Below are 55,318 nucleotides of genomic sequence, written 5' to 3'. Positions count from 1 at the left end.
CGTGTCGTTCCTCTGGGCCATCATCGCGGGACTCATCATCGGCCTGCTGGCCAAGCTCGTTCTGCCGGGGCGTCAGCCCATTCCCCTGTGGCTGACGGTTCTCCTCGGCATCGTGGGCGCCGTGGTCGGCAACGCTCTCGCCAGCGCCTTCGGCGTTCGCGACACCGGCGGCATCGACTGGATCCGGCACGTCTTCCAGATCGGCGTCGCCGCCGTCCTCATCTCCTTCGTCACCCCTCTGTGGGCCCGACGACACGCTTGATCCCGTCCTACATCCCGTCCCCTTCGACGAAGGCCCCCGGCGCACCGCGCCGGGGGCCTTCGTCTCGGCTCGTGCCGACGCCCCGCGCCTCCTACGTCCAGTGGCGCAGGGCAAGGCGGGGAGTCTGCCGGACCAGCCAGGCGCCGGCCAGGCCGATGGCGGCGCCGGCGACGACATCGCTTGGGTAGTGGGCGCCGCTCTGCACGCGTTCGACCGCCACCATCGCCGCCGGTACCGCGCAGACGAGGCCGGCGGCCGGCCAGACAGGGAGGACGGCGGCGGTGAATCCGACCGCCGCCGCGGTGTGCCCGGAGGGGAAGGAGGAGGAGTCGGGGCGGTCGTCGGCCTCGTCGTGCGGGAACCACTCCTTGGGGGGCCGGGGCCGGTCGGCCAGCTGCTTGCACACGCCGTTCGACACCAGCTGCGCCACCGTCATGGCGGCGAGACCGGCCACGGCCGCGGTACGGCCGCGCCACCCGCCCACGCACGCCATCGCGACGGCGGCCCCGCACCACAGCTTCGTGCTCTCCGCCGCCTCCTCCACCCCGGAGAGCACCTTGCCCACACCCGGCGCGACGCGCCGGGCCACCTGCTGCGTCACCACTCGATCGACCTCACTCACAACCGTCAGCAACTTCATGCGCACCAGGTATCCCGTAACGCCGGAAGATACGCAGCTCTTGATCACTTGAAGCCGACCGGTCCGGTCACACGAAGCCGACTGGCCGAGCCGGTCGGCCCTCCGGCGATCAGGACTCAGACGACCAGGACCCGGCGCCCGCGGGCGTGACCGGCCTGGCTGTCGACGTGTGCCGCCGCGGCCTCGGCGAGCGGGTACGACTTCTCGACCGGGATGTGGAGCTTGCCCCGAGAGATGAGGCCGGCGGCTTCGACGAGCGCTTCCGGCACGCTCCCGGCCACGCCGGAGAACCGGACACCGAACTCCGGCGCGCCGAGATCGGCGATCGAGAGCACCTTCCGCGGGTCCCCGGTCAGCTCGACGAGTTCGCGGATGACGCCCGATCCGGCCAGATCCAGAGCCGCGTCGACAGGGCCGAGCCGCCGCACCCGCTCCACCCAGCCCTCGCCGTACGTCGTGGCGCGAGCCCCCAGGCCGCGCAGATAGTCCTGGTTCGCGGCCCCCGCCGTGCCGATCACGGCGATGCCCCGGTCGCGGGCGATCTGGAGGACCGCCGATCCGACTCCCCCGGACGCGCCGCTGACCAGCAGCGTCTGCCCGGACCGCACACCGACCTCGCGGATGACGCGCAGCGCGGTCTCCACCACGGAGGGGTAACCGGCCGCCTCCTCGAATGTCAGTCCCTCGGGCATACGGGCCCAGGCCGACAGCACGGCGAACTCGGCATAGGTGCTTGAGCCTTCCCCGAAGACGTGGTCGCCGGCCTCGACTCCTTCGACGCCCTCGCCGACCTCGTCCACCACCCCGGCGGCGTCCAGGCCGACTCCCGCGGGCAACTCGGTCGGGTGGGCCCCCAGGATCTGGCCTTCACGGATCCTCCAGTCGACGGGGTTCACGCCCGCCGCCCGCACGGCGACGCGTATCTGACCGTGGCCCGCATGGGGCTCCTCGGCGTCCACGAGCCGCAGGACGTCCGGACCGCCGAACTCGGCGAAGCTGATTCTCTTCATACGAGAGAACGTAACACTAACGGTTAGTGTTTTGAAACGGTTATTACTTCACATTTGTTAGCATCAGCGGATGACCGTGCCGCCCGGACGTCGTGAGCGCAAGAAGGCCGCGACCCGCCAGAAGATCGCTGACACCGCCCTGCGGCTCTTCCTGGAGCGTGGATACGAGGCGGTGGGCATCCGCGATGTCGCCGCCGAGGCCGACGTGGCCGTCACCACGGTCTTCTCCCACTTCGCCTCGAAAGAGGCCCTGGTGTTCGAGCAGGACGAGGACTTCGAGCACCGTCTGGCGCGGGCGGTCACCGGCCGGGCGGCGCGCGAGCCGCTCATCCCCGTACTGCGCCACGAGATGCGGGACATGGTGCGGCACTGCACGGCGGACAGCGCCGCGCCGATCTGGCGCATGATCGACACCTCGCCGGCCCTGCGGCAGTACGAGGAGTCGATGCGGCTGCGCCACGCGGAGTCGCTGGCGGCGGCCATCGCCGCCGACCTCGGCCTGCCGCCGGACACCACGGCGTGCCGGACGATCGCGAGGTTCGTGATCGACGCCCATGCGCTGGCCCGCGAGGCGGCCGATCCGCAGGCCGCGGTGGACGAGGTCTTCCGGATGATCGAGGCGGCCTGGGAGGTCGCGGGCCTCGCTTCATGAGCGGCGACGCAGAGCCGACCGAAGCCGCAGAGCGGACCTCCGACCAGCCTGCCGACCGCCCGACCAGACCTGCCGCCTGGACGCCCGACCAGACCCGCCGACCTGACCCGCCGCTGTTACCCTGACACTTATGGCACGAGGTATCTGGTCGCAGAAGGTCCGCTCCGCCCGCTGACGGCGGCGCCTTCACTCTGCTGAATCCGCGCTCGCCGTCCCGGTTCCCGCCGGGCGGCCTTTTTTGCGTTGCCCGGCTCCACTGCGAGCTGCGGAGCATCCCTTGAACCCCACCTCGGCCCCCGAGGCCATGTCCCTGCCCGTCGAAGCGGGCAGCGGCGCGCATCTGCGTACCGACGGCGTCACCGTCACCCGCGGATCCAGGCGCGTCCTGAACGACGTATCCGTCACCGTCTCCGCCCGGTCCCGGATCGCCGTCGTCGGCGAGAACGGCCGCGGCAAGACGACGCTGCTGCACGTCCTCGCCGGCCTGCTCACGCCCGACGAGGGCACCGTGCACCGCACCGGCACGATCGGCCTGGCCCGGCAGGAGCTCTCCGCGCGGGACGGCGAGACCGTCGGCACCCTGACGTCCGAGGCGCTGGCCGCCTCGCTCGCGGCGCTCGGCGCGCTGGACGAGGCGACCCGCGCCCTGGCCGATGGCGACCCCGCCGCCGACGACCGCTACGCCGCCGCGCTCGACGCCGCCACCCGGCTCGAAGCGTGGGACGCCGAACGCCGCGTCGACGTCGCCCTCGAAGCCCTCGGCGCCTGTACCGACCGCGACCGCCCCCTGTCGACGCTGTCGGTCGGGCAGCGCTACCGGGTCCGCCTCGCGTGCCTGCTCGGCGCGCGGCACGACGTCCTGCTGCTGGACGAGCCGACCAACCACCTCGACGCCGGCGGGCTCGCCTTCCTGACCCGCAGGCTGCGCGAGCACGACGGGGGCCTCGCCGTCGTCAGCCACGACCGGGCGCTGCTGCGCGACGTCGCGGACCGCTTCCTCGACCTCGACCCGACCCGCGACGGGAGAGCACGGCTGTACGCCGGTGGGTACGACGCCTGGCAGGACGCCCGGCGGCGGGAGCGCGAGCGCTGGGAGCAGGACCACGAGGAGCAGCAGGCCGAGCACCGGCGGCTGCAGGACGCGGTGTCGAAGGCCCGCGACCGGCTCTCCACCGGCTGGCGGCCCGACAAGGGCACCGGCAAGCACCAGCGCCAGTCCCGTGCGCCGGGTGTCGTGCAGGCCCTGCACCGGCAGCAGCACGCGCTGGACGCCCACCGCGTCGACGTGCCCGCGCCGCCGCCGGCACTGCGGTGGCCGGACCCAGAAGTCCGGCGGGGCGCACCGCAGTTGCGGGCGCACGGCGTAGCCGTCGAAGGGCGGCTTGCCGGTCCCGTCGACCTCACCATCGACGGCGGCGACCGGCTGCTCGTCACGGGACCGAACGGAGCCGGGAAGTCCACGCTGCTCGCGGTTCTCGCGGGCGCCCTCGAACCGACGGACGGATACGTCCGGCAGGCGCAGGGGGCACGGGTCGTCCGGATCTCCCAGGAGACCGCCGAGCAGGAACCGGGACTCACCGCCCGCGAGGCACACGCCCGTCACGTGGGACGCCTGGTGGCCCGCGGGGTGCTGCGCGACGCCGACGCCGTGCCGCTCGGATCGCTCGGGCTGCTGGACTCCGACGCGATGCGCACCCCGGTCGGACGGATGTCGCAGGGGCAGCGGCGGCGTCTGGACCTGGCGCTGGCACTGGCCGGGCGGCCCGGCCTGATCCTGCTCGACGAGCCGACCAACCATCTGTCGTCCACGCTGGTCGACGAGTTGACGGAGGCGATCCGCGCCACGAGCGCCGCCGTCGTCGTCGCGACGCACGACCGGCAGCTGCTGCGGGACCTCGCCGACTGGCCGCGGGTGCGGTTGGAGGCGGGCGGGGCGGGGTTGTGCACGGTCTGAGCGGGTCGGTGCCGGCCAGGGCGGTGCCCGCAGGGTGGCCAGAGGAACGGCAGTTCGCCACCCGTCTCACCGGCCACCCCCCCGGCGGAACCACCCGGCCTCGCCCCTCCGCCCTGAGGGGAGCGCGGGTCACGGCGTGTTCCGCTCCAGGGGACAACGCGTTATCCTCGTCCCGGAGTTGGGATGAAGCTCCGTGACCGCACCGGCATCCCTTCCCACCTGCCGTTCTCCCGGCCCGGCGCCGTCCGGATGTCCAGCGGCCAGCTGGAGCCGTACCGCCGACGACACGGCTCCAGCCCGCCCTCCGGTGGAGGAAGACCTCCCGCTTCCTCCCCTTGGAGGGCACCGCGTGAGGAGCTGACGAGGGGGAGCCTCGCTCCTTACGCGCCCGGCGGCCGTCGTCACCCGGAAGAGGCGGCGGCCGCCCCGACGGGCCGTCACGGCGGCCCCACTCCAGGCTATTGCGCCCACGTCCGCCCGTCTGCCCCGCACGCCGACAATCATGGCCGTGGCGCCTCACCCGGATGCGGCACCGGACGGGCTCGTGAGGACCCACGCGGGTACACGTAGCGCACCCGAACCGCCCGTGTTCTCAGCCCGTCAGGAGATCCACCGCGATGACCAGCAGCCGACCGGTCCCGCCCGGCCCCAGCGGTGTCCGCCCACGACCGGAGCGGTCGCTGGCGGTGTCCGCGCTGATCGGGGTGGCGGTGATGGCCGCCCTGGACGAGATCGTCTTCCACCAGATCCTCCACTGGCACCACTTCTACGACCGCTCCACCCCGGGCATCGGCCTGCTGTCCGACGGACTGCTGCACACCGGCGAGCTGTTCGCCCTGGTCGCCGGGTTCTTCCTCTTCGCCGATCTCCGCAGGCGCCGCGCCCTGTCCGTCGCGCACGCCTGGGCCGGGTTCCTCCTCGGCCTGGGCGTCTTCCAGCTGTTCGACGGGATCGTCGACCACAAGCTGCTGCGCCTGCACCAGGTCCGCTACGGCGTCGACGTCACCCCCTACGACTGGGCGTGGAACGTCACCGGTCTCGTCCTGCTCCTCGTCGGCGCCGCCCTGACCGTGCGCGCCCGCCGCCGCGAACGGGACCGGTCGGCGGCGTGATCCCGGCCCACGCCCACCCCGGCCACGGCGGTGCCGGGCTCTTCGGGACCGAAGCCTTCGGGGCCGTCGTCGCCGTGGCCGCGCTGACGCTCGTACTCGCCTATCTGACGGCCGCCACCCGCCTGCGCCGACGCGGCGACGCCTGGCCCCGGCACCGGGACGCCTCCTTCGCCGCGGGCGGCGCCGCCCTCGCCCACGCCTTCGTCGGCACGCTGCCCGGCGGGCCGTTCACCGCCCACATGGTGCAGCATCTCGTCGTCGCCATGGCCGCCCCGCTGCTGATGGTCCTGGCCCGCCCCCTCACGCTCGTCCTGCGCGCCCTGCCGCCCGGCCAGGCCCGCCGCGCCCTGCCGGCCGTCGCGCATTCCCGGCCCGCCGCCTGGCTGCTGTTCCCACCCCTGGCCGCGCTCCTGGACATCGGCGGGCTGTGGCTGCTCCACCGCACACCGCTGCTGGCCGCCGCCCACCACCGGCCGCTGCTCGGCGCCGCCGTGCACGTCCATGTCCTGGCGGCCGGGCTGCTGTTCACCTTCGCCGTCTGCCGGCTCGATCCGGTCCGCCACGGGTGGGGCCTCGCCTGGCGCGGCACCACCCTGCTCGCGGCCGGCTGGGGCCACGCCGTCCTCGCCAGGACCCTCTACGCCGCTCCCCCGCCGGGCACCGGCTTCACCGCCGACGACGTCCACACCGCCGCCCGGCTGATGTACTACGGCGGCGACCTCGTCGAGATCGCCCTCGCCACCGTGCTCGCCGCCCAGTGGTACGCCGCCACCGGCCGCGCGCTGCGCCGCCGCGGGCCGGGGGCGCCGGAGGCCGCCGGACAGCACGCTGCCGGGACCCCGGCGGGGCCCCGGCAGACGAACCGGAGACTGGCTCACGCCCGTGGCGGGCGTGCGGTCAGTCGTCGAGCATGATGCGGTACCGCGCGATGTGGTGCCGCATGGTGATCTCGGCCTGGCCCTCGGCCTCGCGGTACTTGCCCGTGCCGCCGGTGACCTTCGAGTAGCCGCCGTGCGGCAGCGGGCCGAAGTGGTCGATGGTGTCGCTCAGGCTGATGCCGCCCTTGTCGGTCCGCAGCACCCGGTGGCACAGGGACACGTAGCCCTTGCGCGTCACGTCGACCACGCTGCAGTGCGCCGAGGCGTCGCCGATCTTCTTGCCGGGGTGGCCCTTGCGGTTGGTGTACAGGTGCGAGTGGATGGTCCAGTCGGCGCCGACACGCGCGTGCTCCGGCCTGCTGTCCGACTGCTTGACCGCCAGCCAGTCGAGCACCTTCACGTCGTCCTTGGCCTCGGGCTTGGGGGCCGCCCCGGCGGTGCCGGCCAGGGCGGTGCCCGCCAGCATCGCGGAAGCGGCGGTGAGCACACCGGCACGGAACAGCCGGGTACGGGAACGGGTGCGCGGCAAGGGGAACCTCCAAGAGTGGGGGGAGTGGAACGAGCCCACCTCAACTCCGGCGGAGCGCCACGGGTAGTGACATGGCCGCAAGGATCACCCGCCTGGTCGCGCGGTGTCACCCGTCGGCAGGCGCGACCGGGTTCGGTCGGCGTTCCCTGCGCGCTCAGCGCCCTTCGCCGACTCCGACCCGGGCCAGCACCCGGTCGGCCAGCTCCCGCGGGGTCAGCTCGCCGTCCAGGAACACCGTGCCGCCGGGCAGGGTGGCGGCCCCCGCCAGGCACGCTTCGATCCTGCCCTTGGCCCAGCGCCGGACGGCCGCCTCGCGCTCGGGGTCGTCGGGGAAGAAGACCCGTCCGCCGATCCGCTTCTCCAGGACCTCTCGGGGGACCTGGAGGAAGAAGTGGTGGACGTCGATGCCCGCGTCCTCCAGTACGCCGAAGATCTCACCGACGTAGCCGGGGTCGACCAGGGTCATGGGGACCAGGACCGGACGGCGGTATTCCTCGACCAGCCCCACCGCCAGCTCGGCGACCTGCCGCCGCCACAACCGCAAATCCTGGAAGTCACCGGTCGGCACCTCCACGATCTCCCGCAGCACGAAACCGGTCATCTCCGGGTCGTAGACCAGTGCTTGCGGCCAGCGCGGCCTCAACTCCTCGACCAGCGTGCTCTTTCCGCCGCCGAACGCACCGTTCACCCAGACGATCAACGCGCTACTCCCCCTGTGCCGCGGCATGGTGACGACTCTCAGGCGATACGGACGCGGGCCGCGCGCCTGGCGGTTGCAGGGTGAGGCCGAGCCGCTCGCGCAGTGCGGAGCGCCCGGTGTCGGTGAGCGTGATGACGCGGGTCGTGCCCTTGCGGGTGAGCCAGCGATGGTCGAGGGCGTGCCGGAAGAGGGCGGCGCCTACCGCTCCCGCGAGGTGCGGGCGGCGTTCCGTCCAGTCGAGGCAGGTGCGGACGTGGGCGCGGCGTGAGCCGTGCGCGGGGTGGTCGTCGACGCCGAGCTCGCGCAGCCAGGCCCGGCCGGCCTCGGTGAGCGAGGGCCCGAAGTCCCAGGCCAGCAGGGCGCGTTGGGTCATGGCCTCGGTGATGGCGACGGCGACCGTGCCCGCGAGGTGGTCGTAGCAGGTCCGCGCGTGTGCCAGGGCGCGGCGCCGGTGGGCGTCGGCCAGTGAGCGGACGGGGGTGGCGCGCAGCGGGGCGTGGGAGGCCAGGCTCTCGATCATCTCCGCGGTGTCGGGCCCGGCGAGGCGCAGATACCGGTGCCGTCCCCGCCGCTCCTGCGTCAGCAGTCCGCCCGCGACCAGTCGGTGGAGGTGGCCGGTGGCCGTGGAGGGGGCGACCCCGGCGAGCCGGGCCAGTTCGGTGGCGGTCCAGGCGCGTCCGTCGAGCATGGCCAGGCACATCGCGGCCCGGGTGCGGTCGGCGAGCAGGCCGGCCAGGGAAGCGAGATCGGGCCCGATGACGCTGTCCGCTGCCGGACCGGAGGACGGGAGCTGGCTCATGGGGACCAGTCTGACCGGTCGATACTTCGGCGCCGACCGAAGTCCGGGCGCCCTAGCGTCTGGCCCATGACCGCAACCACGACCGCAACCGCAATCACCACCACGACCGCACCCACGGCCACGGCCACGACCACGACCGCGAAGGACGCCGGGCCCACAGCAGGCTCCACACCCACCGCGGGAACGGCCGGCACCGACCACGTGACCATCACCCCCAGCATCTTGTACTTCGGCACGCCCGTCGCCCTGCTGACCACCCTGAACCCGGACGGCACGGCGAACCTCGCCCCCATCTCCTCGGCCTGGGCGCTCGGCCACACGGTCGTCCTCGGCCTGGGGGCCGAGAGCCGTACCGCCGCCAATCTCGCCGAGCGCCGGGAGGTGGTCGTCAATCTGCCCCCGTCCGACCTGTGGGCGGCGGTGGAACGCCTCGCCCCGCTCACGGGCGCGGACCCCGTGCCGCCCGCCAAGCGGGAGTTCTACCGTCACGAGGCGGACAAGTTCGCCGCCGCCGGGCTCCGCCCGCAGGGTTCGGAGGCCGTCGGGCCGCCCCGTGTCGCCGAGTGCCCGCTCCAGTTGGAGGCCACGGTGCGGACCATCACGCCGGCCGGGCCCGACGGCGGCTTCCGGATCGTCGAGTGCGACGTCGTACGGGTCCACGCCGCCGCCTCGGTGGTGGTCCCCGGCACCCAGCACGTCGACCCGGCCGCCTGGAGCCCGCTGATCTACAGCTTCCGGCACTACTTCGGCCTCGCACGCCCGGAACTCGGCCACGGCTTCCGCTCGCAGACCGCGGGTACGGGGTCCTGAACGCGGGGCCGGACGTGCCGCGGCGCTCTCGCCCGGGCAGGCTGGCCGAGCGGGACGCATCCCGCACACCGCCCGCACGTGAGGAACCGCATGAGTGACCGGACGCCAGCCTCCGCCCCGCCCCGCCTCGATGCCGCGGCCATGTCCCGGCTCGTCCCGATGTCCGCCGCGATCGACGCGCTGGAGGCGGTCCTCCTGTCGGGCCTCGACCCCGAGGCGGAACCGGCGCGCTGTGTCGTGGACGTACCCGGGGGCCAGCTGCTCCTGATGCCGTCGGCGACGGCGTCGTACACGGGCGTGAAGATCACCACCGTGACGCCGGGCAACGCGGAGCGCGGCCTCCCCCGCGTTCAGGGGCTGTACGTCCTCCTGGACGGCATGACGCACACTCCCCTGGCGCTCCTCGACGGCATCGCGCTGACCTCGCTGCGCACCCCCGCGGTGTCCGGCGTGGCGATCCGGCATCTGGCGGTCCCGGAGGCGCGGCGCCTGCTGGTCTTCGGCACGGGGCCGCAGGCGTGGGGACATGTGGAGGCGGTGCGCGCGGTGCGGCCGGGACTGCGCCACGTCGACGTCGTCGCCCGGAACGCCCAGCGGGTGGCCGCCTTCGTCGACCGCTGCCGCGCCGAGGGCCTCTCGGCGGCCGCGGCGGCCCCCGACGACGTGGCCCGAGCGGACGTGGTCTGCTGCTGCACCACGGCACGGACCCCGCTCTTCGACGGCACCCTGCTCCCCGACCACGCGACGGTCGCCGCGGTCGGCTCCCACGAACCGGACGCGCGAGAGGTCGACGCCGCGCTCGTGGGCCGCGCCACGGTGGTGGCGGAGTCCCGCGAGGTGGCGGCACGCGAATGCGGCGACCTCCTGCTCGCAGCCGCCGAGGGCACCTTCACCATGCCCCGCCTCCACACCCTGACCGCCCTCGTCCGAGGCGAGACGAAGCCTGCGGAGGACCGTCCGCGGTTGTTCAAGTCGGCGGGGATGGCGTGGGAGGACCTGGGGGTGGCGGCGGCCGTGTATGAGGGGTGGGCGGCCGCCGGGTGAGGAAGGCCGTGCCGGTCGTCAGGGCGTCGTCGTCGACACCACGTACACCATCGGGTGCTGGGCGTTCGCGCGGTCCACGACCACGTCCAGCGTCGGTACCGGGTCCTTCTGTTCGTGGGTCAGGCCCGACCAGGGGCCGGGGCCCGTGAACTCCCAGCCGACCACCTTCTGGTCGCGCTTGCTGATGGTGATGTTCTTCGGCTCCAGCTTGTCGCTGCTCGTGCCGATCTGCGTGAGGAACTTGTCCAGGCCCTTGTTGCTCGTCAGGAACTGGACGTAGAGGCGGCTGGTGCGCCAGTTGTTCGTCTCGTAGTAGGCGACTTCCGCCGAGTACGGCGGGATCGGCACGTCGTACAGGCGGCGCTGCACCCTGGAGGGCCAGCCTTCGGTGAGGCCGGTCGCGGAGTACTTGTCCTCCTTGTCCCGGCCGCTGTTGCGGCTCTGGTTCGCGGAGATCACCAGGTATCCGGCGGGGATGCCGATGAGGAGCACGATGATCGTCGCCGTCAGCCAGCGGCGGCGGATCATGTGTCGACGGTCCTCGGTCCTGCCGCCGTCGCGGCCCGGCTCGGGCGCGCCGGGGAGGTCCGGGGGCGTGGGCTGGCGGGGGACGGTCATCTACGGGGTTCCCTGGGAAGTGCGGTCGTCGGTGCGGCGGGCCTCGGCGAAGCGCTCGTAGCGTTCGTGGCGCTCGACGCGGCGGCGGTTGGCGCGGCGGAAGCGGCGGGCCACCAGGCGGGCCAGGTCGGCGGCGCCCACCATGCCCGCCTCGGGGCCGAGCTGGGCGCGGGCGATGCGGGCCTCGGGGCGGTAGCCGCGGCCGGTGAGGTGGCGGCGGAAGGCGTCGCGGGCCGGGCCGATCAGGAGGTCGTCGGCCGCGCTGACGCCGCCGCCGATGACGAAGCAGGACGGGTCGAGGGCCGCCGCGAGGTTCGCGATGCCGACGCCCAGCCACTGGCCGATGTCCTGGAGCAGCTCGACGCACATCGCGTCGCCCTCGCGGGCCAGCTCGGTGATGAGGGGGCCCGTGATGTCGGGGACGTTGCCCTTGACGCGGTCGATGATGCCGTACGCCACCGGGGAGTCGGCGGCGGCCAGCTCGCGGGCCTCGCGGACCAGCGCGTTGCCGGAGCTGTACTGCTCCCAGCAGCCGCGGTTGCCGCAGGGGCAGCGGTGGCCGCCGGGGACGACCTGCATGTGCCCGAACTCGCCGGCGACGCCGAACTTGCCGCGCTTGACCTGGCCGTCCTCCAGGATGGCGCCGCCGATGCCGGTGCCGAGCGTGATCATGACGAGGTGGTCCTCGCCGCGGCCCGCGCCGAAGCGCCACTCGGCCCAGGCGGCGGTGTTGGCGTCGTTGTCCACCATGACGGGGACCGCGAGGCGGCCGGAGATGCGGTCGCGGAGCGGTTCGTTGCGCCAGGACAGGTGCGGGGCGAACAGGACGCGGTTGCGGTCCGCGTCGACCCAGCCGGCCGCGCCGATGCCGACCGCGTGCACGTCGTGCCGGTCGGAGAGGTCCAGGACCAGCTCGACGATGGTGTCCTCGACGACGCGGGGGCTCTTGGACTTGTCCGGGGTCTCCGTGCGGAGCGTCTCCAGGATGTTGCCGTCGGGGTCGACGACGCCCGCCATCACCTTGGTGCCGCCGATGTCGATGCCGACGGTGTTGACGCGGGGGGCCGTCAGGAGGGATCGGCGTTCGCGCGTGCCTACGGTCCGCAGGACGGTGGCTCGTGCGGAGCCGCGGTGCGCGAGGTCGCGGTAGGTGCTCATTGCGGCGATTCTGCCTCACCCCCGCGGGGGCGCGCACAACGGGCTACGGGGTGTGCGCCCAGTAAGGGGCGCGCCCGGAGGGGCGCGGGGAACTGCGCGGCCAGCCACGGAAAGGCCGCAGTCGCGTCTGCGCGGGCCTCGGCAGACGCGACTGCGGCCTTTCTCGGGCTGAGCGCGCACTTCCCCGCGCCCCTTACGGGGCCTCGCGGCCCTCCAGCTCGTGACGGAGGTCATCCAGTTCGCTGCCGCCCGCCATCTCGCGGGTCAGATCATCGAGACTGATCTCGTCGCGGGCGTACGAGCCCGACATCACACCCCGCTTCAGGAGCACGAAGCGGTTGCCGACCAGATAGGCGTGGTGGGGGTTGTGCGTGATCAGGACCACTCCGAGGCCCTGGTCCCGCGCCGCGGCCACGTACTTCAGGACGACGCCCGACTGCTTGACGCCGAGCGCCGCCGTCGGCTCGTCCAGGACCAGGACCTTCGCGCCGAAGTAGACGGCCCGCGCGATCGCCACGCACTGGCGCTCGCCGCCCGAGAGGGTGCCGATGGGCTGGTCCACGTCGCGCAGGTCGATGCCCATGCGCAGCAGCTCCGCGCGGGTCGTCTCCCGCATGAAGTCGACGTCCAGGCGCTTGAAGGGGCCGACGCCCTTCGTCGGCTCGGAGCCGAGGAAGAAGTTCCGCCAGACCGGCATCAGGGGGACCACGGCGAGGTCCTGGTAGACCGTGGCGATGCCGAGGTCGAGGGCCTCGCGCGGCGAGCCGAGCCGCGTGTCCTCGCCCTCGATGCGGAAGGCGCCCGCGTCGTGCCGGTGCAGACCCGCGATGATCTTGATGAGGGTGGACTTGCCGGCGCCGTTGTCGCCGAGCACGCAGGAGATTTCCCCCGCGTGCACTTCCAGGGAGACGCCCTCCAGGGCGCGGATGTTGCCGTAGTACTTACTGACGTCGGCGAGCTCGACGAGCGGCGTGCGCCCGTCCTCGGGGGCCGCGTCCGTCTTCGTGATGTCCGTGGTCACTTCGTCGCCTCCGCCCGCTTGCGGACCCAGTGGTTGAGCAGGGTGGCCAGGAGCAGCATCACGCCGAGGAAGAACTTGAACCAGTCGGAGTCCCACTCGGCGAAGACGATGCCCTTGCTGACCATGCCGAAGATCAGCGCGCCGACGGCCGCGCCGACCGCGGAGCCGTAGCCACCGGTGATGAGGCAGCCGCCGATGACGGCCGCGACGATGTAGATCAGTTCGTTGCCGACGCCCTCGCCGGACTGCACGGTGTCGTAACTGAACAGCAGGTGCTGGCCGGAGATCCAGGCGCCGAAGGCGACGCCCATGTAGAGGCCGATCTTGGTGGCGGCGACCGGGACGCCGACCGCGCGGGCCGCGTCCTCGCCGCCGCCGACCGCGAAGATCCAGTTGCCGACGCGGGTGCGCAGCAGGATCCAGGTGGCGACCACGATCAGGGCGAGCCACCAGACGATGGTGATCTTGAAGTCGACGCCGCCGATGGTGATCGTGGAGGCGAAGACGTCCTTGGCGGAGGTGAAGCCCTCCATGTCGGCGATCGACTTCGTGGAGACCGTGCCGCTGATCAGCTTGGTGAAGCCGAGGTTCATGCCGGTCAGCATCAGGAACGTACCGAGCGTGATGATGAAGCTCGGCGGGTCGGTGCGGGTCAGCATGACGCCGTTGAAGACGCCGACCGCGAGGGTGACGACGAGCGAGACGAGCACGCCGACCCAGACGTTCGCCGTCATCTGGTAGCTGAACATCGAGGAGATCAGCGCGGACGTCGTCACCAGGACGCCTGCCGAGAGGTCGAACTCGCCGCCGATCATCAGCAGCGCCACCGGCACCGCCATGATGCCGAGGGTCGAGGCGGCGTACAGCACCGTGGCGAGGCTGGTGGCCTGGAGGAAGCTGTCCGCGACGATCGAGAAGAAGACGAAGACGGCGACGGCGCCGACGACGGAGCCGAGCTCGGGGCGGCCGAGCAGCCTCTTCAGCGGCGAGGTCTTCAGGAGGCGCTCGTCGCTCTTGGTGTCCGGAGCCGGGGACGGGGCCGGAGCCGGGGCGGTCATCGGGTCCCTCGCTTCGCGTATTCCTCGAGCTCGGCGGCCTGGTCCTTGGTGATGATCTGGGGCCCGGTCAGGACGGGCCGGCCGCCGCCGAGCACATCGGCGTTGTACTTGTACAGCCAGAGCAGGTCGACGGCCTGGTAGCCCTGGAGGTAGGGCTGCTGGTCGACGGCGAAGCCGAGGTCGCCGGACTTCAGGCCGGCGGCGACCTTCTCGTTGAGGTCGAACGTGTCGACCTCGGCCTTGCTGCCCGCGCTGTCCGCGGCCTTCACTGCGGTGTCCGCGAAGGGCGCGCCGAGGGTGACGACGGCGTCGATCGACTTGTCGGTCTGGAGGCGGGCCTCGATGGAGGACTGGACGTCCGGCATGTTGGTGCCGGTCACGTACAGGTTCTGCATCGTGCCGTCGAAAGTCTTCTTGGCGCCCTCGCAGCGCTGCTCATGGCCGACGTTGCCCTGCTCGTGCAGGATGCACAGCGCCTTCTTCTTGCCGCGCTTGTTGAGTTCCTCGCCGACGGCCTCGCCCGCGATCGTCTCGTCCTGGCCGATGTGGGTGAGCGCGCCGAACTTCTTGGACTCCGCCGATCCGGAGTTCACCGTGATCACCGGGATACCGGCCTTCTCCGCGCGGGCCAGGGCGCCCTTCATCGCGTCGGGCTTGGCCAGCGTGACGATGATCCCGTCGACCTTCTTGTCGATGTACGAGTCGACGAGCTGGGCCTGCTGCTGGGCCTCGTCGTCGTGGGCGTACAGGAACTTGATGTTGTCCTTGACCGCGGCCTGCTTGGCGCCGCTGCGCACGATGTCCCAGAAGGTGTCGCCGTCACCGGAGTGCGTGACCATGCCGAAGGTCCAGCGCGGCGTGTCCACCGCGGCCCTGCCGCCCGCCGCTGCCGCCTTGCGGGCGTCCTCCGCGCGCTTGCCGCCGGTGCTGCTGCATCCGGTCAGCCCCGCGGTCACACCGAGCACCGCCACCAACACGGCGCCCACCGCGCGTACCCCTGTCTTCACCCTAGTCACGACGCCGTGCCCTTCTAGCTCTGCTGCTCCGTGCGGCCGGTCCGGATCCCCGGCCCCAGCCGCCCAAGTATCGACCACGCGGATCGCCCGAGCGCGGTTGGGGGAGTTCTAGCGGCGGGCGCGTGGCAGCGTCAATGGCTTTGTCAGAACATTCTGACGACCGCGCGGGACATGCCTACGGCCGTACGAGGAGCTGGAACTCGAAGGAGTAGCGCGACGCCCGGTAGACGTGCGCGCCGAACTCCACCGCGCGTCCCGTGTCGTCGAACGTCGTGCGGCGCATGGTGAGCAGCGGGGCGCCCGGCGGTTCGGCGAGGCGCCCGGCCTCCTCCTCGGTGGCGGCGCGGGCGCCGACGGACTGCCGCGCGCTGTGCAGGGTCAGGCCGGTGGCGCGCATCAGGCGGTAGAGGCCGGTGGCCTCGAGGCGCTCGGTGTCGAGGTCGAGGAGGCCGGTCGGCAGGTGGTTGACGAGGTACGCCATGGGCTCGCCGTGGGCCAGGCGCAGCCGCTCGACGCGGTGCACCTCTTCGCCCTCGGCCACCGCGAGGGCCGCGGCCACCTCGGCGGACGCGGGCTCGACGGTGTTGCGCAGGACGCGGGTCTCGGGTCGCTGGCCCGCCGCCTCCAGGTCGTCGTAGAGGCTGCTGAGCTCAAGGGGGCGCTTGACCTGGCTGTGCACGACCTGCGTGCCGACGCCCCGGCGCCGTACGAGCAGCCCTTTGTCGACGAGGGACTGGATGGCCTGGCGGACGGTGGGCCGGGAGAGGCCGAGCCGTCCCGCCAGGTCGATCTCGTTGCCGAGGAGGCTGCCCGGGGTCAGGGCGCCGCGCTCGATCGCCGCTTCCAGTTGCTGGGCGAGCTGGAAGTAGAGCGGGACCGGGCTGCTGCGGTCGACGCCGAGCCGGAGGGGCACGGTGGGGTCGTCGGCCCGACCGCCCTGAGCTGATCTGGCGACTGGTTTGGACACAGGCCGAGCGTAGTCCCGGGAGATGATGACGGGAAGTTCTGAAGTTCTGTTGTCCGGACAGTTCGATTGTCCTGACAAAGGATTGACAGGGCGGGGCGGCTGTGAGGAGGGTGGTCCCATGCGCATCGGACTGATCGGAACGGGCCGTATCGGCACATTTCACTCGGCGGCCCTGAGCCGTCACCCCGACGTCACGTCGCTCGTCGTCGCCGACGCGGACCCGGTGCGGGCGGCCGGACTCGCCGCGCGGACCGGGGCGGTGCCCGCGCCCTCGGTGGACGACGTCTTCACCATCGGGGTGGACGCCGTGGTGATCACGGCGGCGACCGCGGCCCACGCCGAGCTGATCGGCCGGGCGGCGCGGGCCGGGCTCCCGGTGTTCTGCGAGAAGCCCATCGCGCTCGACCTGCCGGGCACGCTGGCCGCGCTCGCCGAGGTCGAGGCCGCGGGCACGGTGCTCCAGCTCGGCTTCCAGCGGCGCTTCGACGCGGGGTACGCGAAGGCGCGCGAGGCGGTGCGGGCGGGCCGGCTCGGGCGGCTGCACACCGTGCGCGCGATCACCTCGGACCCGGCGCCGCCCCCGGCCGCGTACCTGCCGCTGTCCGGCGGCCTCTACCGCGACTGCCTGGTCCATGACTTCGACGTGCTGCGCTGGGTGACGGGGCGCGAGGTGACGCAGGTGTACGCGACCGGCTCCGACGCGGGCCCCGCGATGTTCCGCGAGGCGGGCGACGTGGACACCGCGGCGGCGGTCCTCACCCTCGACGACGGCACGCTCGCCACGGCGACGGCGACCCGGCTCAACGGCGCGGGCTACGACGTACGCATGGAACTCGCCGGTGAGCTGGACCAGTTGGCGGTCGGCCTGGACGACCGCACGCCCCTGACCTCCGCCGAACCGGCGGGCCCGCCCGCGCCGGACAAGCCGTGGCCCGGCTTCCTGGAGCGCTTCGCCCTCGCGTACGAGGCGGAGCTCGCCGCCTTCGTCGAGGTCGTACGAGGGGAGCGTGCGAACCCCTGCGACGGCCGCGAGGCGCTGCACGCGCTGCGGATCGCGGAGGCGTGCGAACAGTCGCGGCGGGAGCGGCGGCCGGTGGCGATGACGGAGATCGCCACGGGGTGAGGCACCGCCTTGCCGTCAAGCCGTGGAGAGCACGGTCCCCTGGGCGATGGCACACAGGGTCCGCGCGTCCTCGCCGCCCTCTTCGCTCTCGCTGAACAGCTCGCACCGGACCACCGCCTGGCGTCGGCCCGTGTGTACGACGACGGCGTGGGCGACGAGCTTGGCCCCGGTCGCCGGGCGGACGTACTGGATGGAGAACCCGGAGGTCAGCACGGCCGGGCCGAGGGTGGTGCCCGCGGCGAACGTGATGCTGTTGTCGGCGGCGTAGGCGAGGACGCCGCCGTGCAGGAAGCCGTTCTGCTGCCGCAACTCCTCGCGGGCGCCGATCTCCAGGGTGGCGGCGCCCTCGCCGAACCGCGTGATGCGCGCCCGCACGAGCCGGCTGAACGGCTGGGCGTCCAGGACTTTCTGGGCCATGGCGAGGTCGATGGGCTCGGACGGTGTCTCAGTCATGCAGGACTATTACCACCGTCACCGGCCGCCCGGCGAGGGAGCCCCTCCTCAGCCCCCAGCCACCCCGCCCTCAGCCCTCCCCGTCCAGCAACCCCGCGTCATGCGCCAACAGGGCGATCTGCACCCGGTTGTTGAGGTCCAGCTTCGTGAGGATGCGGGAGACATGGGCCTTGACCGTCGCGACACTCAGGAACAGCTGGGCCGCGATGTCCGCGTTCGAGCCGCCCCGGCCCACCGCCACGGCGACCTCGCGCTCGCGCTCGCCGAGCAGGTCTAGCCGCGCCAACGCCCGGCGCCTGCGGTCCAGTTGGGGGTCGTCGCTCCTCACCTGCGAGATCAGCTGCCGGGTGACCGTCGGGGAGAGGACCGGCTCGCCCGCGGCGACCGCGCGGACCGCCGCGACGATCTGCGCGGGCGCCGTGTCCTTCAGGACGAAACCGGCCGCGCCCACCCGCAGGGCCCGCAGCACCTGTTCGTCGGCGTGGAAGGTGGTCAGGACGATGACCTCGGGGGCGCCGGGGCGCTTGCGCAGCGCCTCCGTGGCGGCGAGCCCGTCCATCGTCGGCATGCGGATGTCCATCAGGACGACGTCGGGCCGGACTTCACCGACCAGCGGGGCGACCTCGGTGCCGTCGCCCGCCTCGCCGACGATCTCGATGTCGTCCGCGCCGCCGAGCATGAAGGAGAGCCCGGCGCGCACCAGCGGGTCGTCGTCGACGAGGAGCAGCCTGATCGGTTTCATGGCGCCCACGGTAGCCAGGCCTCCAGGTGGAATCCGCCGCCGGGCAGGGCGTGGTGACCGAGCCTGCCGCCCGCGAGCGAGGCGCGTTCGGCGAGGCCGATGAGGCCCTGCCCGGAGCCGGGGACCTTCGGTACGTCGCCGGGCGGCGCGGGATTGCGCACGGTCATCGTCAGGCCTTCGCCGGGCGCGCCCGTGACGGTGACGGTGACCTCGGCGCCGGGGGCGTGCTTGCGGGCGTTGGTCAGGGCTTCCTGCGCGATGCGGTACGCGGTGCGGCCGAGGGCGGCGGGCACGGCGTCGGGGTCCGTGACGCGGCTGTCGAGGACGACCTTCATGCCCGCCGCGCGGCACTCGGCGACCAGCGCGTCGAGGGCGGCGAGCGTGGGCTGCGGGCGGCCCGGGCCGTCGGTGTCGCCGCCGCGCAGGACGCCGATCACCTGGCGCAGGTCCTGGAGGGCCTCGTGGGCGCTCTCCCGGATGACGCCCGCCGCGCGGACGATCTCCGGGCGGGGCGCGTCGGGGCGGAACTCCAGGGCGCCCGCGTGGACGCTGAGCAGGGTGAGGCGGTGCGCGAGGACGTCGTGCATCTCGCGGGCGATGGCCTCGCGGGCGAGCCGCTGGGCCTGTTCGGCGCGGAGGGATGCCTCGTTCTCGGCGCGCAGAGCCCGGTCGTGCAGGCTGAGCAGCAGCTCGCGGCGGGAGCGTACGAACATGCCCCAGCCGATGACCGTCAGGGAGATCAGCACCCCGAAGGCGAGCGACACCCCGTACGGCATCTCGGGGTCCGGGCGCATCCAGTACGCGAAGGGGATCATCGCGATCGAGGCGGCGCCGACCCAGGCGACGTAGCGGAAGGGCCGGTGCACGGCGAGGGTGAACAGGGCGACGGCCGCCGCGCCGCCTCCCGTGTCGGAGACCAGGGCGACCGGCACCATGGCGACGGCGAGACCGAGCGGCCACCGTCTGCGCAGCCAGACCGCGGCGCAGGCCAGCGCCCCGACGACCTGGTCGAGGTCGGCGAGGTCCTCGGAGACGTGTGGGTTGGCGCTGATGGCGTCGGCGCCGGCCATCCCGAGGAGGACGGCCGCGGCGAAGCAGGAGAAGTCGGCGAACCAGTCGCGTACGGTCCGCCGCCCCCGGCGCCCCGCCCCGCCGGGGTCGAACTCGCGGGCGATGGTGGAGGGCAGCGCCCAGGGCCTCCCGGGGTGCCGCGTGGGGTCAGTACCGCTCATGGCCGACAAATCTACGCAGCGACGGCGGCCGGGGACGGCCGTGCACGGCCCCGGCGCGTGATCGTCGACCAAAGTCGCGGCGGTCCCCGACTTTCGGACCCGGCCGCCGGGCGGATCCTCGCCCCGCGGCCGATGCGCGGGGGCAAGACGCGGGGCGAGGATCTCGGCCATGAAGCGGCTTCTGGAATTTCTCGGTTTTCTCCTGCTGGTCCAAGGCGCCGGCGGCGTGGTCCACGACCTCACCGACGAGCGGTACGGCTGGGGCCTGCTGAGGCGCTTCGGCATTCTGGAGAGTTACGAGCTGTACGCGAGCATCACCATGATCGTGCTGGCGGTCGCGCTGTTCGCCGCCGCGGAGAGCGGGAAGGCGGGCTGACCGCGCGCCGTGTCGCCGGGCCTCAGCAGCCGTAGTCCACCAGGTCGAACGAGGCGTAGTGGTCGGCGGTGTAGTAGTCCTCCTGGCTCTTCTCGCCGGTGACGATGCGGCGGGCGCCGCGGTCGTCGGAGCCCGGCGTGACGACCGTGTACTCGTGGTAGTAGCCGGAGCTCTGCCGCGGCAGTTCACCCTCGCGGTTCTGGAAGACGGTGCCGTCCTGCGGGTACGGGTAGGGGCCGCCCGCCTCGATCAGGTCGAGGGTGTCGTGCGCCTGGGAGGGCAGCGCGGAGTAGCAGATGTCGCCGACCGCGGTCACGGAGTACGACGACGCGGAGGCGACGGGGGTGGCGGGGGCCGCGCTCGCGGACGCGGCGACGGGGCCGCCGAAGAGGAGGGCGGCGGCGAGGGCGGTGACACCGAGCATTCGTGGGGGGATTCGCATGGGACCAGTGTGACGCGCGTAGAGGTTGGCGTGTCAACGTCAAGTGCGCGAAATTCTCCGCGAGTTAACCTTCCCCGGCCGACCGTTCACCGCAGGGCCGCGCGCCCCCAGCTGGTCCCGACGAGGACCAGCGCCCCGCCCAATACCCCGGCCGCGCCCAGCCGTTCACCGCCGAGGGCGATGCCGGCCGCCGCGGCCCACAGCGGTTCCGTGCCGAGCAGCAGGCTGACCCGGGAGGGCGAGGTCCTGCGTACCGCCCACATCTGCACGTAGAAGGCGAAGAGCGTGCAGAAGACGGAGAGGAAGAGCAGCCCCGCCCACTCCCGCGCGCCGAAGCCCACGGCGACGGACCACGGCGACCGCCCCGTACCCATGGCGGCGAGCACGGCGAACACCGCGACGGCGGCGCCGAGTTGGACCGTGGTGAGCGAGAGCGAGTCGGCGTCGCGCACGGCCTTGACGCGGGACATGGCCAGGACGTGGACCGTGCGGGCGAGGGCCGCGAGGAGGATCAGCAGGTCACCGGCCGAGGGCCGGGTGAAGCCGCCGCCCTGGGTCAGCAGGACCACGCCGAGCACGGAGAGCCCGGCCGCCGCGAGGAACGCGCGCGGCGGCCGGGTACGCCGCACGGCGGCCTCCGCGAGCGGCGTGAAGATCATGGTGAGACTGATGATGAGGCCCGCGTTGGTCGCCGAGGTGTGGACGACCCCGTACGTCTCCAAGAGGAAGATGCCGCCGAGGATCAGCCCGAGGATCCCGCCCCCGCGCCACTGGGCGCCGGTCAGCGCGCGCAGCGACCGCCACCCCGTCACCACGAGCGGGGGCAGCACCACGGCGAACCGCAGGACGAGGACGGCGACGACGGTGTGCGTCGTCGTGATGCCCTTGGCGGTGAGGTAGCTGGCGCCCCACACCACGGCGACGAGCAGTACGGGCAGATCGGTGCGCCAGGCGCTGCGCGGGGCGAGCGTGGCGGGGGCGGCGAGCGTCGACACGGGGCGCGGTCTCCAACGGGCGCGGCGGTGTGGAGACTTCGGCGGCTCTCACGCGGAGCACACACCGTATCGGGCGAAGATCGCGAGGTGAAGACGTGCGGCCGGCCGGAGCAGCTCTCAGTAGCTGCCGTACTCCGGTCGCCCGGCGCGCTCGTACGTGCTGATGACGACGCCCGTGGAGGTCGTACGCGACTGGGCGAGCCGGAAGGCGGTGGGCAGGACGCCCTCCGCGAAGAGCCGCTTGCCGGTGCCGAGGACGACCGGGAACGTCAGCAGGTGCAGGGTGTCGATCAGGTCGTGCCCCATCAGGGACTGCGCGAGCCGACCGCTGCCGTGCATCTGGAGCTCGCGCCCCGGCTGTTCCTTGAGCGCGGTGACGTCCTTGACCAGGTCGTCGCGGCCGATGATCCGGGTGCCCTGCCAGTCGGCGCCGGTCAGGGTGGTGCTCGCGACGTACTTCGGCAGGTCGTTGAGTTTGGTGGCCACGAGGTTGTCGGGGTCGTGCACCGCGGGCCAGTACCCGGCGAAGATCTCGTACGTCCCGCGCCCGAGCAGGAACGCGTCGGCCTGTTCGAAGACCTGGTCGATGAAGGCGCCGAAGTCCTCGTCGCCGTAGGGCACGGACCAGCCGCCGTGTTCGAAGCCGCCGCCGCGGTCCTCCTCCGGGCCGCCCGGGGCCTGGAAGACCCCGTCGAGGGTGAGGAACTGGGTGAATGTGATCTTCATGGCGAACGCCTCTTTTCGGGGTGATGCGGTCCTGTCACCTACTCAGACCGTGCCACCGACCGGAAGTCATCGCCGCTCGGGCATCGGCAGGTGCGCGTCCGTTTCCCGCCAGCCCTCGGCCCGGTCGGCGCCTTTCATTGAACCCGCAAGCACTTATCCGGCATACGAACGAGGTACAGACATGTCTTCTCTCACCGGCAGGACGGCCCTGGTCACCGGCGGCAGCCGCGGCATGGGCGCGGCGATCGCGCTGCGTCTGGCGCAGAAGGGCGCGGACGTGGCGATCACCTACGTCCACAGTGAGGCGGCGGCCCAGGAGGTCGTCGCGAAGATCGAGGCCACGGGGCGGCGCGGTTTCGCCGTGCGGGCGGACGCGGCGGACGCCGGGGACGCCGCGGGCGCCGTGGAACGCGCCGCCGACGACCTCGGCCACCTGGACATCCTCGTCAACAACGCGGGCATCGGAGTCCTCGGCCCCCTCGCCGACCTGTCGCTCGCCGATGTCGACCGGGTCCTGGCGGTCAACGTACGCGGCGTCCTCCTGGCCTCCCAGGCCGCTGCCGGACGGCTCAGCGACGGCGGCCGGATCATCACCATCGGCAGCTGCATGGCCCAGCGGGTCCCGGGCCCCGGCGGCACGCTGTACGCGACGAGCAAGGCCGCGCTCATCGGCCTCAACAAGGCTCTGGCACGGGAGCTGGGCGGGCGCCGGATCACGGCGAACCTGGTCCAGCCGGGCCCGATCGACACCGACATGAACCCGGCGGACGGCCCCTACGCGGAGGGGCAGAGCGCCATGACCGCGGTCGGCCGGTTCGGTTCGCCCGACGAGGTGGCGTCCCTCGTGGCCTACCTGGCCGGGGACGACGCCGCGTACATCACGGGCACCGAGCTGTCGGTGGACGGCGGTCACGCCGCCTGACACCCGGGGTCACGCACTCACGGGACCGCCACCCACGTCGCCCTCAGGTCGGCGCAGCGGACCGTGATCATGGCGTCCGTCAGTTCGGTACGGTGCACGACGCCGTCCTCGTGCGGGAGGGTCTCGTCGAGCAGCACCGTGATGGCCTCCATCCAGTCGATGGACGCTTCGTAGTCGACGGAGAAGTGCGTGACGCCGGTGTACTCGATCCGCAGTCCGGCGGAGTGCTTCCACCGGTTGGGGCGATAGGTGACCGACGCGGTGCCTGCCCTGCCCATGGTCGTCGTGGGCAGGGCGATGTCGGCGAGCTCCAGGTCCTTGACGCACCGCTCGCTCGTGTAGTCGTAGTGCCCGGCCTCTGACGCGAAGGCGCGGGCCCCCTCGGGAAGCGCGTCCCGGAATTCGGGAAGGGCGGCCACATAGGCACGCGCGTCGGTCCGGAACCCGTGGAGCTCCGGGTCCCAGTCGACCTTCACGTACTTCATCCGCACGATCCTTTCAGGCGGGGCCGCTTCCATTTGTCGCCGGAGATGTCCTCGGTTCCGCGAGGGCCGATGCGACCGGTTCTGCGCATGAACTTTACTGCCTCGCCCTTGAGGCGGTTTTCCACGCTGCGCGGGACCTGTACATCGGAATCCAGGCGGTGTTTGTCGAACCAGCCGTTGCTTCCGTACAGGCCGACCTCCCGGCCGTTCTTGTCGTAGACATGCATTTCGAAGTCCGTGGCATGCCCGATGTCGAAGGTGTCCATCCGGCCCCGGTAGCCCTCGCTGAGGTTGATCGGGTCCTTGGGGCCCCGGCGGGCGAGGCCGAGAGGGTCCTGCCAGGTCAGCGGGTTCGGCACATAGGCGTGGTGGTTGGGAGCCGGCTCCAGGCCGAGGGGGTCGGCGGAGGCGTACCGGGCCGTCTCGGGGTCGTAGTGGCGTGCGTAGTTGTAGTGCAGTCCGGATTCCGGGTCGTGATACTGGCCGGGAAAGCGCAGGGGGCAGTCGGCAGTGGCGGCGTACGCGCCGGCTTCCGGGTGCGGAACGGCCGCGCCCCATACGGTGGTGTGCGTCTGCCACGCGATGTCACCGCCGGTGGAGACGAGTTCGGTGGGAGTTCCCACCAGGTCGGTGACGATGGCGTGGAAACGCACGTCGTAGTCGGCCTGAGCGCGCTCGGTCTGGGCCAGGGGGCGGTGGGATTCCGGCTCGTAGTCCCACGTCGTCACCACGCCGTCCGTGACCTGTTCCACGAGCAGACTGCCGTCCCAGGTGAAGGTGGTCTGCCGCGCGAGCGTGCCGTCGGCGGCCTGCAGCTGTTTGGCGATACGGCGGCCCAGGGGGTCGTACCGGTAGTGCCAGGTCTCGCCGTCCGGTGTGGTCACCCGGGTGAGCCGGTCCTCGGCGTCCCAGGAGTACGTCCACACCCGCCGCTGCCCGTTCAGCAGGCGGCGGCTGCGACGGACGAGACGCCCCTGGGCGTCGTACTCGTGGTGGCCGTTCCCCGTCCGGTGCACGAGGGTGCCGGTCGCCGTCCACCCTTCGGGATGGCCGGACGAGCCGGTCACGTGGGCCTGGCTGAGGTTGCCCGCGCTGTCATAGGCGTAGCGCTCGGTCCGGCCGGCACCGTCGGCACCTGTGACCCGCCCGGCGGCGTCGAGGCTGAAGCGCCGACTGTGCGCGGCCGGCCCGCGGATCTCCGTGAGGTGCCCGTCGGGCCGGTAGGCGTACGAGCGGTGGCACAGGACACGGCCGCCGGCATCGGTACGTGCGCTGATCGTCTGGTCGGCCAGCTGGCCGACGGCGTCCCAGCCCTGAGCGAGGGCGACGCCGTCGCCGAAGCTCCTGCGTATCTCGTGACCGGCGGCATCGTGCCGGAACTCCATGCGCGTACCGGCCATGACCAGTGACAGCGGCCGGTCGGCCGCGTCGTACTGCCAACTGGACACCGTTCCGGACGGGGTACTGCGGGTCGTCCGGCGGCCTGCGGCGTCGTAGACGAACGAGGTCACCCGTCCGTTGATGCTCTCCCGCACGACCTGGCCCTGCGCGTCGTAGGCGAGCTCGACCTCCGCGTCCCTGTTGGCGGCGCGGACGAGACGGCCGTAGGCGTCGTAGGTGTACGAGGTGGTGTCGTCGGCGGAGCGCGCCAGCGAAACCTGGCCGAAGACATCCCGCTCGTAGCGGACGGTCTCGCCCGCCCCGTTGGTACGGGAGGTGAGCCGGCCCGCGGCATCGTGGGTGTAGGTGAGGCCCCGCCCGTTGAAATCGGTCTCGGCGACCAGCCGTCCCGCGGCGTCGAACGTGTAACTCCAGTGCAGCCGCTGCGGGTTGACCACGGCGGTCAGCTGGAGCTCGGTGTCGTACGTGAAGGTGTGGACCGTGCCGTCCGGGTCCCGTCGGCTCGTCGGCAGGGCGAAGTGCGTGTACGTGTGACACGTGGTGTGCCCGGCGGGGTCGACGTGCCGCAGGACGTTGCCCTCGCCGTCGTACTCCCAGCTCTCGACCGCGCCGTTCGCCGATTCGCGCCGCGCGAGCAGGCCCTCGACCGTCCAGGTGAGGCGGGTGACCGCGCCCGACGGATCGGTGACGGCGACGATGCGTCCGAAGGCGTCCCGGCTGACCCGGGTCCGCTGTCCGAGCGGGTCGGTGATCTCCAGTGTCAGTCCGGCCGGGTCGCACACGGCGTGCTGGACCCTGCCGAGCGGGTCGGTCACGGAGACGGGGCGTCCCGCTCCGTCGTAGCCGAAGTGGGTCTCGGCGCCCGCCGGGTCGACCGTCTTCAGCCGGTTGCCGCGGCCGTCGTAGGCGTGGGACCAGACCAGGCCGTCCTGGTCGGTGATGACCACCGGCTGGTTCAGTTCGTTGAAGACGGCGGTGGTGACGTTGCCGTCGGGCTGCTCGACCCTGACCATGTTGCCCGCGTCGTCGTAGCTGTACCGGGTGGTGTGGCCGAGCGGGTCGGTCCGCGAAAGGAGTTGGTCCCGGCTGTTCCACGAGGTGCGCGTGGTGTTTCCCAACGGGTCGGTCACCGAGACGAGTTGCAGCCGCTCGTTGTACTCGTAGCGGGTGGTGTGGCCGAGCGAGTCGGTGTAGCGGGTGGTACGGAGGTCGGGGTCGTAGCCGATGGTGCAGTCGAGGCAGCCTCCGGCGCCCTCGCCGCGGACGCAGCGGTCCTCCTCGTCGTAGGTGAAGCGGTACCAGTGGTCGTTGCGGTCGGTCCAGGAGGTGACGCGGCCGCGCTCGTCGTAGGTGAGCCGGTACGGCAGCCCGGAGGAGTCGCGGACCTCGCTCAGGTTGCCGTCGGCGTCGTAGCGGTAGGTCAGCAGGCTCGTGCCGGCGGGGCCGGCCTCGGGGTCGCGCAGTTTCAGCCCGGTCACCCGGCCGCCCTCGGTGTCGATGTCGATGTGGTAGCCGCCCGAGTGGCGTACGGCGACCGGGGTGCCGTCGGCGGCGCGGTCGATGTCGATGCGGTGGCCGTTGCGGTCGGTGACCGCCGCGAGCGGCAAGGTGAACGCCTCGTCGGCGGCCGCGGCGCGACCGGTCGGCGCGAAGTGGCGGGTGTGGCCGGTGTCGGGGTCGGTGATGCGGATGGGCGCCCCGGGCGCGCCGTCCCAGTCGAGGGGCCGGCGCGGACCCGCCACCGGCAGGACGGAGGCACCGGGTGCGGGCACCGGGTAGATGAGGATCATGCCGTCCTCGGTGGCGAACAGGGCGCCCTCGTGATCGAGTTCGAGGCGTTCGTCGAGCGTGGAGGCCCAGGAGGGGCCGAAGCAGCGGCCGTACTCGTAGGTCGAGAGATGGGTGCGGCGCAGGACCAGCGGCAGCAGGCCCGGCAGTTCCACGTCCGTCTTCTCCATGATCATTTCGCCGGAGACCATGTCGACGGGGTCGCCGTTCTTGCAGCGGCCCTTGGCGGGCTTGCTGGTGGCCAGGTCGTCCCCGCCGCGCCGCAGGCCGTTCTTCAGGCCCTTGCTCATGCCCTTGAGGCCCTTCATCCCCTTGGCCAGTTTGGCGGCGGTGGTCAGCCCCTTGGCACCGGGAACGCAGTCGAGGGCCGCGAAGGCGACGTCCATCAGGCCTGCTTGGCCTTTCCGGTATTTGTTGAGGGTGTCGGCCAGGACGATGGCTCCGGCGACGATGACGATGGCGGCCAGGATCGGACCGCCCACGATCATCGCGATGATGCCGACGACGGCGACGACGACCTTGCAGACCTCGACGATGGTGTCCCAGTTGTCGGAGACCCAGTCGCCGATCTCCTCCCACCACTTGCGGTTCGGGATCCCCGCGTCCGAGGCCTCCTCGATCTTCCGCTTCGCCGTCCCGGCGGCCTCTTCCCGCATCTTGCGGGCGTCCTCGGCCATCTTCTTCGCCGCCTCGAGTGCGCTCTTGGCGGCGTCCACGTCACCCTGGGCGGACTTCTGGGCCTTCTCGGCGGAGGCGGCGTTGCGGGTGGCGGCCCGCACCTTGGACTCGTCCGGCTTGGGGATGTCCTTGTTCTTGGAGCCGCCGCCGTCGTCCTTGTACTTGTCGGCCTCCTTGCCCGCCTTGTCCACCCACGAGTCGGCTGAGGTGAGGCGGGACTTGGCGGAGGCGAGGTCGGCCTGGGCCTCACGGCCCTTCACCAGAGCCTTGTCGGCGAGGGTCTGGGCGCGCTCCAGTTCCGGCCAGTACGCGGACAGGGCGTCGCCCGCCATCCCGTAGGACTTCTTGAGCTTCTTCAGCTTGGCCGGCGCGTCCTCGAACTGCTCCGTGAAGGCGTCCGCGGTCTTGCCCGCCCACCGCAGGATCGCGTCCTCGCCCGCCATCCCCTTGATGTCCCGCAGCACCTTGCCGACGTCATCGGAGAAGTCATGCAGATCCTTGGCGAGCTTGCGCACCCGATGCGGATCACCCGGCGTCGGATCCTTGTCCAAGTCCAGGACATGCCAATCCCTCGGCCGATGGCCCCCCATGCGCCGTCCCCCGTATACGTACTTCACCAGCAGCTTTGCGCACGCAGGAATGTACAAGGGCGGAAGTACCGACGGAAAGTCCAGGAGATGGGTGCGGGGCGCACCGGGGCTGTCCACCCGGTGCGCCCCACGTTCAGCGGGGGCGGATCAGCCGCCCAGCTCCTGGTGGCGGGCCGCCAGCTTGGCGGCGCCGTCCTCGGTCAGCGAACCGAACAGGCGCAGCCGGGAGATGCCGCCGTCCGGGAAGATGTCGACGCGTACGTGCGTGCCGACGACCGGGGTGTCCAGGACGAAGCGGTGGTTGGTGTCGGGCTGGAGCCGGGTGCGGGGCAGCGCCTCGACCCACTCGCCGTTCTCGCCGTCGCGCACCGAGAGCGAGGCCCAGCCGGCGGAGTTGCCCTTGAGGTAGGCGGTGTCGATCTCGACGGCGCGGATCTCGGACTGCTGGACGAGCCGGTAGCGGATCCAGTCGTTGCCGGTGTCGCGGCGGCGGCGGGTCTCCCAGCCGTCGTCCATCTTGCGGGAGCGGCCCGGCTGGATGGTGTTGGTGGCCGGGGAGTAGAAGCGGTCGGAGGCGTCCTCGACCTGGCCGCCGTTCTCCAGGGCGACGACGTCGAAGGTGCCGAGCGCGGCGAGCCACTTCGGGTCGGCGGCGACCTCTCCGTACACACGGAGGCGGGCGATGCCGCCGTCCGGGTGCTGGTTGACGCGCAGGTGCGTGAAGCGCTGCTCGACGTCGACGGCGAAGCCGTTGGCCGCGTGTCCGCCGACGGGCGTGCGCGGGACGAGGGTCGTCCACTTCACGTCGTCGCCGCTCAGCTCCTCGGGCGTCGGGGAGCCCTCGACGCTGGTGCCCTCCACGGACACGGCCTGCGGGTAGTTGCCGCGGAAGTGGGCGGTGTCGACGACTATGCCGCGGATGACGCCGGGGGCGCCGAGCCGCACGAGGGCCCAGTCGTGGTCGGCCTCGGTGGGCCACGGGTGCTCTGCGGAGACACCGCGCCGGCGGCGGGTCTCCCAGCCGTCCATGACCTTGCCCTTGTGCCCGAAGTGCTCGGGGTCGAAGACGGCGGGGTGCGGGAGCAGCAGGTTCTCGCGCATCGCGAAGAACTCGTCGTTGGCGGCGATCACCCCGGCGCCGAGCTGCCGGTCGGCGAGGTTGGCGTACTGGGTGAAGGGGAAGTCGGCCGTGCGGTAGTCGGCGTAGGGCTCGCCGCCGCCGTAGGGGCTCGCGTCGCCGGTGAAGTGCGGAATCGCCGTCACTGTGTCAGTTGTTCCTTTCCAGAAGTCGGCCCGCGGGTTCGGTGAACTCGCCGCCGTGCAGGATGCGTTCGCCGCGCAGCCAGGTGGACTTCACGACGCCGCTGAGGGTCTTGCCCGCGTACGCCGTGACCCGGTTCCTGTGGTGCAGCTCCGCGGGGTCCACGGTGAAGGTCTCGTCGGGCGCGAGGACCGCGAAGTCGGCGTCGCGGCCGGCCTCGATGGCGCCCTTCTGGTCGAGTCCGACCAGTTGTGCGGTGCGCGTGGACATCCAGCGCACCACGTCCTCAAGGGTGTGCCCGCGCTTGCGCGCCTCGGTCCATACGGCGGGCAGGCTCAGCTGGAGCCCGGAGATGCCGCCCCAGGCGGTGGCGAAGTCGTCGGTCTTCAGCTCCACGGTGGACGGGGAGTGGTCCGTGACGATGCAGTCGATGGTGCCGTCGGCCAGCGCGTCCCACAGCAGGTCCTGGTTGCCGGCCTCGCGGATGGGCGGGCAGCACTTGAACTCGCTGGCGCCGTCCGGGACTTCCTCGGCGGTCAGGGTCAGGTAGTGCGGGCAGGTCTCCACCGTCAGCCGTACGCCTTCGCGCTTGGCGGCGGCGATCAGCGGAATGGCGTTCGAGGAGGACAGGTGCAGGACGTGCACGCGGGCGCCGATGCGCTTGGCGACGGCGATGAGCCCCTCGATCGCGGTGTCCTCCGAGACGCGGGGCCGGGTCTGGAGGTAGTCCGCGTACTTGGGGCCGCTCGTGTGCGGGGCGGCGTCCAGCTCGTGGGGGTCCTCGGCGTGCACGATCAGGAGCCCGCCGAAGCCGGCGATCTCGGCCATCGAGGTGGCGAGCTGGCCCTGGTTCAGCTCGGGGAACTCCTCGACGCCGGAGGGCGAGAGGAAGCACTTGAATCCGAAGACACCGACGTCGTGCAAGGGCTTCAGATCGGCGACGTTGTCGGGCAGGGCACCGCCCCAGAACCCCACATCGATGTGCGCCTTGCTGCGGGCGACGTCCTGCTTGGTGCGCAGGTTGTCCACCGTCGTCGTCGGGGGCAGGGAGTTGAGCGGCATGTCGACGAGGGTGGTGATGCCACCGGCGGCGGCGGCGCGGGTGGCGGTCCAGAAGCCCTCCCACTCCGCGCGGCCCGGGTCGTTCACGTGGACGTGGGTGTCGACGAGGCCGGGCAGCAGGACGTCGTCGCCGAAGTCCTCCAGGCGTGCGCCGTCCGGCACCTCGGCGTCGTACGCGCCGACGGCCGCGATCTTCCCGCCGGAGACGGCGACCGAGGCGGCGCGCGTCCCCTCCGGGGTGACGACGCGGGTGGAGCGCAGCACCAGCTCCACACCCGCGGCAACGCCCGTGTCCACGTCCACGTCCTTCTCGGACACCCGTGTCCCCTCTCTTCTGTTCCGCTACACAGACCTTTTGCTTCCGCTTAACGGAATTCAACGTTCTGTTGAAGGAGTTTTCACGCTTGCCCTCACGGCGTCAAGGGTTGACTTCGGCACCCGGCGGCCCCCAGGTCCCCTACTGGACGTTTCCACAGAGTGGAATTACAATTCCACCAACCAGAACGTAGCTATCCACAAGCGTGGCGCGGTGAGCCACCGGACAAGCCCGCGAAGACACGGACAAAGCCCCCCTGACCGGCTACGACGCCCCCACGCGCGAGACCCCTTGGCAAGAACCGCCCGGTAGGCTGCTCCCTTGCCCGCCAGCACCGAAAGGAACGCGCCGTGCCGACGTCAAGCGCCAACGACGCCCTTGCTGAAGTCGCCGCCTCGAAGCCTCCCGCCGCGAGCGGTGGCGTTCAGTCACTGGAGCGCGCCTTCGATCTGCTCGAACGGATGGCGGACGCGGGTGGCGAGGTCGGCCTGAGCGAGCTCTCCGCCAGCAGCGGCCTTCCCCTCCCCACGATCCACCGCCTGATGCGCACGCTCGTCGCCTGCGGGTACGTACGCCAGCAGGCCAACCGCCGCTACTCGCTCGGCCCGCGCCTGATCCGCCTCGGCGAATCGGCCTCGCGGCTGCTCGGTACGTGGGCGCGGCCCTATCTCGCGCGGCTCGTCGAGGAGACCGGGGAGACGGCCAACATGGCGCTGCTCGACGGTGACGAGATCGTGTACGTGGCGCAGGTGCCGTCCAAGCACTCCATGCGGATGTTCACCGAGGTCGGCCGGCGGGTCCTGCCGCACTCCACGGGTGTCGGCAAGGCGCTGCTCGCGCACACGCCGCCGGAGGAGGTGCGGGCGCTGCTCGCCCGTACCGGGATGCCGGCCGCCACGGAGAAGACGATCACGACGCCGGAAGGGTTCCTCGACGCGCTCGAGGAGGTCCGCCGTGCGGGGTACGCCGTCGACGACAACGAGCAGGAGATCGGCGTACGGTGCCTTGCCGTGCCGGTGCCCGATTCGCCCACGGCGGCGGCGATCTCGATCTCCGGTCCGGCGGGGCGGGTGACGGAGGCGGCGACGGAGAAGATCGTGCCGGTGCTGCAGCAGGTGGCGGTGGAGCTCTCCTCGGCCCTGGCCAGCGCGGGCTCCGGCGTCTCGCCCTGACCGCCCCGTACCCGGCGGTATCCCCTGCCCCGCCGCTCCGCGCCGGATGTCTCCCACCCGCCCGCCCGATACTCGGCGTCGAGATGTCGAAGTAGGGACAGGGAGGGATGGGGCGCCGCCCGCAGTCGAACGTGGGCCCGAGGGAAACAAGGGCCGCCGACGTCCCCGCAGCCGCGAGCGCGCCGAGGGGACGTAGGGCGGGGGCCGTGGGGCACATGAGCCGCCGACGGCCACAGGCGCCCGCGCACCCGAGCGAGGACACGAGCCGACGCCGGCCCGCAGTCGCCAGTCGGCCCGAGCGAGGACACGAGCCGACGCCGGCCCACAGTCGCCAGTCGGCCCGAGGGGACGTGGGGGTATGTGCGCGCGGAGCACAGTGGTGGTCATGAGGGAGGCGAAGCAGCCGGACCCCCGCGCCAAGATGGCGAGCACGGACATACCCCCGCGGCCCCGCCCCCAAGACGCGCCCCAGGCGACCCGACGACGGCCTAAGCCGCCCCCGCCCCCGCCCCCAACCGCCCATCCACCATCCCCACCACCCGATCCGCCACCGCCAGCCCCGCCCGGTCATGCGTGACCAGCACGGTCGCCGTCCCCCGCTCCCGCGTCAACCCCGCCAGCAACTCCAGCACCGCAGCCCCCCGTTCATGATCCAACGCACTGGTCGGCTCATCGACCAGCAACACCGCCGGCCCGTTCATCAACGCCCGCGCAATCCCCACCCGCTGCCGCTGCCCGCCGGACAGCTGATGTGGGCGCCGATCCGCCTCCCCCGCGAGCCCCACCGCGGCCAGCAGCTCCCGCGCCCGCTCCCGGACCCGGCCCGCCGCACCTCGCCGACGCCGCCCCCCGTCCACGTGCGCCATCAACTCCAACTGCTCCGACGCCGTCAGCGAGGCCAGCAGATTCGGCTGCTGGAAGACGATGCCGAGGCGCCGCCGCCGCAGCTCCGCCTTCTCGGCCCGGCTCAGCGCCGCCGTCTCCACCCCGTCCACCACCACCCGCCCCCGATCCGGCGTGACCAGCGTCGCCGCGACGGCGAGCAGGCTGGACTTGCCGGACCCGGACGGCCCCACCACCGCGGTCAGGGTCCCGCCCGGCACATCGAGCCCCACCCCGTCCAACGCGGTCAGCCGCCCCGCGCCGTCGGGATACGTGAGCGTGACGTCCTCCAGCAGCAAGGACGACGACAGCGACCGACCACTACTCATCGAGCACTCCCCAGCGCGACCAACGGATCGACGGCGGTGATCCGCCGCACGGACAGACCGGCCCCGACCGCACCCAGCGCGATCATCACCACGGCGGGCCACAGCACGGTCGACGGCTCCAGGACGAACGGGACGTCACCACCGCTGACGGCCCCGCCCACCACCACCGCGATCCCGGTCCCCACCGCCGTACCGGCGACGAGCATCGCGACGGCCTGCCCGAGCGCGTCCCGCAGCAGATAGGCCGTGGAGGCGCCGAGCGCCTTCAGGACGGCGATGTCGGCGCCCCGCTGGATCGTCCACACGGTGAAGAACGCCCCTATGACCAGCGCGGAGATCACGAACAAGAAGCCCCGCATCAACTGAAGGGAGCCGTTCTCGGCCTGGTAGGAGCCGATGGCGGTGAGCGCGCCGTCGAGCGACTTCGTTTCGGTCCCGGCGGCCTCGTCCCCGGCGGCCAGATCGGCTCCGCCCCCGGTCCGCAGCGCGATCACCGTCGCCTGCTCGTCCCCGGAGGTCCCGCGGTGCCCGAGCCGCTGCCAGTCGTCGAGGGAGATCCACACGACGGGCGTATGGCTGAACGAGGCGTCGGAAGCGACCCGCACGACCCGCACCTGCACACCCCCACCCCCACTCCCACCGCCGGCCTCGCCCCCGCCCCCACCCCCGAGCCGGACACGGTCACCGACACCGGCTCCCAGCTCATCGGCGGCCTTCTCGGAGAGCACCGCCCGCCCCGGAGCGACACCGTCCGGCGCGATCCCGGAGTCCGGCTCGACGCCGAAGGCGGAGACCGCGCCCGCCCGCTCACCCGCGGTGGCGTTGAGGGTGCTGATACCGATGGGCTGCGCGGAGGTCACGCCGGACCGCCCCGCCCACTCCTCCCAGGCGCGCCGGGGCACCAGTGAGTTGGTGAAGGAGACGGACCGGCCCTCGGGCGGCGCGGCGAACGCCAGGTGGTCGGCGGGCAGCCCGGTGATGGCCGAGGTGTTCTCCCTTGCCAGCCCCTCGGTCAGCCCGGAGAGCAGACCGACGAGCAGGGTGATGAGCACGACGACGGCCCCCATCAGGGCGAACCGCCCCTTGGCGAACCGCAGGTCTCTCCATGCGACGAACATGCCCCCACCCTGCGTGCCCGGCCCCGGGCCGGGCATCGCGCCACAGCACGGTTCACCCGAATCGAAGTGAGGAGCGCCTTTTCAACCTTTAGGTTGACGGCCCCGATACCCGACACCCGTACGGTGGAGAACCCACAACCCACAACCCACAACCCGCACCCCACACCCACACCCACACCCCTCACACCTCACCGCCCCGGCCGAAACCACATGCCCCGAACACGCACGAACGTGCTCCCCACCGCCACCGCCCCCGTCCCCGTCGCCCGCACCCTCCGCCTCTGCCTGCACGCCCTCCTCGCGGGCCTGCTGGCGCTGCCCGCGGTCAAGGCGCTGACGGGCGCCGCCACGGCACACGCGACGCACGCGCCGCACACGACGCACCCCGCGGGAGTCGTCGCCGCGGCGCTGCTCATGGCGGCCGTGTACACGGCGGGCACGCTCAGCCCGGCCGTGGCCGCATCGCGCCGCGTGGCGGCCTGGTGGCTGGCGGCGCTTGCCGCGGCCTGGCTGGTGCTGCTGGCGCTCTCCCCGGACGGGCTGTGGGCCGCGTTCCCGCTCTACTTCCTGCAACTGCACCTGCTGCCGGTCCGCTGGGCGCTGCCCGCGGTGCTCAGCACGGCGGCGGCCGCCATCGGCAGCTTCCTGGTGCACAGCTCCCGGGTGACACCGGGCAGCTTCATCGGGCCGCTGCTCGGCGCGGCGGTGGCCGTCGTCACGGTCCTCGGGTACGAGGCGCTGTACCGGGAGAGCGAACGCCGCCGCGAGCTGATCGACGAGTTGATGGCCACCCGCGCCGAACTGGCCGCCGCCGAGCGGACGGCGGGCACGCTGGCGGAGCGCGAACGGCTCGCCCGGGAGATCCACGACACGCTCGCGCAGGGCCTGTCGTCGATCCAGTTGCTGCTGCGGGCCGCGCAGCGCGCGCTGCCGGACGGCTCCGCCGCGGCCCCGCACATCGAGCGTGCGCGGGCCGCCGCGCAGGACAACCTGGCCGAGGCACGCCGGTTCGTGCGCGCGCTCTCGCCGCCCGGCCTGGAGCGCGGATCGCTCGCCGGAGCCCTGGAGCGGCTGAGCGCGTCGAGCACGGGCCCGCGCGTCCGGTTCTCCCTCAGTGGTACGCCGACGGAGCTGCCCACGCCGTACGAGGTGGCGCTGCTCCGCGTCGCGCAGTCAGCCCTGGCGAACACGGTGCGGCACGCGGAGGCCGCCCGCGCCGAGATCACGCTGACGTTCATGGACGCCTCGGTCACGCTGGACGTGGTGGACGACGGCCGCGGCTTCGACCCGGCGGCCGGCGGCACGGCCGGGCGCACCGGCAGCCCCGGCTTCGGGCTCCCCGCGATGCGGGCGCGCGCCGAGTCGCTGGGCGGCACGTTCACGGTCGAGTCCACCCCTGGCCAGGGCACGGCGGTGGCGATCTCGCTGCCTCTGCCGCTGCCCGCGCGGTCCGAGGAGGCCGCCGCGTGACGCGCGAGCCGGGAGCGACGGTGCGGCTGCTGCTCGCCGACGACCACCCCGTCGTACGGGCGGGTCTGCGCGCGGTCCTCGACGCGGAACCGGACTTCGAGATCGTCGCGGAGGCGGCGACGGCGGAAGCGGCGGTGGAACGGGCCGCGGCGGTGGGGGCGCACCGCGTCGACGTGGTCCTGATGGACCTGCAGTTCGGCGCGGGCATGCACGGCGCCGAGGCGACGGCCGCGATCACCGCGCGGGAAGGGGCGCCGCGGGTCCTGGTCCTCACCACGTACGACACGGACGCGGACATCCTCGCGGCGGTGGAGGCGGGCGCGGCGGGCTACCTCCTGAAGGACGCGCCGCCCGAGGAACTGGCCGCGGCGGTCCGCACGGCGGCGTCGGGGCGGTCGGCCCTCGCGCCCGCGATCGCGCACCGTCTGATGGACCGGATGCGGGCGCCCGCGCAGGCGCTGAGCCGCCGTGAGCTGGAGGTGCTGCGCCTGGTGAAGGACGGTCTGTCGAACCAGCGGATCAGCAAGGAGCTGTTCCTGAGCCAGGCCACGGTGAAGTCCCACCTGGTGCACATCTACGCCAAGCTCGGCGTGGACTCCCGTACGGCGGCGGTCGCCGCGGCCACCGCGCGCGGCCTGATCCGCAACGGCCCCTGACCTGACCCACCCTCACAGCGCCCCCCACACGCCGCCGAAGCCTCTGTCGCTCACTCACCCGCCAGCGCGAAATCCTCCGCCGTCATCTTGCGCAACGCCCTGCGCACGCGCCTCGGCACGGCCGGGGCGGGGACCGTGAGGATCGGGCAGGTGGTGCGGGAGCGCACGCGGCGGTGGGTGCGGCTCGGGCGGTTCCTGCCGGGGCGGGTGCCGAGGACCAGGAGGTCGTCGGGGCGCGCGGCGAGTTCGCTCAGGGCGCGGTCCGGGCGGGCCCTGATCACCCGGCGCTCGGTCCTGACGCCGGGCGGCGCGCCGCCGAAGACCTCGTCGAAGGCGCGGTCGAGGCGGGTGCGCGCCACGGCCCACCAGTGGCGGGCCCACTCCCGGTCGGGGTGGCGCAGATACAGCGTTTCGCCCTCCGGTGGCTCCCAGGCGGTCACCGCGACGAGCACGCGACGAGCACGCCGGGCCTCCTCGGCGGCGACGCGCAGCGCCGCGAGGCTCGCGGGTGAGCCGCTCACCCCGACCACCACACGTCCCGTTCCGCTTCCGCTCTCTGTCCACCCCATCGATACCCCTCCCAGGCCAAACAAGCTGACTGAAGCCGACGGGAACGGATTCTGTACGCTGATTGGCCTGGGGAGCAGGGCCAATCAGCGGGAGTTGGCATGGCAGAGGCACGAGTGGTCCACAGCATGGACAGCACGTCCAGGAGGCTGGGCAGCCGCCGGCTCTCCGATCTGCTGACCGGCATCACCGGCGAGCGCCCCGGCTACCGCGCGCTCGCCCATGGCGTACGCACTCTCCTGCTGGACGGCCGTGTTCCGCTGCACACCCGGCTGCCCGCCGAGCGCGAGCTGGCCACCGCCCTCTCGGTGAGCCGGGCCACGGTCACGGCGGCGTACGACGTCCTGCGCGAGGGCGGCTACGCGCGCAGCCGTCGCGGCGCGGGCACCTGGACCGAGCTGCCGGAGGGGCAGCGGCCGTCCAATGTGGCGGCGTTCCCGGCGGGTGACGACATGCTCGACCTCGCGGCGGCGGCGCCCGGCGCCCCGGAGGCGGAGTTGAGCGCGGCGCTCGGCGCGGCGGGCGCGATGCTGGTCCGGCACGCACCGACGCCGGGTTACCACCCGTACGGCATCCCGGAGTTGCGGGCTGCGGTCGCCGAGCGGTTCACGCGGCGCGGCCTGCCCACGCTCCCCGACCAGATCCTGATCACCACGGGCGCGCAGCACGCGCTGTCCTTGACCCTGACGCTGCTCGGCAGGCAGGGCGACCGGGTGCTGGTGGAGAACCCCTCGTACCCGAACGCCCTGGACGCGATCCGCGGCGCGGGCCTGCGCGCGGTGCCCGTGCCGGTCACGGACGACGGCTGGGACAGTGGGCTCGTCGAGTCCTCGCTGCGGCAGGCGGCGCCCCGCATCGCGTATCTGGTACCGGACTTCCAGAATCCGACGGGCCGGCTCATGCCGCGCGAGCAGCGGGTGCGCATCCTGGAGACGGCGCGGTCCACGGGCACCTGGCTGGTGATCGACGAGACGATCTCCGACATCGCGCTGGACGTCCCGCCGCCCGCGCCGTTCGCGTCGCTGGCACCGTTCGGCGCGGGTGAACAGGTCGTCACCGTCGGGTCGTTGAGCAAGTCGCACTGGGGCGGGCTGCGGATCGGCTGGGTGCGGGCGGGCTCGAAGCTGATCACCGAGCTGGCGATGGCGCGGGTGCCGGTCGACATGGCGACGCCCGTCATCGAGCAGCTGATGGCGCTCCATCTGCTGCGGGGCGTGGACGACGTGCTGCGCGAGCGGCTGCCGAGACTGCGGGCGCAGCGGGACGCCCTGGCGGCGTCGTTGGCCCGCCATCTGCCGGAGTGGCACTGGCGGCTGCCGCCGGGCGGCCTGTCGCTCTGGGTGGACCTGGGGCGGCCCGTGGCGTCCTCGCTGGCCCGCGCGGCGCTCGCGCACGGCGTACGGATCGAGGGCGGTTCGCGCTTCGGGGCGGATCCGGGAACGCATGAGCACCGGCTCCGCATCCCGTACACCTTGCCGCCCGACCTGCTGGAGCAGGCGGTGACCCGCCTCGCGGCGGCATCGGCGGGCGACCTGCGCACCGCGGGCGACGACGTGGGCCGCCGGCACTGGGTGGCGTAGCGCCAGGGGCCGCGCCGTCAGCGCCCGCCTCCCTCCCCGAACATCTCCACCGCACTGCGCACACCCGCCAGGCCGGAGGTCAGGGCGCTGACCGAGCCGATCGCGCCCGCGACCAGCAGCAGGGAACGTCGTAGGCGGGGGATCTCCGGGGTGCCGCCTTCGGCCATCGCGGCGAGTGCCGCCAGTTCGTCCTCGGCGATGCCCCGGTCCGTGAATTCGGCCGGGTGCGCGGCGAGTTCACGGCGCAGTCGGGCCACGGCGGTGCGCAGTCGCGCCACCCGTGGGTCCTCGTCGCTGCCCGTCACTTGCCTCTGTTCCGTGCTTGGCAACACAGCTCTCCCCCTCGCACGTCTTCGTGCGCTGTTCTCGTGCGTCTTCCAGTGGCCCCTGGTGGCGCTGGTCAGACGCCGGGGGCCGCGGGTCAGTAAACCGCCCTTGACATGGGAAGCGCCACTTTCCGGCCGTCGTCGCGGCCGGAACGGGGTGCCCCGATCGGGTGTATCCAGGAGGCATGACGACAGAACCGATGAACGGGCGCCCCGAGGGCACGGCGACGGGCGAGATCGCCGGACTGCTGCTGGCGGCCGGTGGCGGGCGGCGCCTCGGCGGACGCCCGAAGGCGCTCCTGGAGCACCGGGGCCGCCCTCTGGTGGAGCACGCGGTGGAGGTGCTCCGCGCGGCGGGCTGCGCGCGGGTGCACGTGGTCCTGGGCGCCGCCGCCGACGCCGTACGCGCGCGTGCCTCGCTGCCCGGCTGCGTACTGGTCGACAACCCGGAGTGGGAGCAGGGCATGGGTTCGTCCCTCCGGGCGGGTCTCGCCTCACTCCGGGACACGGGGGCCGACGCGGCGCTGGTCTCGCTCGTCGACCAGCCGGGGATCGGCGCGGTGGCGACGGCGCGGGTGCGGGACGCCTACCGGTCGCCGTCGACGCTCGCGGCGGCCGCGTACGAGGGGCTGCGCGGCCATCCGGTGCTGTTCGGCCGCGACCACTGGGCGGGCATCGAGGCGACTGCGGTCGGCGACCGGGGGGCACGCGACTATCTGCGGGCGCACGCCGACGCGCTCACGCTGATCGAGTGCCGGGAGGTGGCCGATGCGTACGACATCGACACGGCCGAGGACCTGATCCACTTGGAGTGACCGGGGTGGCACTCAGCGACACGTTCTGTCGACGAAAAGAATCTCGACATCAACAAACGATTGAACTTCCACCATGAGGAAACTAGTATCCACTGACCAGAAGGCCCGTAACCCCGGACGGGGCCCGCAGCCGTACCTCGGCTCCTGTGGCACTCAGTGCCATCGCGTCTGCCCGGCAGCTCGCCCGGCCCCGTCCGCGCCGCTCTCTGAAGGAAGTGACAGCTCATGTCCGCACTAGCGCCGTCGCCGCTGGCCATCGTCGACGCAGAGCCCCTGCCCCGGCAGGAAGAGGTGCTCACCGACGCGGCCCTCGCCTTTGTGGCCGAGCTGCACCGGCTGTTCACGCCCCGGCGTGACGAGCTCCTCGCCCGGCGCGCCGAGCGCCGTGCCGAGATCGCCACCACCTCCACCCTCGACTTCCTGCCGGAGACCGCCGCGATCCGCGCGGACGACTCCTGGAAGGTCGCCGAGGCCCCGGCCGCGCTGAACGACCGCCGGGTGGAGATCACGGGCCCGACGGACCGCAAGATGACCATCAACGCCCTGAACTCGGGCGCCAAGGTCTGGCTCGCCGACTTCGAGGACGCCTCCGCGCCCACCTGGGAGAACGTGGTCCTCGGGCAGCTCAACCTCACGGACGCCTACGAGCGCCGCATCGACTTCACCGACGAGCGCACCGGCAAGTCGTACGCCCTCAAGGACGCCGGCGAGCTGGCCACGGTCGTCATGCGCCCGCGCGGCTGGCACCTGGACGAGCGCCACCTCCAGGTGGAGGGCCGCCCGGTCCCCGGCGCGCTCGTCGACTTCGGCCTGTACTTCTTCCACAACGCCAAGCGCCTCATCGAACTCGGCAAGGGCCCGTACTTCTACCTCCCGAAGACGGAGTCGTACCTCGAGGCGCGCCTGTGGAACGACATCTTCGTCTTCGCCCAGGACTACGTCGGCATCCCGCAGGGCACGGTCCGCGCGACCGTCCTGATCGAGACGATCACCGCCGCGTACCAGATGGAGGAGATCCTCTACGAGCTGCGCGACCACGCGTCGGGCCTGAACGCGGGCCGCTGGGACTACCTCTTCTCCATCGTCAAGAACTTCCGTGACGGCGGCGAGAAGTTCGTCCTGCCGGACCGCAACCTCGTGACGATGACCGCCCCCTTCATGCGCGCGTACACCGAACTCCTCGTGCGCACCTGCCACAAGCGCGGCGCGCACGCGATCGGCGGCATGGCGGCGTTCATCCCGTCCCGCAAGGACGCGGAGGTCAACAAGGTCGCGTTCGAGAAGGTCAAGAACGACAAGGACCGCGAGGCCGCCGACGGCTTCGACGGCTCCTGGGTGGCGCACCCGGACCTGGTCCCGATCGCCATGAAGTCCTTCGACGCGGTGCTCGGCGACAAGCCGAACCAGAAGGACCGCCTGCGCGAGGACGTGCACGTCTCGGCGGCCGACCTGATCGCCATCGACTCGCTCGACGCGAAGCCCACGTACGAGGGCCTGGTCAACGCCGTCCAGGTCGGCATCCGTTACATCGAGGCCTGGCTGCGCGGCCTCGGCGCCGTCGCCATCTTCAACCTCATGGAGGACGCGGCCACCGCCGAGATCTCGCGCTCGCAGATCTGGCAGTGGATCAACGCCGGTGTCGTCTTCGAGAACGGTGAGACCGCGACCGCGGACCTCGCCCGCAAGGTGGCGGCCCGGGAACTGGACGCCATCCGCGCCGAGATCGGCGACGAGGCGTTCGCCGCGGGCAAGTGGCAGCAGGCCCACGACCTCCTGCTCCAGGTCTCCCTGGACGAGGACTACGCGGACTTCCTGACGCTGCCTGCGTACGAGCAGCTGCGCTGAACCCACCCGGTCGTACGACCATGACGAGGCCCCCGGCACCGCACAGCGCCGGGGGCCTCGTCACGCGTCAGCCCACGTGACGCGTCCAGTCCCGCTCCGCCGCGGGCTTGCCGTGCAGGTCCGGGACCCGCTTCAGCCAGGCCGGACGGCCCGCCTCGGTGGCGGCGGCGCGGCGGGCATCGGCCGCGGCCAGTTCGCCGCGGGTGGGGAAGCCGGTGGGCAGCCAGGCCGCGGAGGAGCGGGCGCGGGCCAGGAGGTGACCGACGTAGGCCTCGCGCACCTCGTCGGGCGAGGTGAAGCCGGGCTCGTCGGCCAGCCACGCGTCGGGGACGAGCGCGGTGATCTCGCGCAGCGCGGACTCCGTGACGAGCGGGGCCAGTTCGGCGTCGGCGGCGGCCATGTCGGGGCCGTAGCCGCCGAGGGCGTGGTGGCGGAAGTCGTACGCCTTGTCGGGCGCCGACGCGCCCCAGCGGTGGTGGAAGACGAGGGCGGCGCCGTGGTCGATGAGCCACAGCTTCGGGGGGCGGATGCCGAAGGTGGGCCAGATCATGAGGTTCGAACTGTGCACCGTGCGGTCGACGTTGGCCGTGAGGGCGTCGAGCCAGACGACCTTGCCGGCCTCCAGCGGGTCCACGTCGATGGCGTCCGGCGTGAAGTCCTCCGCGCCCGGCAGCAGGTCCATGCCGAGGTTGAGGCCGGCGCTGGCGCGCAGCAGGTCCTGAACCTCCTGGTGCGGCTCGTCGGACGCGACCGCCGGGTCGAAGTGGACGAGGACCAGCTCGGGGAAGCGCAGGCCGAGGTGGCGCGCGAGCTCACCGACGACGATCTCGGCGACCAGCGCCTTGCGGCCCTGGGCGGACCCGGTGAACTTCACGACGTACGTACCGAGATCGTCGGCCTCCACGACGCCGGGGACGGAGCCGCCGGTGTGCAGGGGCTCGAGGTAGCGGGTCGCGGTGACCACTCTCAACATTTCCTCAGGCCACCCATCTCTTAGGCCTTGCGTTCAACGGTCTGCTGCGGAGAGGTGGAGGAGCCGGCGGCCTCCGGTGTGAAGTGAACATAGTAACCGGGAGTGATCGCGGGCGAGGAGTGCCGCACCCCCGGGGGTGGCGCCCCGTCCGCTTCTCGCGTTCGGGGGCGCCGTCGTTGCGCGTGGCTACGCGGTCACGTGCGCACCGGGCGCCTGCCGTTGTCCGGCCGCCCCTTGCGGTGGACGTCCGGCACCCGGGGCGGGCCCCTGCCCTGACGGTCCGGGCCGCGGGCGTCACGACGCGCGCAGCGCCTTGGCGAGGACGGAGTCCCCGGAGACCTCGACCCGGCCCTCCCGCACGCCCTGCCCGAGGGACAGTTCGCCGCGGCTCACCGCCACGCACGTCCCGGCGTCCAGCGTGACGCGGGCGTCGGGCTCGTCCGGCGCCGGCCCGTCGCCGTAGCTCTCGGCGCCGCCCGCGAGCCGTACATGGAAGCGTCCCTCGTCGAGCCGCACCTCCACCACGCCTTCGAGCCCGGTCCCCGCGAGGCGCCGCAGCAGCGGCAGCGCGAACCAGTGGGCGCGCACCGCGTCCGTGGGCCTGCGCTCCGCCAGGCCGTGCGCGCCCCAGCCGGCGAGGGCCTCCAGGACGGGCAGCAACTCCCGTCCCCGCTGGGTGAGTTCGTAGACGTACGCCGCCGCCGGCGGGGGCAGGCGCCGCCGCGTGGCCAGGCCCTGCTGCTCCATGTCCTTCAGGCGCGAGGCGAGGACGTCGGTGCTGACGCCCGGCAGGTCGGCGTGCAGGTCGGTGTAGCGGCGGGGGCCGACCAACAGCTCCCGGACGACCAAGAGGGTCCAGCGGTCGCCCACGGCGTCCAGGGCCCGGGCCGCCGCGCAGTACTGGTCGTAGCTTCGGCGAGGTGACATGGGACGCAGTCTAGACAGGTTGTTGGACTTTCCAAGGTGTGACTTGGTAAAACCAAGTAACTCACGTCACGGGAGGCGCACCGCATGGAGTTCCGGCAGTCGAGCAAGCTCAGCGAGGTCTGTTACGAGATCCGGGGCCCCGTCATCGAGCACGCCAACGCCCTGGAGGAGGCGGGCCACAGCGTCCTGCGCCTCAACACCGGCAACCCCGCGCTCTTCGGCTTCGAGGCGCCCGAGGAGATCGTCCAGGACATGATCCGGATGCTCCCGCGCGCGCACGGCTACACGGACTCGCGCGGCGTCCTGTCCGCCCGCCGCGCGGTCGCGCAGCGCTACCAGGCGCTCGGCCTCGACGAGGTCTCCGTGGACGACGTCTTCCTCGGCAACGGCGTGTCCGAGCTGGTCACCATGGCCGTGCAGGCGCTCCTCGAAGACGGCGACGAAGTCCTCATCCCGGCGCCCGACTTCCCCTTGTGGACGGCCGTGACGACCCTCTCCGGGGGCAAGGCCGTGCACTACGTGTGCGACGAGACCGCGGACTGGTATCCCGACCTCGACGACATGGCCGCGAAGATCACCGACCGGACGAAGGCCGTCGTGATCATCAACCCCAACAACCCGACGGGCGCGGTCTATCCGAAGGAGATCCTGGAGGGCATCCTCGATCTCGCCCGGCGGCACGGCCTGATGGTCTTCGCCGACGAGATCTACGACCAGATCCTCTACGACGACGCCGTCCACCACAGCGTCGCCGCCCTCGCCCCGGACCTCGTCGTCCTCACCTTCTGCGGCCTGTCGAAGACGTACCGGGTGGCGGGTTTCCGCTCGGGCTGGCTGGTCGTCACCGGACCGCAGCAGCACGCGAAGAATTACCTGGAGGGCCTGACGATGCTGGCCTCCATGCGGCTGTGCCCCAACGCGCCCGCGCAGTACGCCATCCAGGCCGCGCTCGGCGGCCGCCAGTCCATCCGCGAGCTCACGGCCCCCGGCGGACGGTTGCACGAGCAGCGGGACCGGGCCTGGGAGAAGCTGAACGAGATCCCCGGCGTCTCCTGCGTCAAGCCGAAGGGTGCTCTGTACGCCTTCCCGCGCCTGGACCCGAAGGTCCATCCGATCCACGACGACGAGAAGTTCGTCCTGGACCTCCTCCTCCAGGAGAAGATCCAGGTGGTCCAGGGCACCGGCTTCAACTGGCCGCGTCCCGACCACTTCCGTATCCTCACCCTCCCCCACGCCGATGACCTCGACGCGGCGATCAGCCGGATCGGCCGCTTCCTGAGCGGCTACCGCCAGTGACACCGAGCACCCAGGAGCGCCGTGCCGCCGTCCTGCACCACCTGTGCCGTGCCCGTCCTCACCCAGTTCGCCTCGCCCGAACTGGTCGGCCCCATCGTGTACGAGGGCCACGACCGGGCCGCGGACCCCGCGTGGCGGGAGTCGGGCGCGGCGACCCTGGACGACTACGCCCGCTGGTGCGGGCACCTGTGCGGGGTGACGTGCTTCCGGATGTTCCTCGGGCCGTCCGCGCCGTCCCTGTTCGAACTGCGGGACGGTGCGCTGAAGTACGGCGCCTACACGGAGGCCGGTGGGGTCATCCGGGGGATGGTCTACGCTCCCTTCGCCGCGTACGCCCGTGAGGCGCACGGTGTCGACGCCACGGTCCACCGGCACCTGTCGGTCGAGGAGATCGGCGCTCTCCTCGACGAGGGGCGGCAGGTCGTCGCCTCCGTGCACTTCGAGATCCGCCGGCCGTGGCTTGCTGCGCCGGGCCGGGGTGGGCACCTGGTGCTGGTCACCGGCCGGGCGGCGGATGGGCGGCTGCACTTCCACAATCCGTCCGGGGTCGATGCGGGGACGCGTGCGGCGGTCATGTCCGTCGATGAGTTCGAGCCGTTCTTTGCTGGGCGGGGGGTTTCGCTGCGGTGAGGGGGTGCGGGGCCGTCTGAGTGTGCGGGTCCGTCGTGGCTGGTCGCGTAGTTCCCCGCGGCTCCCTGGCGGGGGGCCGGACCGTCAGAGTGTGCGGGTCCGTCGTGGTTGCTCGCGCCGTTCCCCGCGCCCCCAAAACGGGCCGCGGCCCCGCCGGACCGTCAGAGTGTGCGGGCCCATCGTGGTTGCTCGCGCCGTTCCCCGCGCCCCCAAAACGGGCCGCGGCCCCGCCGGACCGTCAGAGTGTGCGGGCCCATCGTGGTTGCTCGCGCCGTTCCCCGCGCCCCCAAAACGGGCCGCGGCCCCGCCGGACCGTCAGAGTGTGCGGGCCCATCGTGGTTGCTCGCGCCGTTCCCCGCGCCCCCAAAACGGGCCGCGGCCCCGCCGGGCCCTCTGAGTCCGCTAGTCCGTCGTGGTTGCTCGCGCCCCTGGCGAGGCCGTGGATCCGCTGTCGTTTTGTCGGATGTCGTGCAAGATCAATAGGATCCGGCGATGATCACAAGACAACGGCCGGCGGCCTGGGTCATCGCTCTGCTTGCCGCCCTGACCGCCGGAGTCGTCACGGCAGGCCCCGCCGCCGCCGATGACGACGACGAACCGGCGCGCCCCGCACCCAAGGTCGAGCTGGTGCTCGACGTCAGTGGGTCCATGCGGGCCCGCGACATCGACGGCAAGTCCCGCATGGCCGCCGCAAAGCAGGCGTTCAACGAAGTGCTTGACGCGACCCCGGACGAGGTCGCCCTCGGCATCCGTACCCTCGGCGCCAACTACCGCGGCGACGACCGAAAGACGGGCTGCAAGGACACCGAGCTGCTCTACCCCGTGGAGCGGCTCGACAAGGCGGGCCGTACCGACGCGAAGACCGCCGTGGCGACCCTCGCGCCGACCGGCTGGACCCCGATCGGCCCGACGCTGCTCAAGGCCGCCGACGACCTGACGGACGACACCGCCGAACGCAGCCGCCGCATCGTGCTGATATCCGACGGCGAGGACACCTGCCAGCCGCTCGACCCCTGCGTCGTGGCGCGGGAGATCTCCGCCAAGGGGATCCACCTCACCATCGACACGCTCGGCCTGGTCCCGGACGCCAAGACCCGCGACCAGCTGAGCTGCATCGCGGAGGCCACCGGCGGCACGTACACCTCGATCCGGCACACCGATGAACTCGCGGGCCGCGTCAAGCAGTTGATCGACCGCGCCGCCGATCCGGTGGTCACGCCGGTCGAGGCGAAGGGTGCCGCCGAGTGCGCCGACGCGCCCCTGCTGAAGTCGGGGCTCTACACCGACCGCGAGGAGTTCGGCGAGCACCGCTGGTACCGCGTGGAGGTGCCCGCGGGCAAGGAGCTGCGCGCCTCCGTCAGCGTGTCGGCCGACCGCGCCGTCAACCAGGACTACGGCGTGCTGCTGCGCGCCGAGACACCGGGCGGACGCGAGATCGTGCGCGGCCAGGAGTCCGGTGACGGCCGTACCGACGTCATCTCCACCGGCCTGCGCTATCCGAGGCCGGAAGCCGACGAGAGCAGCGAGAAGGACAAGTACGGGGCCTCCGAGAGCGTCTGCCTGCGGGTCAGCAACTCCTTCTCCGCACCCGCCTCGGTGAAGAAGACGCCGGGCCTGCCCGTCGAGCTGGCCGTCGATCTGGTCGACTCCCCCGACGAGGCCTCGGACGTCGCCTCCTTCGGCCTCGGCCACGGCTGGTGGCTGCTCGGCCTGCTCGTGCTCGTCGGCTTCGTGGCCGGTCTGGTCTGGGGCTGGCTGTCCCGCTGGCGCTTCGCGGTCTGGAGGACCAACTGATGAGCCGTCCGATGCGTACGACACGTGTGTGGGCACGCGCGGCCCTGCTGGCCACGGCCGCCCTGCTGGCCTTCCCCGGAGCCGCCGCCGCCGACAGTGGCGGTGGCGGTGACGACAAGGGCGAGGCCCCCACCGAGGCGGGCACGTCCTTCCGTACCGCCACCCCGATCCGCCCCGACCAGCAAGCCACCGCGGAGGCGTCCACGGGTGACTACCTGTACTGGGCGTTCCCCGTCGACACCGGTCAGCGCGCCACCGTGCACGCCACGGTGAAGCTCCCGGACACGGCCGCCCGGCACGCGGCCTCCACCTGGCAGGTCGATGTGTACGACGGCCTGCGGCGCCGCCAGGCCTGCCGGCTCGGCACGCCGAAGAGGACGGTGGCGCCGGACGCCGGGTCCGTCTCCCTGTCCTGCACGCTGCGCACGGTGCGGGCCTGGTCGGAGCAGTGGGCGAACGACCCGCTGCCGGGCACCTACTACCTGCGGCTCACGGTCACCGGCCTGAAGGCCGACGACCTCGGCCTGCCGGTGCGGGCCGAGACGAAGGTGACCACGACCGACGCGGGCGGCGCGCAGGCCGTCGACGGATCGCTCGCGGAGCCGCTGGTGCCGGGCGCCGGCTCGGACCGGCAGCGGCCCGCCGCCGCCACGGAACCGGAGGACGGCTGGGCCTCCGGCTGGTGGTCCTCGCGCTGGATCTGGACGGCGGCCGGCGGCATCCTCGCGGCCCTCGCGGGCGTCGGCGGATACGCCCTGACCCGCGGCTCCGGCCGTCCCGCGCGGGTACCGCAGGGCCTGTAGCCGTCCCGGCGGGCCCGCCACGCGGGTAAGCCGCGCGGCGTGGCAGTCTCGGTGGTGGCCGGACCGCACGGTGCGGCCACCACCGGAAGAACAGGAATGGCGCGACCATGGGCGATCTGCTCCTCGTCCGGCACGGCGAGACGGAGTGGTCCCTCTCGGGACAGCACACCGGCTGGACGGACATCCCCCTCACGGACAACGGCAGGCGGCAGGCCCGTTCGCTCGCCCCGCTCGTCGGCGGGTTCCGGATCGGCGCGGCGTTCACGAGCCCGCTGCGGCGCTCCCGGGAGACGGCGGAGCTCGTCGGTTTCCCGGACGCGTACGTCGACCCGGATCTGCGCGAGTGGGACTACGGCGCGTACGAGGGCGTCACGACCGTCGAGATCCACCGCACGCGGCCCGACTGGTACCTCTTCACCGACGGCGTCGCGCCCGGCCCGCCGGAGCACCCCGGCGAGAGCCCGGAGCAGGTGGGCGAGCGCGCCGACCGCATGCTGGCCAAGGTGGACGCGGCGCTCGCCAACAACGAGGGCAGCGTGGTCCTCTTCGCCCACAGCCACTTCCTGCGCGTCCTGACGGCGCGCCGTCTCGGCCTGCCCGCGTCGGGCGGCTCGATGTTCCTCCTGGCGACGGGCACGGTGAGCCGGCTGAGCACGGAGCACGGGCGGCCGGTGGTGGCGAGCTGGAACCTGCGGCCGTAGTACGGGGGTTGGGCGGCGGCGGCCCCCGCGGTCCCCTCCGTGGCCGCCGCCCCGCCCGCCCTCGAAAGCCGCGGACTTGATCACCCCGCCCCATTCGACAGCCGCGCTCTTGATCATCAAGACTGCGCGCATGCGATACGGCGTGAATCTCCTCAACTTCGGCTCCGGCACCACCCCCGACTCCCTCGTGCGGCAGGCGTCCGACGCCCGTGAACTCGGCTTCGAGTTCGCGATGATCTCCGACCACATCGCGGTGACCCCGGACGTCCACGAGGTCTATCCGGCGCCGTTCTACGACCAGTTCGTGCTCGCCGCGCACCTCGCGGGGCGCGTGCCGGGGCTGCGGCTCGGCACCACCATCACCGTGATCCCCTACCGGCACCCCTTGCAGACCGCGCGGCTCGCCGCCAACATCGACCGGCTCAACGCCGCCGGGTTCATCCTCGGCGCCGGGGTGGGCTGGTCCGCCGCCGAGTACGAGGTGCTCGGCGTCCCCTTCCGGGAGCGCGGCGCGATCACCGACGAGTACCTCACCGCGATCCGCGCCGCCTGGCGCGAGGACCCGACGTCCTTCCGGGGCACGTATGTCTCGTACGAGGATGTCCGCACCGCCCCGGCCCCCGCGACCCGCCCGGGGCTGCCGGTCTGGGTCGGCGGCAACTCCCCGGCGGCGCAGCGCCGCGCGGCCCGGCTCGGCGAGGCCTGGCACCCGTTCATGCCCACGCGGGACGCGCTGCCGCGCTCCCCCGCATCGCGGCCGAGGCCGAGGCCGCGGGCCGCCCGGTGCCGGACCTCGCGCCGCGGCTCCAGATCCGGCTCGGGGAGCGGCCCGACACGTCCGACCGGCCGCTCGGGCACGGCAGCGTGGACCAGATCCGCGGCGACCTGGAGACCCTCGCCGAGCTGGGCGCCACGGACGTACTGCTCGACATCTACCCTGGTTCTCCCGGCGAGCGGGCGGGCGCCGACGAGGACCGGCGGGTGCTCGAGCTCGTGATGTCAGTGGCACAGGGCACCATCGGTACCAGTTGACGGTACCGACGCGGAAAGGGGTGCGTGCGCGGTGAAGCCACCCACGGCCACGCAGCGGCGGATCATCGAGGCGGCGGACCCGGCGACCGGGCGGCTGTCCGGTACCGAGGCCCAGCTGACGGGCCTGGTGCGGGCGCGCCTGGCCTTCCGCCATCCCCGGCCCCCGCACGCGTACTTCCTGACGCCCGCGGGCCATCGCCTGCGGGACGAGGCCGCCGCGCGGACACCGGAGCCCGCCGCGGACCCGGCCGCCGGGCCCGCGGCTGCTTCCGGCGTCTTCGCGGCGCGCACCGGCACGGAGACGTCCGTGACCGGGAGCGAGGGCCCCGCCCGCGTGCGGGAGGTCCGCAGCGCCTGGGAGGGCCTGGTCGAGCTGCGCCGCATGACGAACCCCGACGGCGCCCGCGACCGGCCCTGCGCGTGGGAGCGTACGCATCTGGTGCGGGCGGCGGCCCTGGCCCTGGAGGCGGCGGGCCGCCTCCCCGCCCGTCCGGGCCACGAAGGCGATACAGGCCACGAGGGCTACGAGGTGTCGGCGACCCCGCAGCCCGAGGCCGTCGCCGTCCGCGAGCCGTCCCCGGACGGGCTGCGGGCCTGCGCGGCCGCGCTGGAACGGGCGGGCTGGCAGGTGAGCGAACACGCCGGACCACGCGGCGCCCGCTATCTCCTGGCCTCCCCGAGGCGCGCGTGAACGGGGCGCGTGTGAACGGGGCGCCGGGCACCGCCAGAACACGGCTCCCGGTGGGCCATGGCGAGCGAGCTGATTCTCGTCCTCATGGCCGACAAGGGCGTCCAGCCTGCCCTCGACACCGCCCACTGCCGCGTACATGACATCGTTACCCGACCGACCCACGACGTTCACACCCATGTACGCACATCCGTGCGACTCTCCCGGTGACCGAGCAGTCAACTCGCGTAGACCCCGCGCCCCTTGGGTGGACGCGCGGCACGCGAGCCCCCGGGAAAGGACACACCCCACATGCCCGTCCCGCGCGTACGCCGCTGGAAACCCCTGGCCCTGACCGCCGCCGTGCTCGTCGGCATCACCGTGCCCGCCACGGCCACGGCCACCCCCGCACCGGCCCCGGCGACCGCGGCCGTCGGCGCCTACGACGACACGTACTACAAGGACGCGCTCGGCAAGACCGGCCCCGCGCTGAAGTCCGCGCTGCACACGATCGTCAGCAAGCAGACCAGGCTCTCCTACAGCCAGGTCTGGGACGCCCTGAAGACCACCGACCAGGACCCGGCCAACAGCTCGAACGTGATCCTGCTCTACACCGGCACCTCCCGGAGCAAGAGCAGCAGCGGCGGTGACCAGGGCGACTGGAACCGCGAGCACGTCTGGGCCAAGTCCCACGGCGGCTTCGGTACGGCGACCGGGCCCGGCACCGACATCCACCACCTGCGCCCCGAGGACGTCACGGTCAACAGCATCCGTGGCAACAAGGACTTCGACAACGGCGGCGGCGCCGTCGCCGGCGCCCCGGGCAACCTCACCGACGGCGACTCGTTCGAGCCGCGCGACGCGGTCAAGGGCGATGTGGCCCGCATGATCCTCTACATGGCCGTGCGCTACGACGGCGAGGACGGCTTCCCCGACCTGGAGCCCAACGACAGGGTGGACAACGGCAGCGCGCCCGCCATCGGCCGCCTGGCGGTGCTGAAGCAGTGGAGTGCCGAGGACCCGCCGGACGCGTTCGAGAAGAACCGCAACCAGGTCATATTCGACAAGTTCCAGCACAACAGGAACCCGTTCATCGACCACCCGGAGTGGGTGGAAGAGGTCTGGTGACCGCCGACCGCCGGTGAGTTGGGTTTCGGCGACCGGGGTGGGGCAGGCAACTGACCCGGACGGGACACCGTCTAGATTGATGCTTGATCGTCGAACTACCTGACGTAGGTTCCCAGGAGGCTCTCGTGTCAGACAACGACCCCCAGCTCGGCTCCGCCGCCGACGTCCGTGCGCGCATCGACACCAGCAAGCCGCACTCCGCACGCTTCTGGAACTACTTCGTGGGCGGCAAGGACAACTACGAGAAGGACCGCGAACTCGGCGACCACATCAAGGAGATCTTCCCCGGCCTGGTCGACGTGGCCCGCACCAGCCGCCTCTTCCTCGGCCGCGCGGTGCGCCACCTGGCCACGGAGCGGGGCGTGCGGCAGTTCCTGGACATCGGCACGGGCCTGCCCACGGCGGACAACACGCATGAGGTCGCCCAGCGCGCGGCCCCGGACTCCCGCATCGTCTACGTCGACAACGACCCCCTCGTACTCGCCCACGCCCGGGCCCTGCTGACCAGCACCCCCGAGGGCGAGACGGCGTACATCGACGCGAACCTCTACGAGCCCGAGGTGATCCTGCGGGAGGCCGCGAAGACGCTCGACCTCACGCAGCCGGTGGCGCTGATCATCCTGAACACCCTCGGCCACGTCGCCGACCACAAGGAGGCGCGCGACCTGGTCTCCCGCCTCATGGCCGGTCTGCCGTCCGGCAGTTACCTGGTGATCAGCGACTCCACGGCCACCAGCGAGGGCATGATCGCGGCGTCGAACGAGTACAACAAGAGCGGCGCGATCCCGTACCACGTACGCGCCGTCGACGAGATCGCCGCCTTCTTCGAGGGCCTCGAACTGGTGGAGCCGGGCGTCGCACAGGTCACGCGCTGGCGCCCCGAGACGGAGGACCAGACGGCGGTCGACGCGTACGGCGCGGTGGCCCGCAAGCCGTGACCGCGCCACCCGCGCGGCGCCCCTGACCCTGCCGGGCGCACGGGACATGCGTCAACAGTGCGCCCGGCGCGTAACCCACTCAGGCGACACCTGATCGCGCCACCTTGACGCGCCGCGACGCGATGGGGCCCCGGTCCGGTACTGCGTCCACCCCCGGCAAACGTCATCTTCCGGACAATCACGTCATGTGCTCAGCATATTCATCCGACAAGTGAATCGTTCCGCCAGGAGAGCATGCGGATGCAGCATTCCCGAGCGGATGGAGCCGGAGACATGGCCGACTGGAAGCAGATCAGCGGTGGCCTGACGCGGATCGCGGCGGGTTCACGGACGAACGTGTGGGGAGTCAACTCCGCAGGAAACATCTACCGCTACACCAACAACGACGCCAGCCCCTGGCAGCAGATCCCCGGCGCCCTCACCGACATCGGCGCGGGCGCCGACGGCACCGTCTGGGGCGTCAACTCCGCGGGCAACATCTACCGCTACACCGGCGACCACGACACCGCCCACTGGAAGCAGATCAGCGGCGGCCTGACGCGGATCGCGGTGGGCTCACGGACGAACGTGTGGGGAGTCAACTCCGCAGGAAACATCTACCGCTACACCAACAACGACGCCAGCCCCTGGCAGCAGATCCCCGGCACCCTCACCGACATCGGCGCGGGCGCCGACGGCACCGTCTGGGGCGTCAACTCCGCGGGCAACATCTACCGCTACACCGGCGACCACGACGCCGGCCACTGGAAGCAGATCAGCGGCGGCCTGAAGGCGATCGCCTCGGGCTCCCGCACATCCGTGTGGGGCGTCAACGCGGGCGGCAACATCTACACCTACACGAACAACGACGCCGCCCCCTGGCAGCAGATCTCCGGCGCCCTCACCGACATCGGCGCGGGCGCCGACGGCACCGTCTGGGGCGTCAACTCCGCGGGCAACATCTACCGCTACACCGGCGACCTGCCCGGCTGACCCGCGCGGTCGCGCTACCGGCCCGCCGTCGGCAAGGGCAGGTGAGCCCAGACCGTCTTGCCGACCTGCCGTGCCAGCACGCCCCACTGGTCGGCCAGCGCCGCCACGATCACGAGCCCCCGGCCCGACTCCCCGTCGGCGTCCGGGGGTTCCAGCGTCTGCGGGGGCATGAGTTCCGTTCTCGTGTCGGTCACCTCGATACGGAGCGTGTCCGCGCCGAGTGCCAGGCGGACCTCGAAGTCACGGCCCGGCACACGGCCGTGCGTAGCCGCGTTCGCCGCCAGTTCGGCCACGATCGCCTCCGCGGCGTCGGAGAGTTCACTGTCGTACGCGATACCCCAGTCGTCCAGGTGATACCTGGCCAGCCTGCGTGCGAGGCGTGCGCCGCGAGGCGTGGCGCTGAGGCGTTGCGTGAATTCCCGCGTCGCGGCGGCGGGTTGCGCTTGGGTGAGCATGGCGTCCACGGTGACCCATCCTGGCGCCATACACCAGCCCCCAAACTCGTACGCTCAGTAAGCGTACGAGTACGAAGGGTAGACATTCGGGGTAACGGTGCGTAACCATTGAGGCGTTGGCGGGGACGGATGCACGAGCGCCGGGGGTTACCCATGATGTCGTCAAGCAGCAAAGAGCCCGAGGCGTCGGACGGTCTGAAGACCTTCGGCGCCGTCCTGAAGAGCTTCCGCAAACGCGCGGGGCAGACCCAGGAGGAGCTGGCCCCCGAGGTCGGCTGCTCCTCGCACTTCCTGTCGTCCGTCGAACAGGGAAGGCGTTTCCCTCCACCCGGATTCGTCGACCGCTGCGAGGCCGCGCTCGACGCGTTCGGCACGCTGCGGCTCGCGGCGAACCAGCTGTCCCGCAAGCCGGGCCTTGCGACGTGGTTCCGCCAGTGGGCGCTGCTGGAACAGGAGGCGGTGGCCCTCTACACGTACGAATGCCGGTTGATCCCCGGGCTGTTGCAGACTCCGGCGTACGCGCGGACGCTCTTCGTCAATCAGCTGCCGCCGCTGAGCGACGAGCAGATCGAGGAGCAGTTGGCCGCCCGCATGGAGCGGCAGAGGCTGCTCACGGAGCGGCCGAACACGGCGTACAGCTTCATCCTGGAGGAGCATCTGTTCCTGCGGCACATGGGTGGGCATGACGTCACCATGGAACTCATCGACCGGGTCCTGGAATTCGCCGAGCGCAGGAACATCGAGATGCAGATCATGCCGGTGGTGCGGGAGCAGCACGCCGGGCTCCACGGGCCCATGCGTCTGCTGGAGACCCCGGAGCATAGGTGGTTCGCCTACGCGGAGGGGCAGGAGAGCGGCCAGTTGCTCTCCGACCCAAATGTGGTCAGCATCCTCCAGATGCGGTATGCCAGGATGCGCGCACAGGCTCTCTCGTTCGAAGAGTCTGTGAATCTGCTGAAGCGGATGCGAGGAGCGAGATGAGCACCCCTGCACTGGCCTGGTTCAAGAGCAGCTACAGCAGCGGCTCCGGTGACGACTGCGTAGAGGTCGCCCTCACCTGGCGCAAGTCCACCTACAGCAGCGGCGGCGACGGGGACTGCATAGAGGTCGCCTCCTGCCCCGCCACCATCCACGTCCGCGACTCCAAGAACCCCGCGGGGCCCCAGCTCGCCCTGGAGCCCCAGGCGTGGACCCGCTTCGTGCGTCACGCGTCCCGCGGCTGACGCTGGGCCTCGACCAGTTCCCTGGCCTCCTCGTCCGTCGCCACCGACGGCGGGGAGCCCTCCAGCGGCTTGCGGGCCGTCTCCTTCATCGCGGCGACGGCGACGATGCCGACCAGGCCCGCGAGCATCGTGTAGAACGCGGGCATCAGGTCATTGCCGGTCGCGCCGATCAGCGCGGCGACGACCAGCGGTGTCGTAC

57 protein-coding genes (1 of these 57 running past the window's edge) are annotated in these 55,318 nt (G+C 72.2%); 28 read left to right on the top strand and 29 right to left on the bottom strand.

The features are described 5' to 3' along the window. The first annotated feature begins 1 nt into the window (after position 1). On the top strand, positions 2–262 hold the full coding sequence (locus KKZ08_RS31940) for a GlsB/YeaQ/YmgE family stress response membrane protein (protein ID WP_223777736.1): 261 nt from the start codon (positions 2–4) through the stop codon (positions 260–262). A 91-nt stretch (positions 263–353) separates the two neighbouring features. On the opposite strand, the gene KKZ08_RS31935 is transcribed toward KKZ08_RS31940, so the two are convergent. Both KKZ08_RS31935 and KKZ08_RS31930 read right to left on the bottom strand, forming a co-directional pair. Then, positions 354–863, bottom strand: coding sequence for a phosphatase PAP2 family protein (locus KKZ08_RS31935; RefSeq protein ID WP_346657903.1), 510 nt, complete (start codon positions 861–863; stop codon positions 354–356). A gap of 155 nt (positions 864–1,018) precedes the next feature. After that, the gene (locus KKZ08_RS31930) at positions 1,019–1,912 is read right to left on the bottom strand and encodes an NADP-dependent oxidoreductase (RefSeq protein WP_223777734.1); all 894 of its coding nucleotides are present in this window, start codon (positions 1,910–1,912) and stop codon (positions 1,019–1,021) included. Positions 1,913–1,982: 70 nt separating this feature from the next. On the opposite strand from KKZ08_RS31930, the gene KKZ08_RS31925 reads away from it, so the two are divergent. The 4 genes from KKZ08_RS31925 (at position 1,983) to KKZ08_RS31910 (ending at position 6,544) form a co-directional block, all read left to right on the top strand. Next, a complete protein-coding gene (locus KKZ08_RS31925) occupies positions 1,983–2,564 on the top strand; it encodes a TetR/AcrR family transcriptional regulator (protein ID WP_223777733.1) in 582 nt (193 codons plus the stop codon). A gap of 277 nt (positions 2,565–2,841) precedes the next feature. Then, entirely contained in the window at positions 2,842–4,518 is a 1,677-nt protein-coding gene (locus tag KKZ08_RS31920; RefSeq protein ID WP_223777732.1) for an ABC-F family ATP-binding cassette domain-containing protein, read from the top strand. A 617-nt stretch (positions 4,519–5,135) separates the two neighbouring features. Then, on the top strand, positions 5,136–5,630 hold the full coding sequence (locus KKZ08_RS31915; protein ID WP_223777731.1) for a DUF2243 domain-containing protein: 495 nt from the start codon (positions 5,136–5,138) through the stop codon (positions 5,628–5,630). Beyond that, on the top strand, positions 5,627–6,544 hold the full coding sequence (locus tag KKZ08_RS31910) for a cytochrome c oxidase assembly protein (protein ID WP_223777730.1): 918 nt from the start codon (positions 5,627–5,629) through the stop codon (positions 6,542–6,544). Before KKZ08_RS31915 ends, KKZ08_RS31910 begins: the two co-directional genes overlap by 4 nt. On the opposite strand, the gene KKZ08_RS31905 is transcribed toward KKZ08_RS31910, so the two are convergent. The 3 genes from KKZ08_RS31905 to KKZ08_RS31895 all read right to left on the bottom strand — a co-directional run bounded on the left by KKZ08_RS31905 (position 6,528) and on the right by KKZ08_RS31895 (position 8,536). Next, a complete protein-coding gene (locus KKZ08_RS31905) occupies positions 6,528–7,037 on the bottom strand; it encodes a hypothetical protein (protein WP_223777729.1) in 510 nt (169 codons plus the stop codon). The genes KKZ08_RS31910 and KKZ08_RS31905 overlap by 17 nt on opposite strands. A 154-nt stretch (positions 7,038–7,191) precedes the next feature. After that, entirely contained in the window at positions 7,192–7,737 is a 546-nt protein-coding gene (locus tag KKZ08_RS31900; RefSeq protein ID WP_223777728.1) for an AAA family ATPase, read from the bottom strand. Between the two features lie 4 nt (positions 7,738–7,741). Then, entirely contained in the window at positions 7,742–8,536 is a 795-nt protein-coding gene (locus tag KKZ08_RS31895; RefSeq protein ID WP_223777727.1) for a winged helix-turn-helix domain-containing protein, read from the bottom strand. A gap of 66 nt (positions 8,537–8,602) precedes the next feature. On the opposite strand from KKZ08_RS31895, the gene KKZ08_RS31890 reads away from it, so the two are divergent. Then, positions 8,603–9,346 (top strand): flavin reductase family protein, encoded by a 744-nt coding sequence (locus KKZ08_RS31890; RefSeq protein ID WP_223777726.1) that lies wholly within the window; start codon positions 8,603–8,605, stop codon positions 9,344–9,346. Positions 9,347–9,436: 90 nt separating this feature from the next. Beyond that, the gene (locus tag KKZ08_RS31885; protein ID WP_223777725.1) at positions 9,437–10,390 is read left to right on the top strand and encodes an ornithine cyclodeaminase family protein; all 954 of its coding nucleotides are present in this window, start codon (positions 9,437–9,439) and stop codon (positions 10,388–10,390) included. 18 nt (positions 10,391–10,408) lie between these two features. On the opposite strand, the gene KKZ08_RS31880 is transcribed toward KKZ08_RS31885, so the two are convergent. The 6 genes from KKZ08_RS31880 to KKZ08_RS31855 all read right to left on the bottom strand — a co-directional run bounded on the left by KKZ08_RS31880 (position 10,409) and on the right by KKZ08_RS31855 (position 16,174). Continuing rightward, positions 10,409–11,008: a sugar kinase gene (locus KKZ08_RS31880; RefSeq protein ID WP_223777724.1), complete on the bottom strand. Its 600-nt coding sequence runs from the start codon at positions 11,006–11,008 to the stop codon at positions 10,409–10,411. Next, complete coding sequence (locus tag KKZ08_RS31875) at positions 11,009–12,166, bottom strand: ROK family glucokinase (RefSeq protein ID WP_223777723.1); 1,158 nt, start codon at positions 12,164–12,166, stop codon at positions 11,009–11,011. A gap of 193 nt (positions 12,167–12,359) precedes the next feature. Then, complete coding sequence (locus KKZ08_RS31870) at positions 12,360–13,187, bottom strand: ATP-binding cassette domain-containing protein (RefSeq protein ID WP_223777722.1); 828 nt, start codon at positions 13,185–13,187, stop codon at positions 12,360–12,362. After that, positions 13,184–14,245: an ABC transporter permease gene (locus KKZ08_RS31865; RefSeq protein WP_223777721.1), complete on the bottom strand. Its 1,062-nt coding sequence runs from the start codon at positions 14,243–14,245 to the stop codon at positions 13,184–13,186. Before KKZ08_RS31865 ends, KKZ08_RS31870 begins: the two co-directional genes overlap by 4 nt. Beyond that, positions 14,242–15,261 carry a sugar ABC transporter substrate-binding protein gene (locus KKZ08_RS31860; protein ID WP_223777720.1) on the bottom strand — a complete coding sequence of 340 codons (1,020 nt, stop codon included), beginning with the start codon at positions 15,259–15,261 and terminating at the stop codon, positions 14,242–14,244. The genes KKZ08_RS31865 and KKZ08_RS31860 overlap by 4 nt, the downstream gene beginning before the upstream one ends. 175 nt (positions 15,262–15,436) lie before the next feature. Then, the gene (locus KKZ08_RS31855) at positions 15,437–16,174 is read right to left on the bottom strand and encodes a GntR family transcriptional regulator (RefSeq protein WP_223779269.1); all 738 of its coding nucleotides are present in this window, start codon (positions 16,172–16,174) and stop codon (positions 15,437–15,439) included. Positions 16,175–16,346: 172 nt separating this feature from the next. On the opposite strand from KKZ08_RS31855, the gene KKZ08_RS31850 reads away from it, so the two are divergent. Beyond that, positions 16,347–17,351 carry a Gfo/Idh/MocA family oxidoreductase gene (locus tag KKZ08_RS31850; protein WP_223777719.1) on the top strand — a complete coding sequence of 335 codons (1,005 nt, stop codon included), beginning with the start codon at positions 16,347–16,349 and terminating at the stop codon, positions 17,349–17,351. A gap of 15 nt (positions 17,352–17,366) precedes the next feature. Here the strand turns inward: KKZ08_RS31850 and KKZ08_RS31845 are convergent, their stop codons facing one another. The 3 genes from KKZ08_RS31845 to KKZ08_RS31835 all read right to left on the bottom strand — a co-directional run bounded on the left by KKZ08_RS31845 (position 17,367) and on the right by KKZ08_RS31835 (position 19,778). Further along, the gene (locus tag KKZ08_RS31845; RefSeq protein WP_223777718.1) at positions 17,367–17,804 is read right to left on the bottom strand and encodes a PaaI family thioesterase; all 438 of its coding nucleotides are present in this window, start codon (positions 17,802–17,804) and stop codon (positions 17,367–17,369) included. A 70-nt stretch (positions 17,805–17,874) separates the two neighbouring features. Then, entirely contained in the window at positions 17,875–18,546 is a 672-nt protein-coding gene (locus KKZ08_RS31840) for a response regulator transcription factor (protein ID WP_223777717.1), read from the bottom strand. Beyond that, positions 18,543–19,778 (bottom strand): histidine kinase, encoded by a 1,236-nt coding sequence (locus tag KKZ08_RS31835; RefSeq protein ID WP_223777716.1) that lies wholly within the window; start codon positions 19,776–19,778, stop codon positions 18,543–18,545. Before KKZ08_RS31835 ends, KKZ08_RS31840 begins: the two co-directional genes overlap by 4 nt. Before the next feature lie 169 nt (positions 19,779–19,947). Here KKZ08_RS31835 and KKZ08_RS31830 point away from each other — a divergent pair, with 169 nt between their 5' ends. After that, the gene (locus KKZ08_RS31830; RefSeq protein ID WP_223777715.1) at positions 19,948–20,154 is read left to right on the top strand and encodes a hypothetical protein; all 207 of its coding nucleotides are present in this window, start codon (positions 19,948–19,950) and stop codon (positions 20,152–20,154) included. 22 nt (positions 20,155–20,176) lie between these two features. Here KKZ08_RS31830 and KKZ08_RS31825 read toward each other — a convergent pair whose 3' ends face one another. From KKZ08_RS31825 to KKZ08_RS31815, 3 genes are all read right to left on the bottom strand, one after another. Beyond that, positions 20,177–20,596: a ribonuclease gene (locus tag KKZ08_RS31825; protein ID WP_223777714.1), complete on the bottom strand. Its 420-nt coding sequence runs from the start codon at positions 20,594–20,596 to the stop codon at positions 20,177–20,179. An 86-nt stretch (positions 20,597–20,682) separates the two neighbouring features. Continuing rightward, positions 20,683–21,591 (bottom strand): DMT family transporter, encoded by a 909-nt coding sequence (locus KKZ08_RS31820; protein WP_223777713.1) that lies wholly within the window; start codon positions 21,589–21,591, stop codon positions 20,683–20,685. 117 nt (positions 21,592–21,708) lie between these two features. Continuing rightward, positions 21,709–22,317 (bottom strand): dihydrofolate reductase family protein, encoded by a 609-nt coding sequence (locus KKZ08_RS31815; protein ID WP_223777712.1) that lies wholly within the window; start codon positions 22,315–22,317, stop codon positions 21,709–21,711. Between the two features lie 181 nt (positions 22,318–22,498). On the opposite strand from KKZ08_RS31815, the gene KKZ08_RS31810 reads away from it, so the two are divergent. Then, positions 22,499–23,239 carry a 3-oxoacyl-ACP reductase family protein gene (locus tag KKZ08_RS31810; protein WP_223777711.1) on the top strand — a complete coding sequence of 247 codons (741 nt, stop codon included), beginning with the start codon at positions 22,499–22,501 and terminating at the stop codon, positions 23,237–23,239. Positions 23,240–23,256: 17 nt separating this feature from the next. Here KKZ08_RS31810 and KKZ08_RS31805 read toward each other — a convergent pair whose 3' ends face one another. From KKZ08_RS31805 to allB, 4 genes are all read right to left on the bottom strand, one after another. Continuing rightward, complete coding sequence (locus KKZ08_RS31805) at positions 23,257–23,724, bottom strand: hypothetical protein (protein ID WP_223777710.1); 468 nt, start codon at positions 23,722–23,724, stop codon at positions 23,257–23,259. Next, positions 23,721–28,142, bottom strand: coding sequence for a DUF6531 domain-containing protein (locus KKZ08_RS31800; RefSeq protein WP_223777709.1), 4,422 nt, complete (start codon positions 28,140–28,142; stop codon positions 23,721–23,723). The genes KKZ08_RS31805 and KKZ08_RS31800 overlap by 4 nt, the downstream gene beginning before the upstream one ends. 186 nt (positions 28,143–28,328) lie before the next feature. Further along, positions 28,329–29,444, bottom strand: coding sequence for an allantoicase (gene alc / locus KKZ08_RS31795; protein WP_223777708.1), 1,116 nt, complete (start codon positions 29,442–29,444; stop codon positions 28,329–28,331). Between the two features lie 4 nt (positions 29,445–29,448). Next, entirely contained in the window at positions 29,449–30,822 is a 1,374-nt protein-coding gene (gene allB, locus KKZ08_RS31790) for an allantoinase AllB (RefSeq protein WP_223777707.1), read from the bottom strand. A gap of 348 nt (positions 30,823–31,170) precedes the next feature. Between allB and KKZ08_RS31785 the strand changes: the two genes are divergently transcribed. Further along, positions 31,171–31,992, top strand: a complete 822-nt coding sequence (locus KKZ08_RS31785) for an IclR family transcriptional regulator (RefSeq protein WP_223777706.1) — start codon at positions 31,171–31,173, stop codon at positions 31,990–31,992. A 488-nt stretch (positions 31,993–32,480) separates the two neighbouring features. Here KKZ08_RS31785 and KKZ08_RS31780 read toward each other — a convergent pair whose 3' ends face one another. Together KKZ08_RS31780 and KKZ08_RS31775 are read right to left on the bottom strand one after the other, a co-directional pair. Next, entirely contained in the window at positions 32,481–33,203 is a 723-nt protein-coding gene (locus tag KKZ08_RS31780; protein WP_223777705.1) for an ABC transporter ATP-binding protein, read from the bottom strand. After that, a complete protein-coding gene (locus KKZ08_RS31775; RefSeq protein WP_223777704.1) occupies positions 33,200–34,321 on the bottom strand; it encodes an ABC transporter permease in 1,122 nt (373 codons plus the stop codon). Before KKZ08_RS31775 ends, KKZ08_RS31780 begins: the two co-directional genes overlap by 4 nt. A 210-nt stretch (positions 34,322–34,531) precedes the next feature. Between KKZ08_RS31775 and KKZ08_RS31770 the strand changes: the two genes are divergently transcribed. Continuing rightward, on the top strand, positions 34,532–35,791 hold the full coding sequence (locus KKZ08_RS31770; protein WP_223777703.1) for a sensor histidine kinase: 1,260 nt from the start codon (positions 34,532–34,534) through the stop codon (positions 35,789–35,791). Next, positions 35,788–36,447: a response regulator transcription factor gene (locus KKZ08_RS31765; RefSeq protein WP_223777702.1), complete on the top strand. Its 660-nt coding sequence runs from the start codon at positions 35,788–35,790 to the stop codon at positions 36,445–36,447. Before KKZ08_RS31770 ends, KKZ08_RS31765 begins: the two co-directional genes overlap by 4 nt. 50 nt (positions 36,448–36,497) lie before the next feature. On the opposite strand, the gene KKZ08_RS31760 is transcribed toward KKZ08_RS31765, so the two are convergent. Beyond that, positions 36,498–37,016: a universal stress protein gene (locus KKZ08_RS31760; protein ID WP_223777701.1), complete on the bottom strand. Its 519-nt coding sequence runs from the start codon at positions 37,014–37,016 to the stop codon at positions 36,498–36,500. Positions 37,017–37,115: 99 nt separating this feature from the next. On the opposite strand from KKZ08_RS31760, the gene KKZ08_RS31755 reads away from it, so the two are divergent. Further along, positions 37,116–38,594, top strand: coding sequence for a PLP-dependent aminotransferase family protein (locus KKZ08_RS31755; RefSeq protein WP_223777700.1), 1,479 nt, complete (start codon positions 37,116–37,118; stop codon positions 38,592–38,594). Between the two features lie 17 nt (positions 38,595–38,611). Here KKZ08_RS31755 and KKZ08_RS31750 read toward each other — a convergent pair whose 3' ends face one another. Further along, the gene (locus tag KKZ08_RS31750; RefSeq protein ID WP_223777699.1) at positions 38,612–38,899 is read right to left on the bottom strand and encodes a DUF5955 family protein; all 288 of its coding nucleotides are present in this window, start codon (positions 38,897–38,899) and stop codon (positions 38,612–38,614) included. Between the two features lie 206 nt (positions 38,900–39,105). On the opposite strand from KKZ08_RS31750, the gene KKZ08_RS31745 reads away from it, so the two are divergent. Together KKZ08_RS31745 and aceB are read left to right on the top strand one after the other, a co-directional pair. After that, the gene (locus tag KKZ08_RS31745; protein WP_223777698.1) at positions 39,106–39,735 is read left to right on the top strand and encodes a nucleotidyltransferase family protein; all 630 of its coding nucleotides are present in this window, start codon (positions 39,106–39,108) and stop codon (positions 39,733–39,735) included. Positions 39,736–39,960: 225 nt separating this feature from the next. After that, positions 39,961–41,580, top strand: a complete 1,620-nt coding sequence (aceB, locus tag KKZ08_RS31740) for a malate synthase A (RefSeq protein ID WP_223777697.1) — start codon at positions 39,961–39,963, stop codon at positions 41,578–41,580. 67 nt (positions 41,581–41,647) lie between these two features. On the opposite strand, the gene KKZ08_RS31735 is transcribed toward aceB, so the two are convergent. Together KKZ08_RS31735 and KKZ08_RS31730 are read right to left on the bottom strand one after the other, a co-directional pair. Continuing rightward, positions 41,648–42,553, bottom strand: coding sequence for a HipA family kinase (locus KKZ08_RS31735; RefSeq protein ID WP_223777696.1), 906 nt, complete (start codon positions 42,551–42,553; stop codon positions 41,648–41,650). A gap of 294 nt (positions 42,554–42,847) precedes the next feature. Continuing rightward, positions 42,848–43,480, bottom strand: a complete 633-nt coding sequence (locus KKZ08_RS31730) for a winged helix-turn-helix transcriptional regulator (protein ID WP_223777695.1) — start codon at positions 43,478–43,480, stop codon at positions 42,848–42,850. An 84-nt stretch (positions 43,481–43,564) separates the two neighbouring features. Between KKZ08_RS31730 and KKZ08_RS31725 the strand changes: the two genes are divergently transcribed. The 10 genes from KKZ08_RS31725 (at position 43,565) to KKZ08_RS31680 (ending at position 53,441) form a co-directional block, all read left to right on the top strand. After that, positions 43,565–44,776, top strand: a complete 1,212-nt coding sequence (locus KKZ08_RS31725; protein WP_223777694.1) for a pyridoxal phosphate-dependent aminotransferase — start codon at positions 43,565–43,567, stop codon at positions 44,774–44,776. Positions 44,777–44,824: 48 nt separating this feature from the next. Then, positions 44,825–45,406 carry a peptidase gene (locus KKZ08_RS31720; protein WP_223777693.1) on the top strand — a complete coding sequence of 194 codons (582 nt, stop codon included), beginning with the start codon at positions 44,825–44,827 and terminating at the stop codon, positions 45,404–45,406. Between the two features lie 492 nt (positions 45,407–45,898). After that, positions 45,899–47,200, top strand: a complete 1,302-nt coding sequence (locus KKZ08_RS31715; RefSeq protein WP_223777692.1) for a VWA domain-containing protein — start codon at positions 45,899–45,901, stop codon at positions 47,198–47,200. Positions 47,201–47,211: 11 nt separating this feature from the next. Next, positions 47,212–48,003: a hypothetical protein gene (locus KKZ08_RS31710; protein WP_223777691.1), complete on the top strand. Its 792-nt coding sequence runs from the start codon at positions 47,212–47,214 to the stop codon at positions 48,001–48,003. A 107-nt stretch (positions 48,004–48,110) separates the two neighbouring features. Beyond that, positions 48,111–48,704, top strand: a complete 594-nt coding sequence (locus KKZ08_RS31705; RefSeq protein WP_223777690.1) for a histidine phosphatase family protein — start codon at positions 48,111–48,113, stop codon at positions 48,702–48,704. A 130-nt stretch (positions 48,705–48,834) separates the two neighbouring features. After that, positions 48,835–49,701 carry a TIGR03619 family F420-dependent LLM class oxidoreductase gene (locus tag KKZ08_RS31700; protein ID WP_223777689.1) on the top strand — a complete coding sequence of 289 codons (867 nt, stop codon included), beginning with the start codon at positions 48,835–48,837 and terminating at the stop codon, positions 49,699–49,701. Between the two features lie 66 nt (positions 49,702–49,767). Then, the gene (locus KKZ08_RS31695) at positions 49,768–50,427 is read left to right on the top strand and encodes a hypothetical protein (protein ID WP_223777688.1); all 660 of its coding nucleotides are present in this window, start codon (positions 49,768–49,770) and stop codon (positions 50,425–50,427) included. 288 nt (positions 50,428–50,715) lie between these two features. Beyond that, complete coding sequence (locus tag KKZ08_RS31690) at positions 50,716–51,531, top strand: endonuclease (RefSeq protein ID WP_223777687.1); 816 nt, start codon at positions 50,716–50,718, stop codon at positions 51,529–51,531. A 125-nt stretch (positions 51,532–51,656) separates the two neighbouring features. Further along, entirely contained in the window at positions 51,657–52,469 is an 813-nt protein-coding gene (locus KKZ08_RS31685; protein ID WP_223777686.1) for an SAM-dependent methyltransferase, read from the top strand. Between the two features lie 273 nt (positions 52,470–52,742). Beyond that, positions 52,743–53,441 carry a tectonin domain-containing protein gene (locus KKZ08_RS31680; RefSeq protein ID WP_223777685.1) on the top strand — a complete coding sequence of 233 codons (699 nt, stop codon included), beginning with the start codon at positions 52,743–52,745 and terminating at the stop codon, positions 53,439–53,441. A 14-nt stretch (positions 53,442–53,455) separates the two neighbouring features. On the opposite strand, the gene KKZ08_RS31675 is transcribed toward KKZ08_RS31680, so the two are convergent. Then, positions 53,456–53,896: an ATP-binding protein gene (locus KKZ08_RS31675; RefSeq protein WP_223777684.1), complete on the bottom strand. Its 441-nt coding sequence runs from the start codon at positions 53,894–53,896 to the stop codon at positions 53,456–53,458. 153 nt (positions 53,897–54,049) lie between these two features. On the opposite strand from KKZ08_RS31675, the gene KKZ08_RS31670 reads away from it, so the two are divergent. Continuing rightward, positions 54,050–54,877 (top strand): helix-turn-helix transcriptional regulator, encoded by an 828-nt coding sequence (locus KKZ08_RS31670; protein ID WP_223777683.1) that lies wholly within the window; start codon positions 54,050–54,052, stop codon positions 54,875–54,877. After that, positions 54,874–55,119 (top strand): DUF397 domain-containing protein, encoded by a 246-nt coding sequence (locus KKZ08_RS31665; protein WP_223777682.1) that lies wholly within the window; start codon positions 54,874–54,876, stop codon positions 55,117–55,119. The genes KKZ08_RS31670 and KKZ08_RS31665 overlap by 4 nt, the downstream gene beginning before the upstream one ends. Here the strand turns inward: KKZ08_RS31665 and proP are convergent. Beyond that, positions 55,101–55,318, bottom strand: partial view of a glycine betaine/L-proline transporter ProP gene (gene proP / locus KKZ08_RS31660; protein WP_223777681.1) — the 3' end only. It continues 1,264 nt past the right edge of the window; only the last 218 of its 1,482 coding nucleotides appear in the window; the start codon falls outside the window, past its right edge — the gene reads right to left on this strand; its stop codon occupies positions 55,101–55,103. The genes KKZ08_RS31665 and proP overlap by 19 nt on opposite strands.

It is taken from the genome of Streptomyces sp. 135 (assembly GCF_020026305.1).
GTDB lineage: Bacteria > Actinomycetota > Actinomycetes > Streptomycetales > Streptomycetaceae > Streptomyces.
This window is presented reverse-complemented; position numbering and strand designations above follow the sequence as displayed.

Bases quoted from the DNA above. Each gene is read 5' to 3' on its own strand.
- KKZ08_RS31930 (WP_223777734.1), bottom strand. From the start codon at position 1,912: ATGAAGAGAATCAGCTTCGCCGAGTTCGGCGGTCCGGACGTCCTGCGG.
- KKZ08_RS31925 (WP_223777733.1), top strand. From the start codon at position 1,983: ATGACCGTGCCGCCCGGACGTCGTGAGCGCAAGAAGGCCGCGACCCGC.
- KKZ08_RS31915 (WP_223777731.1), top strand. From the start codon at position 5,136: ATGACCAGCAGCCGACCGGTCCCGCCCGGCCCCAGCGGTGTCCGCCCA.
- KKZ08_RS31895 (WP_223777727.1), bottom strand. From the start codon at position 8,536: ATGAGCCAGCTCCCGTCCTCCGGTCCGGCAGCGGACAGCGTCATCGGG.
- KKZ08_RS31890 (WP_223777726.1), top strand. From the start codon at position 8,603: ATGACCGCAACCACGACCGCAACCGCAATCACCACCACGACCGCACCC.
- KKZ08_RS31885 (WP_223777725.1), top strand. From the start codon at position 9,437: ATGAGTGACCGGACGCCAGCCTCCGCCCCGCCCCGCCTCGATGCCGCG.
- KKZ08_RS31880 (WP_223777724.1), bottom strand. From the start codon at position 11,008: ATGACCGTCCCCCGCCAGCCCACGCCCCCGGACCTCCCCGGCGCGCCC.
- KKZ08_RS31875 (WP_223777723.1), bottom strand. From the start codon at position 12,166: ATGAGCACCTACCGCGACCTCGCGCACCGCGGCTCCGCACGAGCCACC.
- KKZ08_RS31865 (WP_223777721.1), bottom strand. From the start codon at position 14,245: ATGACCGCCCCGGCTCCGGCCCCGTCCCCGGCTCCGGACACCAAGAGC.
- KKZ08_RS31850 (WP_223777719.1), top strand. From the start codon at position 16,347: ATGCGCATCGGACTGATCGGAACGGGCCGTATCGGCACATTTCACTCG.
- KKZ08_RS31845 (WP_223777718.1), bottom strand. From the start codon at position 17,804: ATGACTGAGACACCGTCCGAGCCCATCGACCTCGCCATGGCCCAGAAA.
- KKZ08_RS31840 (WP_223777717.1), bottom strand. From the start codon at position 18,546: ATGAAACCGATCAGGCTGCTCCTCGTCGACGACGACCCGCTGGTGCGC.
- KKZ08_RS31835 (WP_223777716.1), bottom strand. From the start codon at position 19,778: ATGAGCGGTACTGACCCCACGCGGCACCCCGGGAGGCCCTGGGCGCTG.
- KKZ08_RS31830 (WP_223777715.1), top strand. From the start codon at position 19,948: ATGAAGCGGCTTCTGGAATTTCTCGGTTTTCTCCTGCTGGTCCAAGGC.
- KKZ08_RS31825 (WP_223777714.1), bottom strand. From the start codon at position 20,596: ATGCGAATCCCCCCACGAATGCTCGGTGTCACCGCCCTCGCCGCCGCC.
- KKZ08_RS31815 (WP_223777712.1), bottom strand. From the start codon at position 22,317: ATGAAGATCACATTCACCCAGTTCCTCACCCTCGACGGGGTCTTCCAG.
- KKZ08_RS31810 (WP_223777711.1), top strand. From the start codon at position 22,499: ATGTCTTCTCTCACCGGCAGGACGGCCCTGGTCACCGGCGGCAGCCGC.
- KKZ08_RS31805 (WP_223777710.1), bottom strand. From the start codon at position 23,724: ATGAAGTACGTGAAGGTCGACTGGGACCCGGAGCTCCACGGGTTCCGG.
- KKZ08_RS31780 (WP_223777705.1), bottom strand. From the start codon at position 33,203: ATGAGTAGTGGTCGGTCGCTGTCGTCGTCCTTGCTGCTGGAGGACGTC.
- KKZ08_RS31775 (WP_223777704.1), bottom strand. From the start codon at position 34,321: ATGTTCGTCGCATGGAGAGACCTGCGGTTCGCCAAGGGGCGGTTCGCC.
- KKZ08_RS31770 (WP_223777703.1), top strand. From the start codon at position 34,532: ATGCCCCGAACACGCACGAACGTGCTCCCCACCGCCACCGCCCCCGTC.
- KKZ08_RS31760 (WP_223777701.1), bottom strand. From the start codon at position 37,016: ATGGGGTGGACAGAGAGCGGAAGCGGAACGGGACGTGTGGTGGTCGGG.
- KKZ08_RS31755 (WP_223777700.1), top strand. From the start codon at position 37,116: ATGGCAGAGGCACGAGTGGTCCACAGCATGGACAGCACGTCCAGGAGG.
- KKZ08_RS31745 (WP_223777698.1), top strand. From the start codon at position 39,106: ATGACGACAGAACCGATGAACGGGCGCCCCGAGGGCACGGCGACGGGC.
- aceB (WP_223777697.1), top strand. From the start codon at position 39,961: ATGTCCGCACTAGCGCCGTCGCCGCTGGCCATCGTCGACGCAGAGCCC.
- KKZ08_RS31735 (WP_223777696.1), bottom strand. From the start codon at position 42,553: ATGTTGAGAGTGGTCACCGCGACCCGCTACCTCGAGCCCCTGCACACC.
- KKZ08_RS31730 (WP_223777695.1), bottom strand. From the start codon at position 43,480: ATGTCACCTCGCCGAAGCTACGACCAGTACTGCGCGGCGGCCCGGGCC.
- KKZ08_RS31725 (WP_223777694.1), top strand. From the start codon at position 43,565: ATGGAGTTCCGGCAGTCGAGCAAGCTCAGCGAGGTCTGTTACGAGATC.
- KKZ08_RS31715 (WP_223777692.1), top strand. From the start codon at position 45,899: ATGATCACAAGACAACGGCCGGCGGCCTGGGTCATCGCTCTGCTTGCC.
- KKZ08_RS31710 (WP_223777691.1), top strand. From the start codon at position 47,212: ATGCGTACGACACGTGTGTGGGCACGCGCGGCCCTGCTGGCCACGGCC.
- KKZ08_RS31705 (WP_223777690.1), top strand. From the start codon at position 48,111: ATGGGCGATCTGCTCCTCGTCCGGCACGGCGAGACGGAGTGGTCCCTC.
- KKZ08_RS31700 (WP_223777689.1), top strand. From the start codon at position 48,835: ATGCGATACGGCGTGAATCTCCTCAACTTCGGCTCCGGCACCACCCCC.
- KKZ08_RS31690 (WP_223777687.1), top strand. From the start codon at position 50,716: ATGCCCGTCCCGCGCGTACGCCGCTGGAAACCCCTGGCCCTGACCGCC.
- KKZ08_RS31680 (WP_223777685.1), top strand. From the start codon at position 52,743: ATGGCCGACTGGAAGCAGATCAGCGGTGGCCTGACGCGGATCGCGGCG.
- KKZ08_RS31675 (WP_223777684.1), bottom strand. From the start codon at position 53,896: ATGCTCACCCAAGCGCAACCCGCCGCCGCGACGCGGGAATTCACGCAA.
- KKZ08_RS31670 (WP_223777683.1), top strand. From the start codon at position 54,050: ATGATGTCGTCAAGCAGCAAAGAGCCCGAGGCGTCGGACGGTCTGAAG.
- KKZ08_RS31665 (WP_223777682.1), top strand. From the start codon at position 54,874: ATGAGCACCCCTGCACTGGCCTGGTTCAAGAGCAGCTACAGCAGCGGC.